Origin of the sequence: Pseudomonas brassicacearum subsp. neoaurantiaca, assembly GCF_013608025.1 — a bacterium.
Lineage (GTDB): Bacteria > Pseudomonadota > Gammaproteobacteria > Pseudomonadales > Pseudomonadaceae > Aquipseudomonas.
The window spans coordinates 124-55,106 of record NZ_VDLV01000048.1; the positions used below are offsets into that span (position 1 = coordinate 124).

The 54,983-nt window shown below is 60.2% G+C and carries 46 protein-coding genes and 1 tRNA gene; 29 read left to right on the plus strand and 18 right to left on the minus strand.

Annotated elements, in window-relative coordinates:
- The first annotated feature begins 246 nt into the window (after nt 1-246).
- Entirely contained in the window at nt 247-1,215 is a 969-nt protein-coding gene (gene yjiA / locus FHK92_RS22140; RefSeq protein ID WP_181289998.1) for a GTPase, read from the plus strand.
- Nucleotides 1,216-1,295: 80 nt separating this feature from the next.
- Here the strand turns inward: yjiA and glyA are convergent, their stop codons facing one another.
- The gene (gene glyA / locus FHK92_RS22145) at nt 1,296-2,549 is read right to left on the minus strand and encodes a serine hydroxymethyltransferase (RefSeq protein WP_030140299.1); all 1,254 of its coding nucleotides are present in this window, start codon (nt 2,547-2,549) and stop codon (nt 1,296-1,298) included.
- A 227-nt stretch (nt 2,550-2,776) separates the two neighbouring features.
- Complete coding sequence (locus FHK92_RS22150) at nt 2,777-6,625, minus strand: sensor domain-containing protein (RefSeq protein WP_181289999.1); 3,849 nt, start codon at nt 6,623-6,625, stop codon at nt 2,777-2,779.
- 270 nt (nt 6,626-6,895) lie between these two features.
- Here FHK92_RS22150 and ettA point away from each other — a divergent pair, with 270 nt between their 5' ends.
- A complete protein-coding gene (gene ettA / locus FHK92_RS22155) occupies nt 6,896-8,560 on the plus strand; it encodes an energy-dependent translational throttle protein EttA (protein WP_181290000.1) in 1,665 nt (554 codons plus the stop codon).
- 93 nt (nt 8,561-8,653) lie between these two features.
- Here the strand turns inward: ettA and lanM are convergent, their stop codons facing one another.
- The 7 genes from lanM to FHK92_RS22190 form a co-directional block, all read right to left on the minus strand.
- A complete protein-coding gene (gene lanM, locus FHK92_RS22160; RefSeq protein WP_181290001.1) occupies nt 8,654-11,737 on the minus strand; it encodes a type 2 lanthipeptide synthetase LanM in 3,084 nt (1,027 codons plus the stop codon).
- 85 nt (nt 11,738-11,822) lie between these two features.
- A complete protein-coding gene (locus tag FHK92_RS22165; RefSeq protein WP_181290002.1) occupies nt 11,823-11,978 on the minus strand; it encodes a hypothetical protein in 156 nt (51 codons plus the stop codon).
- 145 nt (nt 11,979-12,123) lie between these two features.
- Nucleotides 12,124-12,267 (minus strand): hypothetical protein, encoded by a 144-nt coding sequence (locus tag FHK92_RS22170; RefSeq protein ID WP_181290003.1) that lies wholly within the window; start codon nt 12,265-12,267, stop codon nt 12,124-12,126.
- Between the two features lie 288 nt (nt 12,268-12,555).
- On the minus strand, nt 12,556-13,047 hold the full coding sequence (locus FHK92_RS22175) for a GreA/GreB family elongation factor (RefSeq protein ID WP_181290004.1): 492 nt from the start codon (nt 13,045-13,047) through the stop codon (nt 12,556-12,558).
- A 70-nt stretch (nt 13,048-13,117) separates the two neighbouring features.
- Entirely contained in the window at nt 13,118-13,474 is a 357-nt protein-coding gene (locus tag FHK92_RS22180) for a hypothetical protein (protein ID WP_181290005.1), read from the minus strand.
- 104 nt (nt 13,475-13,578) lie between these two features.
- The gene (locus FHK92_RS22185) at nt 13,579-15,432 is read right to left on the minus strand and encodes an Lnb N-terminal periplasmic domain-containing protein (RefSeq protein ID WP_181290006.1); all 1,854 of its coding nucleotides are present in this window, start codon (nt 15,430-15,432) and stop codon (nt 13,579-13,581) included.
- Nucleotides 15,433-15,521: 89 nt separating this feature from the next.
- Complete coding sequence (locus tag FHK92_RS22190; RefSeq protein WP_030140293.1) at nt 15,522-16,010, minus strand: DUF3015 domain-containing protein; 489 nt, start codon at nt 16,008-16,010, stop codon at nt 15,522-15,524.
- A gap of 274 nt (nt 16,011-16,284) precedes the next feature.
- On the opposite strand from FHK92_RS22190, the gene FHK92_RS22195 reads away from it, so the two are divergent.
- The 4 genes from FHK92_RS22195 (at nt 16,285) to FHK92_RS22210 (ending at nt 20,802) form a co-directional block, all read left to right on the plus strand.
- Nucleotides 16,285-18,723, plus strand: a complete 2,439-nt coding sequence (locus tag FHK92_RS22195) for a Lon protease family protein (RefSeq protein WP_181290007.1) — start codon at nt 16,285-16,287, stop codon at nt 18,721-18,723.
- Between the two features lie 313 nt (nt 18,724-19,036).
- A complete protein-coding gene (locus FHK92_RS22200) occupies nt 19,037-19,378 on the plus strand; it encodes a PA4575 family protein (protein WP_030140291.1) in 342 nt (113 codons plus the stop codon).
- Nucleotides 19,379-19,498: 120 nt separating this feature from the next.
- A complete protein-coding gene (locus FHK92_RS22205) occupies nt 19,499-19,987 on the plus strand; it encodes a TIGR00645 family protein (protein WP_003205748.1) in 489 nt (162 codons plus the stop codon).
- Between the two features lie 197 nt (nt 19,988-20,184).
- Nucleotides 20,185-20,802 (plus strand): FKBP-type peptidyl-prolyl cis-trans isomerase, encoded by a 618-nt coding sequence (locus FHK92_RS22210; protein WP_003205746.1) that lies wholly within the window; start codon nt 20,185-20,187, stop codon nt 20,800-20,802.
- Between the two features lie 148 nt (nt 20,803-20,950).
- Here the strand turns inward: FHK92_RS22210 and FHK92_RS22215 are convergent, their stop codons facing one another.
- The 3 genes from FHK92_RS22215 to FHK92_RS22225 form a co-directional block, all read right to left on the minus strand.
- On the minus strand, nt 20,951-21,208 hold the full coding sequence (locus FHK92_RS22215; RefSeq protein ID WP_181290008.1) for a PA4570 family protein: 258 nt from the start codon (nt 21,206-21,208) through the stop codon (nt 20,951-20,953).
- Between the two features lie 204 nt (nt 21,209-21,412).
- Nucleotides 21,413-21,754, minus strand: coding sequence for a zinc ribbon domain-containing protein YjdM (locus FHK92_RS22220; RefSeq protein WP_030140290.1), 342 nt, complete (start codon nt 21,752-21,754; stop codon nt 21,413-21,415).
- 233 nt (nt 21,755-21,987) lie between these two features.
- Nucleotides 21,988-22,956 (minus strand): polyprenyl synthetase family protein, encoded by a 969-nt coding sequence (locus tag FHK92_RS22225; RefSeq protein ID WP_181290009.1) that lies wholly within the window; start codon nt 22,954-22,956, stop codon nt 21,988-21,990.
- Nucleotides 22,957-23,195: 239 nt separating this feature from the next.
- On the opposite strand from FHK92_RS22225, the gene rplU reads away from it, so the two are divergent.
- From rplU to FHK92_RS22255, 6 genes are all read left to right on the plus strand, one after another.
- On the plus strand, nt 23,196-23,510 hold the full coding sequence (gene rplU / locus FHK92_RS22230; RefSeq protein WP_003176051.1) for a 50S ribosomal protein L21: 315 nt from the start codon (nt 23,196-23,198) through the stop codon (nt 23,508-23,510).
- A gap of 35 nt (nt 23,511-23,545) precedes the next feature.
- On the plus strand, nt 23,546-23,803 hold the full coding sequence (rpmA, locus tag FHK92_RS22235; protein WP_003205738.1) for a 50S ribosomal protein L27: 258 nt from the start codon (nt 23,546-23,548) through the stop codon (nt 23,801-23,803).
- Between the two features lie 191 nt (nt 23,804-23,994).
- Complete coding sequence (gene cgtA, locus FHK92_RS22240; protein ID WP_039593902.1) at nt 23,995-25,218, plus strand: Obg family GTPase CgtA; 1,224 nt, start codon at nt 23,995-23,997, stop codon at nt 25,216-25,218.
- Between the two features lie 309 nt (nt 25,219-25,527).
- Entirely contained in the window at nt 25,528-26,646 is a 1,119-nt protein-coding gene (gene proB, locus FHK92_RS22245; protein ID WP_030140287.1) for a glutamate 5-kinase, read from the plus strand.
- Nucleotides 26,647-26,655: 9 nt separating this feature from the next.
- A complete protein-coding gene (locus FHK92_RS22250) occupies nt 26,656-27,111 on the plus strand; it encodes a CreA family protein (protein WP_053125382.1) in 456 nt (151 codons plus the stop codon).
- Between the two features lie 82 nt (nt 27,112-27,193).
- On the plus strand, nt 27,194-29,230 hold the full coding sequence (locus FHK92_RS22255; RefSeq protein WP_181290010.1) for a hypothetical protein: 2,037 nt from the start codon (nt 27,194-27,196) through the stop codon (nt 29,228-29,230).
- Between the two features lie 334 nt (nt 29,231-29,564).
- On the opposite strand, the gene rpsT is transcribed toward FHK92_RS22255, so the two are convergent.
- Nucleotides 29,565-29,843, minus strand: coding sequence for a 30S ribosomal protein S20 (rpsT, locus tag FHK92_RS22260; RefSeq protein WP_003185593.1), 279 nt, complete (start codon nt 29,841-29,843; stop codon nt 29,565-29,567).
- 254 nt (nt 29,844-30,097) lie between these two features.
- Between rpsT and murJ the strand changes: the two genes are divergently transcribed.
- From murJ to ispH, 6 genes are all read left to right on the plus strand, one after another.
- The gene (murJ, locus tag FHK92_RS22265) at nt 30,098-31,636 is read left to right on the plus strand and encodes a murein biosynthesis integral membrane protein MurJ (RefSeq protein ID WP_030140285.1); all 1,539 of its coding nucleotides are present in this window, start codon (nt 30,098-30,100) and stop codon (nt 31,634-31,636) included.
- 129 nt (nt 31,637-31,765) lie between these two features.
- On the plus strand, nt 31,766-32,704 hold the full coding sequence (gene ribF / locus FHK92_RS22270; RefSeq protein WP_181290011.1) for a bifunctional riboflavin kinase/FAD synthetase: 939 nt from the start codon (nt 31,766-31,768) through the stop codon (nt 32,702-32,704).
- A gap of 13 nt (nt 32,705-32,717) precedes the next feature.
- Complete coding sequence (gene ileS, locus FHK92_RS22275) at nt 32,718-35,549, plus strand: isoleucine--tRNA ligase (RefSeq protein ID WP_181290012.1); 2,832 nt, start codon at nt 32,718-32,720, stop codon at nt 35,547-35,549.
- A complete protein-coding gene (lspA, locus tag FHK92_RS22280) occupies nt 35,542-36,054 on the plus strand; it encodes a signal peptidase II (protein ID WP_014340279.1) in 513 nt (170 codons plus the stop codon). Before ileS ends, lspA begins: the two co-directional genes overlap by 8 nt.
- The gene (gene fkpB / locus FHK92_RS22285) at nt 36,047-36,484 is read left to right on the plus strand and encodes an FKBP-type peptidyl-prolyl cis-trans isomerase (protein ID WP_030140281.1); all 438 of its coding nucleotides are present in this window, start codon (nt 36,047-36,049) and stop codon (nt 36,482-36,484) included. The genes lspA and fkpB overlap by 8 nt, the downstream gene beginning before the upstream one ends.
- A 174-nt stretch (nt 36,485-36,658) precedes the next feature.
- The gene (gene ispH / locus FHK92_RS22290; RefSeq protein WP_181290013.1) at nt 36,659-37,606 is read left to right on the plus strand and encodes a 4-hydroxy-3-methylbut-2-enyl diphosphate reductase; all 948 of its coding nucleotides are present in this window, start codon (nt 36,659-36,661) and stop codon (nt 37,604-37,606) included.
- On the opposite strand, the gene FHK92_RS22295 is transcribed toward ispH, so the two are convergent.
- The gene (locus FHK92_RS22295; protein WP_181290014.1) at nt 37,560-38,099 is read right to left on the minus strand and encodes a GspH/FimT family pseudopilin; all 540 of its coding nucleotides are present in this window, start codon (nt 38,097-38,099) and stop codon (nt 37,560-37,562) included. The two genes, ispH and FHK92_RS22295, sit on opposite strands and share 47 nt — an antisense overlap.
- 127 nt (nt 38,100-38,226) lie before the next feature.
- Between FHK92_RS22295 and FHK92_RS22300 the strand changes: the two genes are divergently transcribed.
- The 7 genes from FHK92_RS22300 to thiO are packed head-to-tail and all read left to right on the plus strand — an operon-like array spanning nt 38,227 to nt 45,017.
- Nucleotides 38,227-38,709, plus strand: coding sequence for a GspH/FimT family pseudopilin (locus tag FHK92_RS22300; RefSeq protein ID WP_181290015.1), 483 nt, complete (start codon nt 38,227-38,229; stop codon nt 38,707-38,709).
- Nucleotides 38,706-39,167 carry a type IV pilus modification protein PilV gene (gene pilV, locus FHK92_RS22305; RefSeq protein WP_181290016.1) on the plus strand — a complete coding sequence of 154 codons (462 nt, stop codon included), beginning with the start codon at nt 38,706-38,708 and terminating at the stop codon, nt 39,165-39,167. The genes FHK92_RS22300 and pilV overlap by 4 nt, the downstream gene beginning before the upstream one ends.
- Nucleotides 39,164-39,877: a PilW family protein gene (locus FHK92_RS22310; RefSeq protein ID WP_181290017.1), complete on the plus strand. Its 714-nt coding sequence runs from the start codon at nt 39,164-39,166 to the stop codon at nt 39,875-39,877. The genes pilV and FHK92_RS22310 overlap by 4 nt, the downstream gene beginning before the upstream one ends.
- Nucleotides 39,874-40,368: a pilus assembly PilX family protein gene (locus FHK92_RS22315; RefSeq protein ID WP_181290018.1), complete on the plus strand. Its 495-nt coding sequence runs from the start codon at nt 39,874-39,876 to the stop codon at nt 40,366-40,368. The genes FHK92_RS22310 and FHK92_RS22315 overlap by 4 nt, the downstream gene beginning before the upstream one ends.
- The gene (locus tag FHK92_RS22320) at nt 40,355-43,447 is read left to right on the plus strand and encodes a pilus assembly protein (protein WP_181290019.1); all 3,093 of its coding nucleotides are present in this window, start codon (nt 40,355-40,357) and stop codon (nt 43,445-43,447) included. The genes FHK92_RS22315 and FHK92_RS22320 overlap by 14 nt, the downstream gene beginning before the upstream one ends.
- A gap of 8 nt (nt 43,448-43,455) precedes the next feature.
- A complete protein-coding gene (locus FHK92_RS22325; RefSeq protein WP_181290020.1) occupies nt 43,456-43,860 on the plus strand; it encodes a type IV pilin protein in 405 nt (134 codons plus the stop codon).
- 56 nt (nt 43,861-43,916) lie between these two features.
- A complete protein-coding gene (thiO, locus tag FHK92_RS22330) occupies nt 43,917-45,017 on the plus strand; it encodes a glycine oxidase ThiO (RefSeq protein ID WP_181290021.1) in 1,101 nt (366 codons plus the stop codon).
- A gap of 696 nt (nt 45,018-45,713) precedes the next feature.
- Here thiO and FHK92_RS22335 read toward each other — a convergent pair.
- From FHK92_RS22335 to FHK92_RS22350, 4 genes are all read right to left on the minus strand, one after another.
- Nucleotides 45,714-47,060, minus strand: coding sequence for a sigma-54-dependent transcriptional regulator (locus FHK92_RS22335; RefSeq protein WP_181290022.1), 1,347 nt, complete (start codon nt 47,058-47,060; stop codon nt 45,714-45,716).
- Nucleotides 47,057-48,646: a two-component system sensor histidine kinase NtrB gene (locus FHK92_RS22340; protein ID WP_181290023.1), complete on the minus strand. Its 1,590-nt coding sequence runs from the start codon at nt 48,644-48,646 to the stop codon at nt 47,057-47,059. Before FHK92_RS22340 ends, FHK92_RS22335 begins: the two co-directional genes overlap by 4 nt.
- Entirely contained in the window at nt 48,636-48,869 is a 234-nt protein-coding gene (locus FHK92_RS22345) for a PP0621 family protein (protein WP_181290024.1), read from the minus strand. Before FHK92_RS22345 ends, FHK92_RS22340 begins: the two co-directional genes overlap by 11 nt.
- A gap of 122 nt (nt 48,870-48,991) precedes the next feature.
- Nucleotides 48,992-50,008, minus strand: a complete 1,017-nt coding sequence (locus FHK92_RS22350; RefSeq protein WP_181290025.1) for an outer membrane protein assembly factor BamD — start codon at nt 50,006-50,008, stop codon at nt 48,992-48,994.
- 151 nt (nt 50,009-50,159) lie between these two features.
- On the opposite strand from FHK92_RS22350, the gene rluD reads away from it, so the two are divergent.
- The 4 genes from rluD (at nt 50,160) to FHK92_RS22370 (ending at nt 54,914) form a co-directional block, all read left to right on the plus strand.
- Entirely contained in the window at nt 50,160-51,122 is a 963-nt protein-coding gene (gene rluD / locus FHK92_RS22355; protein ID WP_181290026.1) for a 23S rRNA pseudouridine(1911/1915/1917) synthase RluD, read from the plus strand.
- Nucleotides 51,119-51,844: a peptidoglycan editing factor PgeF gene (pgeF, locus tag FHK92_RS22360; RefSeq protein ID WP_181290027.1), complete on the plus strand. Its 726-nt coding sequence runs from the start codon at nt 51,119-51,121 to the stop codon at nt 51,842-51,844. The genes rluD and pgeF overlap by 4 nt, the downstream gene beginning before the upstream one ends.
- A 131-nt stretch (nt 51,845-51,975) precedes the next feature.
- Nucleotides 51,976-54,540: an ATP-dependent chaperone ClpB gene (gene clpB / locus FHK92_RS22365; protein WP_181290028.1), complete on the plus strand. Its 2,565-nt coding sequence runs from the start codon at nt 51,976-51,978 to the stop codon at nt 54,538-54,540.
- A 298-nt stretch (nt 54,541-54,838) separates the two neighbouring features.
- Nucleotides 54,839-54,914 (plus strand) — tRNA-Asn (locus tag FHK92_RS22370).
- Nucleotides 54,915-54,983: the final 69 nt, after the last annotated feature.

Below are 54,983 nucleotides of genomic sequence, written 5' to 3' on the forward strand. Positions count from 1 at the left end.
CTGCTCGCGAAAGCGGAGTGTCAGTGAACGATGATGTCGACTGACCCACCGCCATCGCGAGCAAGCTCGCTCCCACAGTTGTTTGGGGTGAATTGTTAATTTTGCATACACACCGATCCCCTGTGGGAGCGAGCTTGCTCGCGAGGCGGTATGTCAGCCACATCATCGTTGACTGACCCGACGCCATCGCAAACAGGCTCGCTCCCACAAAATCCGCTTTCTTTACAGCCATCAAGGAGATCCAGTTTGTCCTCTCCCATCCCGGTCACGATCCTCAGCGGCTTCCTCGGTGCGGGCAAGACCACGTTGCTGCGTCACCTGCTCAAGGCCGAGCACGGCTTGAAAATCGCCGTGATCGAGAACGAATTCAGCGATGCCGGCATCGACACCCAGTTGCTGGGTGACGAGCCGGTGCAAGTCATGACGCTGGCCAACGGCTGTGTGTGCTGCACTATTCACACCGATCTGACCAAAGCCCTTTACCTGCTGCTCGAACGGCTGGACAACGGCGAGATCCACTTCGATCGCCTGGTGATCGAATGCACGGGCCTGGCCGATCCAGCGCCGGTGGCGCAGACTTTCTTCATCGACGAAGACCTGCGTGAACGCTATATCCTCGACGGCATCCTGACGTTGGTGGACGCTGCCCACGCTGACATCCACCTGACCCAGCCCATCGCCCAGGCTCAGGTCGGTTTTGCCGACCGCCTGTTGCTGAGCAAGACCGATCTGGTGGATTCAAGCCAGGTCGAGGCACTCGGTGAGCGCCTGACTCGAATCAACCGGCGGGCACCGATCCGGGTGGTCGAGCATGGCAAGATCGATCTGGCCGAGCTGCTCGACATTCGTGGATTCAATCTCAATGCGGACTTGGGCTCCGGGTTCAGCTTGCGACCGGTCGGCAAGGCCACCACGGGCGATCGTATCAGCAGCCTGGTGCTGCGCACTGACAAGCCGCTGGATATCGACAAGCTCAGCGAATTCATGAACCAACTGCTCGAAGAGCATGGCAAGCAACTGCTGCGCTACAAAGGTGTGTTGAACATCGAAGGCGAGCCCCGTCGATTGGTGTTCCAGGGCGTGCTCAAGTTGTACGGATTCGACTGGGACACCGAATGGGCGCCAGGCGAAGCCCGGGAAAGCGTGATCGTATTTATCGCCGACGAACTGCCCGAAGAAAAGATCCGCGCCGGCTTTGAAGCCGCGCTCCGCTGATCGCCAGCGCCTGCGGCATTCGTTTTCCAACGACAAAAAAAACCGGCCACTGGGGCCGGTTTTTTTTATTGCTGCTGCTGTTAAGCGCCGTACACCGGCAGCTTCTTGCAGATGGCCTTGACCTTCTCACGCACGGCGTCGATCACCGCTTCGTTGTTCAGGTCCGCCAGGATGTCGCAGATCCAGCCGGCCAGTTCCTTGCACTCGGCTTCCTTGAAGCCACGAGTGGTCACGGCCGGGGTGCCGAAACGCAGGCCCGAGGTGACGAACGGAGAGCGTGGGTCGTTTGGCACCGAGTTCTTGTTGACGGTGATGAACGCCTTGCCCAGCGCGGCGTCAGCGTCTTTGCCGGAGATTTCCTGCTTGATCAGCGACAGCAGGAACAGGTGGTTCTCGGTGCCGCCGGACACTACGTCGAAGCCGCGCTCGATGAACACGCCGGCCATGGCCTTGGCGTTCTTCACGACTTGCTGCTGGTACGCCTTGAACTCGGGTTGCAGGGCTTCCTTGAAGCAGATCGCCTTGGCGGCGATCACGTGTTCCAGCGGGCCGCCCTGGGCGCCTGGGAATACCGCCGAGTTCAGCTTCTTCTCGATGTCGGCATTGGCGCGCGCCAGGATCAGGCCACCACGTGGACCGCGCAGGGTCTTGTGGGTGGTAGTGGTGACGACGTCGGCGAACGGCACCGGGTTCGGGTACACGCCAGCGGCGACGAGGCCGGCAACGTGGGCCATGTCGACGAACAGGTAGGCACCGACCTTGTCGGCAATTTCACGGAAACGTGGGAAGTCGAGAACCTGGGAGTAGGCGGAGAAACCGGCCACGATCATTTTCGGCTTGTGCTCGAGGGCCAGGCGCTCGACTTCGTCGTAGTCGATCAGGCCGTTGCCGTCGATACCGTACTGGACGGCGTTGTACAGCTTGCCGGAGGAAGAAACACTGGCGCCGTGGGTCAGGTGACCGCCGTGGGCCAGGCTCATGCCCAGGATGGTGTCGCCGGCCGACAACAGCGCCAGGTACACGGCGGCGTTGGCTTGGGAGCCAGCATGTGGCTGGACGTTGGCGTAGTCGGCGCCGAACAGCTCCTTGGCGCGGTCAATGGCCAGTTGCTCGACCACGTCGACGTACTCGCAACCACCGTAGTAACGCTTGCCTGGGTAGCCTTCGGCGTACTTGTTGGTCAGTACCGAGCCTTGAGCTTCCATCACCGCGGGGCTGGTGTAGTTTTCCGAAGCGATCAGCTCAATGTGCTCTTCCTGGCGCTGAGCTTCTTGCTCCATGGCGGCAAAGAGATCGGCGTCGTACTTGGCAATAGTCAAATCACGGCTGAACATGGCGGTCCTCAAGGATCGGGGCAGAAAAGGGGGGCATTCTACCTCAAGCGGTTTTGGAAGGCATATGAAAGGACGTCATGTCTTGGACGAATGGGGTTCACGCGCAATTCTGCGTTGCCCTGGCTGGCCCTATCGCGAGCAAGCTCGCTCCCACAGGATTTATGTACACAGGTCCAAATGTGGGAGCGAGCTTGCTCGCGATGAGGCCAGCCCAGGCAGCAAAGATTTCAATCGATCATGAACAACGCATCATTGCTGAACTGCGCTTCAAACCGATTCGCCGGCATCGGCCGGCCGAACAGGTAGCCTTGGACTTCGTCGCAGCCGTGCTCGCGCAAGAAATCCAGTTGCTCGTGGGTCTCGACGCCCTCGGCGATCACGGCGAGGTTGAGGCTGTGGGCCATGGCGATGATTGCCCGGGCGATCTGCGCGTCCTGCTCGCCGGACGGCAGGCCGTCGACGAAGGTACGGTCGATCTTCAGCACGTCGATGGGGAATTGCTTGAGGTAGTTGAGCGACGAATAACCGGTGCCGAAGTCATCGACGGCGATGCTCAGGCCCAGGTTCTTCAACCCGGCAAGTATTTGCATCGCCTCGCTGACTTCGCGCATCAGGATACTTTCAGTCAGTTCCAGCTCCAGGCAGGCCGGCGGCAGGCCGGTGTTGCGCAGGATAGTGGCGATGCGTGTGCCCAACTGGCCGTCGGAGAACTGCCGGGCGGAAATGTTGACCGAGACCTTCGGTACCCGGACCTTGGCCTGGTGCCAGGTCCTGAGTTGCCGACAGGCTTCGGTAATGACCCAGTCGCCGACGTCCACCACCAGCCCGAGTTCCTCGAGTACCGGAATGAAGTCCCCCGGCGGTACCAGCCCGCGTCGCGGATGGCGCCAGCGCAACAGGGCCTCGGCACCGGTCAGGCGTTTGCCATCGCCGCTGAACTGCGGTTGGTAATACAGCACGAACTCGTTCTGCTCAAGGGCATGGCGCAGATCGCTTTCCAATTCCAGGCGCTCCAGGGCGCTGGCGTTCATGTCGGCCTGGTAGAACTGGAAATTGTTCTTGCCGCGTTCCTTGGCGTGGTACATGGCCGTGTCGGCGTTCTTCATCAACTGGCTCAGTTCGTTGCCGTCCTGGGGACTCAGGGCGATGCCGATACTGGCGGTGACGAAAAATTCCCGGCCTTCCAGAACGAATGGCCGGACCAGGCTGGCGAGGATCTGCTCGGCCACGGTGATGGCCCGGTTCAGCGCCATTTCGCGGCTGGCGCGCGGTTGCAGCAGCAGGGTGAACTCGTCGCCGCCCATGCGCGCCACGGTGTCGTCATCGGCCACGCAGCCGAGCAGGCGCGTGGCCATTTCCTTGAGCATGCGGTCGCCGGCGGCGTGGCCGAGGGAGTCGTTGATCGGCTTGAAGCGGTCCAGGTCGAGGAACATCAGCACAACCCAGGTCTTCTGCCGCTCCGCTGATTGCAGCGCGGTGTGCAAGCGATCCTGGAACAGCGTGCGGTTGGGCAGGTGGGTCAGGGCGTCGTAATAGGCCAGGCGATGAATGCGCTGCTCGCTGGCCTTGCGCTCGCTGATGTCGCTGAAGAAGCACACATAACTGGCCAGGTCGCCTTCGTCGTCCAGCACCGCCGTGATGCCGACCCAGGCCGGGTAATGTTCGCCATTGCGACGCTTGAGCCAGACTTCGCCTTCCCAGGTGCTGTGCTGTTGCAGTTGCTTGAGCACGTAGCGCAAATGGGCTTCCTGCTGGTCGTCCACGGTCAGCATGTTGGGCAACTGGTCCAGCACTTGCGAGACGGCATAACCGCTGACGCGGCTGAAAGCCTCGTTGGCCTGGACGATATAGCCGGCCGGGTCGGTGATCAGGATCGCCGAGGTCGAATGTTCGAATACAGTGGCGGCCATGCGCAGGTCTTTTTCCGCGCGACGCTGCTGGCTGATGTCGCGACCGACGCCGAGCACGCCTTCGAACGCACCGTGGTCGTCCCACACCAGCACCAGCCGCAGTTCGATGGGAATCTTGCGCCCGTCGGCACGCAGGCAGTCGAACAGGAACAGCTGGGTCTGCATCTGGGTGCGCAGTTCGGCCAGTTGGTCGGGCTTGTCGAGGGCCTTGCTGACGCGGTCCATCAGGCTGTAGATGCCCGTCAGTTGTTGCGGATTGGCGATGATCGACTGCCAGCGGTTCTGGAAGATCCAGTCGGCGGCATAGCCCAGCACCGCCTGGACCGACGGGCTGACGTAGTTGAGCGAGAGCTTGCTGTCGGTGGAAAAAATCACGTCGCTGATGCTTTCGGCGAGCATCCGGTAGCGTTGCTCGCTGTCGCGCAGGGATTCGCTGGCCTCGATCTGCTCGGTGATGTCCTTTGCCACACCGATGATGCGTGTCACCTGGTCGTAGCGGTCCCGGGCCAGGGCTTGCTCACGAACCTCGAAACGTCGCCACTTGCCGTTGCGATGGCGGAAGCGTAATTGGCATTGCAACAGTTGCGTATACCCGCCGCGTCGCTGTTGCTGGCGCAGAAAGTGGTACTGGTCGGCGTCGTCGCTGTGCAGCAGGATTTCCCAGAAATACTCGCCCATCTGGTGCAGCTCGGTGCGGTCGTAGCCGAGCGTCTGCCCCAGGTGATGGTTGCTGAAGATCATCCGCTGACTGATGACGTCCTGCACATAAAGGTGATCTGGAACGGTGCGTACCACATCGGACCAGAAACCTTCGCGTTCGAGCAGCGAGAGTTCGATCAGCTTGCGACTGGTGATGTCGTTGATGCTCAGGATGACGGCGTTGTAGTCGCGCTGGGTTTCCGGCAAGCGCAGTACCAGCCATAAATGCTGGTCTCGACCATGGGCGTCCTGCAGCTTGATTTCCAGTTCCAACTGTTTGTGCTCGTCGAGCAGAGCTTCGAGCAGTTTCGATCCGATGGGATTGTTGTCCTTCGGGCCGTTACCGACCAGCAGTTGCCAGGCTTGTTCGCAGGAGTCGACATTGAGCAGCTTCAAGGCCATCTGGTTGACTTCGGTGACGTGCACCTGCTGCTGCAACTGTTCGAGGTGCTGCGGGTCCTGCAGCCAGGCGCGCAATTGTTCGCCATCCTGCAGGCCGGTCCGGGCGAAGAATGCCTTCAGGCCGGACAGGTCAAGCACGCAGAGGGCCACGCCGGTGCCCTCGAAAATATCCTGGTAGCGACGGCGGCCTTCGTGCAACTGCCGCTGGCGTCGCCGCATGTTCAGCAGTGCGATCACCGGAAGCATCGACAGCGCCAGGCCCAGCAGGCATTTACCAATGAAGGCCGGGAGCAGCTGTTCAAGCACCTGGCGCCGATCGAACAGCCCGCGCAATTGCCAGTCGCTGCTGCTCAGGGGCACGGTCAGCACGGTGTCGCTCAGGTCTTGCGAGGTCAGTTGGGTCGGTGTGGTCGAGGGCAGGCTTTCGTCGCGGCTGATGATTTGCTGGTTGAGACGGTTCTCCACCAGCCACAGCGGTCGCAAGCCCGTGTCGGCCTGCTTGGTCAACGTCGAGAAGAAGCTCGGCGTCAGGCGCAGCGCCCAGTAACCGCGACTGCTGCCGCTGGCCTGGTGCAACAACAGGTGCACCACGGAGCCATCTTCGGCATTGCTGAAGTAGTGCGCCTGGGCATGGCTGCGTCGTACCAACTCTGCCAGGTAGTCGGCGTCCTGGCTGTCGGCGTCGCTGTCACTGAGTACCCTGCCCGATGGGCTCAGCAGCGCCAGGCTGCGCAATTGAGGCAGTGATTGCTGAAGCTTGTGCAGCAGGGACTGCTGTTCGTCGGCGGTTTGCGGTTGTTCGACGATCGGTAGCAGGTTAAGGGCGATTTGCGCGTTCAAAGCCATGTTCAGGCTGACTTGCGCGGCCAGGTCGGCGGTGAAGTCGATGGTGTATTGACGTTGTTGCTGCTGGGTTTCACGCAATTGATCAAGCAACTGCCAGAAGAGCAGGCCCAGCAATAACAAGACCAGCGAGGCCAGCGCGCCCTTCAATGTTCCGCGCAGGGGCAGGCCAGGCACAGCTGTCGGTGCGCGTGGGAACGGGGGCGGCGTGACATTGGACAAGCTGTAATCCTGCGGTTTGCTGGACTGGCGCGACGGGCACTATAAGCCGGACGCCCGAAGGGCGGCTAGCATGCCTTGACTTGTGGCAAAGTGCCAGCCCTTGGCGGCTGGACCTGGACCGACGGTTGAGGTAGCTTTGCCGGTCAAACAAGAGCGTTCCAGCTCCAGCTTCCCAGGCGCCATCCGCCCGCAGGCATTGATAGCATCAAGTGCCGGTGCCGCGCATGGCCTGGCTCGTTCTTTTCACCTGTCACTGACGCTAGGTTCACCATGGCTCAATACGTCTTCACCATGCATCGGCTGAGCAAAGTTGTTCCGCCGAAGCGGGAAATCCTGAAAAACATCTCCTTGTCTTTTTTCCCCGGCGCCAAGATCGGCGTACTGGGCCTCAACGGTTCGGGTAAATCCACTCTCCTGAAAATCATGGCCGGCGTCGATAACGAATTCGACGGCGAAGCCCGTCCGATGCCAGACCTGAACATCGGCTACCTGCCGCAAGAGCCTCAGCTGGATCCGACCAAGACCGTCCGCGAAGTGGTCGAGGAAGCGGTCAGCGTCATCAAGGACGCCCAGGCGCGCCTGGACGAGGTCTATGCCGCCTACGCCGACCCGGATGCCGACTTCGACAAACTGGCTGCCGAACAGGCCAAGCTCGAGGCGATCCTGCAGGCCAGCGACGGCCACAACCTGGACCGCCAGCTGGAAGTCGCCGCCGATGCGCTGCGCCTGCCGGCCTGGGACGCGAAGGTCGAACACCTCTCCGGTGGCGAGAAGCGCCGCGTAGCCCTGTGCCGCCTGCTGCTGTCGGCCCCGGACATGCTGCTGCTCGACGAACCGACCAACCACCTGGACGCCGATTCCGTCGCCTGGCTCGAACACTTCCTGCACGACTTCCCAGGCACTGTGGTAGCGATCACGCACGACCGTTACTTCCTGGACAATGTCGCCGGCTGGATCCTCGAACTCGACCGCGGCGCCGGCATTCCGTACGAGGGCAACTATTCGGGCTGGCTGGAAGCCAAGTCCGATCGTCTGGCCCAGGAATCCAAGCAGCAATCGGCCCATGAAAAAGCCATGAAGGAAGAACTGGAGTGGGTGCGCAAAGGCGCCAAGGCCCGCCAGTCCAAATCCAAGGCACGCCTGCAACGCTTCGAGGAAATGCAGTCCCAGGAATTCCAGAAGCGCAGCGAAACCAACGAGATCTACATCCCGGCCGGCCCACGCCTGGGCGACAAGGTCATCGAATTCAAGAACGTCAGCAAGGGTTATGGCGATCGCGTATTGATCGACAACCTGTCGTTCTCCATGCCAAAAGGCGCCATCGTCGGTGTGATCGGTGGTAACGGCGCGGGTAAATCCACGCTGTTCCGCATGCTGATGGGCAAGGAAACCCCGGATTCCGGCACCATCGAGATCGGTGAAACCGTGCAACTGGCCTGTGTCGACCAGAGCCGCGAGGACCTGGACGGCAGCAAGACCGTGTTCCAGCAGATCTCCGACGGTTCCGACCAGATCCGTATCGGCAACTATGAAATCCCGTCGCGCACTTACGTCGGTCGCTTCAACTTCAAGGGCGGCGATCAGCAGAAGTTCGTCAAGGACTTGTCCGGTGGTGAGCGCGGTCGCTTGCACCTGGCGTTGACCTTGAAGGAGGGCGGCAACGTCCTGCTGCTCGACGAACCGTCCAACGACCTCGACGTTGAAACCCTGCGTTCCCTGGAAGAAGCCCTGCTGGACTTCCCGGGCGCCGCCATTGTGATCTCCCACGATCGGTGGTTCCTCGACCGTGTGGCGACCCACATCCTGGCGTACGAAGACGACTCGCAAGCGGTGTTCTTCGAAGGCAACTACACCGAGTACGAAGCCGATCGCAAGAAGCGCCTCGGCGAAGCGGCCGCCCAGCCGCATCGTGTACGGCACAAGAAACTGGCCTGATAAGGTCGTTGCATGAAAAACGGAGCCTTCGGGCTCCGTTTTTTATGGGCGCAATATTGCCCTCACTACAGATCAGAAATGTGGGAGCGAGCTTTAAGCTGGTACAGCGAAATCGAGCGAGAGTATGTTGGGGATCGTCGGATCTATCTCATACAGCAGGGCATAACCGGCGCCCGTAATTCCCGTCAGCAGGCTCACGTCGGGAACCCGATCGCTGTCCAGAAGCGGCCCTTCGAAAAACTGCCGGGCGACTTCGCCCAAAGCCTGTTTGACCCTGTCGATACCCTCAGGATTGCCCGAGTGCCGATACAAGTCATACAGACAGATCAGATTGCCGAAATCACCATGACAAAGGTTATAGCCCTCGCCAAACCCATGGGCCCAGAGATTGCTCTCGCATCGTCGTATATCGTCGCGCACAGTCTGCCGGGTCGCATCGTCCAGGGCATCTCCCATCGATTCCATGAGCTGTCGCCTGGCGATGAGGATACCGCCATCACCGTGGCACCACTTGGACGTATGGTCCGCGGGCCCGAGGTTCCGCAGGTCCAGCCAGAAACCATCCCGACTCAAGCGGTTTTCACCCTCCAGCATCTGGATGGCCAAGGGCACCAGAGTCGAATCGCCGGTCACGTCATAGGCTTTGCACAATGCATGGATGACGCCCGAGAGGCCATGGGACAGGCCCGTCAAAATGACGGAGCGATCGCTGCGTCGTAGCAGTTGGCCGTCTTCAATCAGGATCTGATCCTTGATGTAGTCGATCATGCGTCGGATGGTCGGCAGCACATCCTTTTGTCCAGACAACGCGTAGATATTGGCCAGCAGCGTTACCGTTCCACAACAACCTCCCAAGAAGTCGAACTCATAATTTTCAGGAGGCATTTCAATCAGCTGGTCCAGCAGGCCGGCAATTCTTTCATCATGGCTGGCGTCGCCAGTGATCTGGCGACGATTGACGAGCAAATAGACGAAAGCCCCGAGCCCGTGATAGGCGCTGATCGTCAAATCGGTTTTGAAAAAGCCGAAGCGTTGTTCCAGTGAGTACAGGACTTGATCCATGCGCGACAGAAAGACTGGCTGACCACTCACTTTAAACAGGCTCAGGTAAAACAACCCAATCCCGGCGATACCGGAATAAAGCCCGTGATCCATGGGTGAAGGATATTTTCTGCGTGTCGTGGGATGGGTATGAAAATACAACCAGCTGACGTCTGTTGTTGTTCCCGCTACTGCGAGTTCCTCCAGGCGGGAACTGATGCTCGATATGGCGTCGAGTCGGTCCGCCTGGAGCGTCTTTACAAGGTCCCCAGGCACCTGCCCGACACGGGGTGGCGGATGTCCGATTGGCTCTGGAAACAAGCAGACTTCGAGCAGGGTGCGTTGTAAAGCCCAGTCCTTTCGGGACAGGTTCACTAACTTTTGAAGACAGCTTTTTATCGGTGGCTCCACGGCTGCCATCTCTATTGTTTCACCCTGTGCGCTCGTTAAATGATTGGCGCTCAGAGGCATGGTGAAACACGGAATGCTGGACCTCTGCAGGTCGGCTATTTCATAGCGGGGAATGCCCATCTTTCGATAGGGTTCTTTCAGGTCTTTCCACAGGGTTGCGAGCAGAAGTTCTCTGTCGAGCATGTTTTGTGTAAAGCGTGGATGACGGATCAGCCCGATAAAATCGGCATAGCGCTGAGAGTTTTTGAGCAATACGCGGGTGGTCAATCCACAGGCGGATTGTTCCAGCATCCGCATGATCTTGTATCGATGGACCATTAATTCCGCATAGGCATATTCAAAGCCTTGGAACAGTTCGGTTTTATAGGTTTCCAGTCCCTTGCGCTGACCCTGCAAAAGCGGCAGGTGTTTTTGTGTCAGCTGATGCTCGAATGACGTTTTACGCAAATGATAAAAGCCATCCTCGAAAACCAGCGAATGGCGGGTGGCGATGAATAGCTCTTGCCGACTCAGCCCGCTTTGGTCGTTATTGGGGTGTTGCGAGAAGGGTAGAAAGCCACTGGAACATACTGACTGCTGGACCGATTTAAAGCTGTTGGACAATGCACAGCCAGCGGGTAGATCGCTCAGCAGGTCGCTGGTGGAAACGGTGAATAAACACTCGAGGTCGATCATGACCGGACTGTTGCCGCACGCAATAATATTCTCGTAGTGAAAGTCGATGCCGTTCAGTGCATGAACGACAGCTATCTGCGCGCCCATTTTCTTGTAGAACAGTGCAACGTCCGCCGCGTTTTCGCAGGGCTCGTTGTCGATTTTTTCTACCCAGCTACGCCGCTCGCGGCTGAGGATCCTGGGTGCGCGGATGGAAAAACAATCCGCTTCTGTCCATTCATGCAGTTGGCCGAGAAGGCGGTTGAAAAAAAGCGCTTCTCGGCTTGCCCTCGGTTTGTAGATCAATGAAATCGCGCAGATTTTAACCTGGCAGACCGTTTCACCACGGCCGTGGGGGTCCCCCAGGCCGAGCTCAATAGCGTCGATTTGTCGAGACGCAATAGAAAATTCAGCTTCCAGCGACTCGATATCGGCAGCGAAGTCGAGAATGACCGCATAAAGATAGTTGAGTGTGTCTTCCAGCAGGTCAAACAACAACGTCGCCAGCACCGGGTAAACTTCGAAAAATTCCAGCAGCGGTAATGTGCGCAGCTGTTCATTGAACGTGTTCAAGTCAATGTCATCGCCGTGGGCGATTTGCGTGTTCAAATAATGGACCAGGCTTTGTTCTGACGTGCGGCCAACCCGGGCCAGGACATAGGGTTCCAGGCTTTTAAAAAAAGCGGGCCCGTTAATGTATGTTGACGCATGGGAGTAGCGTCCGTCCGCTTGGAATCTATTGATGAAATAAAGAAAAAAACGATAGCCAAACCAATAAAAATTGTCTTTGTCGATCGAGCTTGTGTTCGTTTCCACATTAATGCTGTCAAGTCGAGCAAGCTTTTTTTTCAGGGCGTTCAGGACGGTTTCACCGTCGATAGGCAGGGGCTCGTTGTCGATGGGGGAATTGATATGGGAAACCAGTTGTTCCCTGCCCACTCCAAAGTGATCCAGCAAGGCCTGATCATCAGTATGTAGACGGCTCAGGTTGCTTTCAAAAAGCGCGATGCAACCTTCGGAAGAGACTCCGTGCTTCCCTCGCTGATCAAACTTTAACGCATTGACAAGCATGCCGTAGCTCCTGACATGGATAGAGCAGGCGGTGCCTGCTCTATGTTGACGTTTGCTGCAAGTTTCGATGGTCAGTCAGGCGCTATCAGCACCCGAGTGTCGAACAGCCAATATTGGTGCAGGTTCCAAAAGTGTTGCATTCCAGCGTCGTTGACAGGATCTCGCTGGTGTTGGCGGGCGCTTGATAGGCATTGAATTCGAAATCGAAGTCACCGGACATGTTCAGGATTTTTTCACTCATAGGTAGTTCCTCATCAGGTTATACAATCTAATACAGTGACCAGCGGTCAATCGGGTACCGGAAAGCGCCCGAGCTGTAGGATGTAATAAAGTTATTTAGGGGATTAGGATGTATCACGTACCTGCGCTGCAGGCTATTACAGGGTTTAACAAAACACGGCGGTGCACTCTATGGTGCCGCACTTGATAATGGTCAGCGTCGCTGATTCGATACCGAGACTGTTCACCTGTTGATACGGCTTCAGGTCGCTGTCGAAGTCGCCAGGCATTGCCAATATTCGTTCGCTCATTATGTGTTTCCCTTTTTTTGCACTGGTTGAAGTGCGGGAAAACAGTAGCACGCTGTTGGTTTGACACAAACCTGTCGTTATAACTTTATGTTGCGGTTACATATTGATACAGGTGTAGATCAGTGTTATCTAGTTGAAGTTAGACGGATTTGGTGCGCGTTGCTTGATGAGGATTGGATGGCTTGCCAACTTCGCATCCAGGTTGAAACGCTGTCATGTAGCGTTCAGGTTGCAGATGTGTTTGAAGTGTTCTTGTCACTGCACCCGACAAGAGTCTGTCGACCAAGATCATTCAGGGTCGATAGCGATGACTTCAATGATGAGATTCCCGGCCGGTCGCTCCCAAGTCACCTCATCCCCAACCGTTGTCCCCAGCAACGCCCGTCCCAGCGGCGAGCCCCAGTTGATCAGCCCATTGGCCGCATCGGCCTGGTCTTCACCCACTAATTGCACCCGCTGCTCGTGGTCCTGTTCATCGACAAAGGTCACCCAGTGTCCGATTCGTACTTGATCGGATGAAGTCGGCGCAACGACCCGGGCGCTTTGCAGGCGCTGCGTGAAATAGCGCAGATCCCGTTCAAGGTCGGCGGTCCGCTGTTTGTCCGCCAGCTCCCCTCGGCTCGCCTGCTGGCCGTGCAGCGCCTGCAACTCGGCGACCTGGACCTGTAGCTGGGCCAGTCCAGTGGGCGTGACATAGTTGGGTTGCGAGCTGATCTGGCGTTCGACCGGCTGATCGGCCTGGGCGGCAGCGTTGTCTTCGTTGACGAAAGCGCGACTCATAGGATTCTCCTCCATTGGAGTTTGGGCCATGGTCGCAAGGTTTTGGTTTCGACGAATGCCTCTGAGCGACTCACTGCGAGTGATAAGCCCGGCCGGCGTCGCGATCCTTCTCCTGTTGCCAGGCCCGTTCGCGCTCGTCCCAATGGCGTTCGCGGTAGGCGTCACGCTCTTCACTCTCGCGCATGGCCTGGCATTGGCGAAAGCCGTCGCCCCAGCCTTCGGCGTAGCGGGGATCCCGGAGATAACGCGGCACGTCCTTCCTGAACTGGCCGGTGATCGCACCGGCGGCTTGTCGGCCGCTGCTGCAACCGTCGTCGAAACCATCGGCGAAGGCCGGCGGATAACCTCGGGCGATCAAATCTTCATGGGTGGTTTCACAGCCACCAAGCAACATCAACACACTCAGCACCACTGCCGCGCGCCTCATCTCTACCTTCTCACCGAATCTGACTCATACCCTAAGTCTAGAAGTGGATTCGTCAGAAAGGCGTGAAAGCGCGGTGATTAATCCGTGTGTTGCGCCTGCGGCTATCAGTAGTGGTACCACTTCACCTCGAGCATCACCTCGCTTTCCGGCGAGGCCAAGTGGCTGAACTCCCGCTGGGCGCTCAGGCGCAGGCCCAGGTTACGGGACAATTCCCACTGCTGGTTCAGACTCAGGCTACGGCGCACTTCGCCGTTGACGAAATAATCACCCTTGGCTTCCAGGCTCAGGTTGCCCAGCGGGTTTTTCCACAGCACCCCGCTGTTGAAACCGGCGGCCGGGGCGATGAATTCGGCGAAGTCATTGTTATGCTCGACCCGTACGGTGCCCAGGGCGAAGCCCAACACATCGTCCCCCAACGCCCAAGTGCCGCCGCCGCCACCATTGACGTGGCTGACGAGCGTTTCATCGTCGTGCTTGCCTGGCACGCGTTCCAAGCCACCGGTGACCTGCCAGGACAGCGGTTGCAGCAGCTCGTTGCGTGGGGTCAGGGAGCGAATGGTCGCCAGGTCCAGTTGCTGCACTTGCCAATCGTTGCCTTCGTACTGGCGCAGTTTCAATTGGAGGATTTCGATCTGCGCCCCCAGCGGGAAACTCTCAGCGTTGTCATTGAGGTCGTGATAGGCCATGCGCAAGCCATATTCGCCGAAGGCACGGTCGCCTCGCGTGCCCAGGCCGGCCTGCCAGGTACGCGATTGATGGCCGTCTTCGGGCAGGCCCGGTTGCGGGATGTCCAGTTCCGGCGCGGGGTTTTGGTTGATCGCTCGCAACAGTTCGAAACTGCGTTGGGCGCGCTGGGGATCACGTTCCTGGCCGTTGGCGCGGTAGCGCTCCAGGCGGTAGGCCGCGTCGATGATCAGCGCCTGGCGATCGCGCGGTAGCGCCTTGAACTCAGGTAATTGCAGCTGTTGCTGGTCGGCGCTGACTTTCAGCACCCACTGTTGTTCATCATCGCTGAGCGGTTCGGCGCGGCTGAGCAGCTCGCGTTCGCGGGACGGTCGATACTGGATGCTTTCCACCAGCCCGGCTTCTTTCACTGCCTTGACGGTGTCGGTGGGAATCGCCGTCAGCGGAAATTGTTCGGTCAGGCGCAGGCTGGGGCGAGCCACTTGCAGCAATTCGAGCAGGCGATAGGAGCAGTTTTCGTCAAAGAAAAAGTAGTCGAACTGGATCTGCTTGAGTTCCCACACATGCTCGACCATGCGTTCGGTTTCCGCCTGGCTCAGGTTGAGGCGGTATTCCCACAGGTCGCGGTTCTCGAGGCTACGGTATTCGGAGAGTTTTTCCTGGTACGGCACCAGGGCGAACAGGCCGGGATAACCGCCCATCAGGCCCTTCCAGGCGTAGAGAATGCTGTTGTCCGAACCTTCGATGTAGGCGCCGAAGTTGATCGCGTAGCTGAGCAGCGCGGTCTTGTCGCTTTGCACATCGGCCTGGTCGATGCGCAGCAAGGTATGGCCGAACATCGAGGAGGGGCTGTTCAGGTACGCGGCGGGGAAGATCATCACCGCGCTGTGGGGCGAAACGTCCTTGAACCACTGGGTGTAGTCGCTGCAATTGACCGCCGGCAGGTCCGTCAGGCCGAGCTGCGCCTTCAGCCAGCGGGTACGCGCCGGATATACGCATTGGGCGTGTTGCTGGCCGGCGCTGGCCGGGCCGTACAGGGCTTGCAGCGTGGCGGTCAGTTCGCGGTCGGGGTGTTCGTTGCCGTCGGGTGCGAGGAAGAATTTCTTGTCGCTGATGTAACTGCGCCAGCCACCGAGCTTGGCGGTTTCGTAGTGCCCGAGGGAAATCCAGAAGCGATCATTGGCCAGTTGCTGCAAACGTTGAGGGTCGACATGGGGCGCGGCGGACAGCGGGGCGCACACACAGAGCGCCAGCCAGGCAAGGCGTTTGAGCATAGTCGGCTACTTGGAAAGTCGAAAAAATAAAGACCGAGAGGGCCCCAAAAAGAAAACCCGCTCCCCGAAAGGAGCGAGTGGTGCCGAGCTTAAGCTTGAGTCGCGTACTTGGCCAGGCGAGGGTCGTTTTTCAGCACGGCCAGGGTGTTGGTATGCACGTCTTCGGCAGTCACGTCAGCCTTGCTGAAGATCTGCTGGAAGTGCTCGTGGGTCACAGCCGAGAAGTGGGCACGGTCTTCCGGCGCCACACCCAGTACCACGGCGTAGGTGGTCAGCGCTTCGCCCTGACCCTTGGCCATGTCTTCGGACAGCTCGTTCATCATGCCATTCATGGCCAGCCAGGACTTGCCACCGTAGGTCAGCGCTGCGTTGGTCGAGCAGCCGTTGGTGCCGGAGGTCATGCCGAAGGTGGCGTTGCCGGAAGTGCCGTTGGTGGTGGATGCGAGGAAGTGAGCCGGGGTGCCACGCTGACCTTCGAACAGCATGTTGCCCCAACCGCAATCCGGGCCGCCCGGCGCCTGAGCCATGGCGTTGATGGATACAGCGGTGAAGAGAGTACCGAGAAGAATCCGTTTCATAGCTATGTTCTCTTTATGTGCATACCAATGGACAGGGTCTGGCCCCAACAGCAGCCAGTGGGCCGGTTATTGTTCCAGCCGCGCAGTTTGGAGTTTAGGCACGATCCGAGGGTTCCGTGGCATTTTGCAAAAACATTACTGCAAATCCATTGCTTGCGGGGCTCTGCCCAGGGTTTTTCCCTCGACTATGCTTTGGCCTCAGGCGCTCCTTGCCAGTCAGGTACGGGCAGCGCCAGAATGCCGCTATCTGCCCCGCCTGATGTAAGGAAGCCCGATGCCTGATCCTGTTGCTGCCAGCTTGCGTCTAGCGCCCGAAGCGCTGACCCGTCCGTTTTCCGCTGAACAGTTCAGCTTCTCTACCACCAATGATCTGGAGCCCTTCCGCGGTGTGCTTGGCCAGGAACGTGCGGTCGAAGCATTGCAGTTCGGTGTGGCGATGCCACGCCCCGGTTACAACGTATTTGTCATGGGTGAGCCCGGCACCGGCCGGTTCTCGTTCGTCAAACGCTACCTCAAGGCCGAAGGCAAGCGCATGCAGACCCCGTCGGACTGGGTCTATGTCAACAACTTCGATGAACCCCGCGAGCCGCGCGCGCTGGAGCTGCCGTCGGGCACCGCCGGCACCTTCATTGGCGATATCAATGGCCTGATCGACAACCTGCTGGCGACGTTTCCGGCGGTGTTCGAACATCCGTCCTATCAACAGAAAAAGAGCGCCATCGATCGCGCCTTCAACCAGCGCTACGACCGCGCCCTCGATGTGATCGAGCGCCTGGCGCTGGAAAAGGACGTCGCGCTGTACCGTGACAGCAGCAACATAGCCTTCACCCCGATGAGCGAGGGCAAGGCCCTGGACGAGGCGGAATTCGCCCAGTTGCCAGAAGCCGAGCGCGAGCGATTCCATGAGGATATTTCCGGCCTGGAGGAGCGCCTGAACGAAGAGCTCGCCAGCCTGCCGCAGTGGAAGCGCGAGTCCAACAACCAGTTGCGTCACCTCAACGAAGAAACCATCACCCTGGCCTTGCAACCGTTGCTGGCGCCGTTGTCGGAGAAATACGCCGAGAACGCCGCCGTGTGCGGTTATCTGCAAGCCATGCAGGTCTATCTGCTCAAGACCGTGGTCGAGCAGTTGGTGGATGACAGCAAGACCGACGCTGTCGCCCGCAAGCTGCTGGAAGAGCAATACGCGCCGAGCCTGGTCGTCGGCCACCCGGCGAGCGGCGGTGCGCCGGTGGTGTTCGAACCGCACCCGACCTACGACAACCTGTTCGGGCGCATCGAGTACAGCACCGACCAAGGCGCGCTCTACACCACGTATCGGCAATTGCGCCCAGGCGCCTTGCACCGCGCCAACGGCGGGTTCCTGATTCTTGAAGCGGAGAAAATGCTCGGCGAGCCGTTCGTGTGGGATGCGCTCAAGCGTGCCCTGCAGTCGCGCAAGCTGAAAATGGAATCGCCGCTGGGTGAGCTGGGTCGCCTGGCGACCGTCACCCTGACACCGCAGCACATCCCGCTGCAGGTCAAGGTCGTGATCATCGGCGCGCGCCAGCTCTATTACGCCTTGCAGGACCTGGATTCGGATTTCCAGGAGATGTTTCGCGTGCTGGTGGACTTCGACGAAGACATCCCGATGGGCGACGAGAGCCTGGAGCAGTTTGCCCAGTTGCTCAAGACCCGAACCTCGGAAGAGGGCATGGCACCGCTGACCGCCGACGCGGTGGCACGCCTGGCCACCTATAGCGCGCGCCTGGCCGAACACCAGGGGCGCCTGTCGGCGCGTATCGGTGATCTGTTCCAACTGGTGAGCGAGGCGGATTTCATTCGCCAACTGGCGGGTGACGAGATGACCGACGCCGGCCACATCGAGCGAGCCCTAAAGGCCAAGGCGACTCGGACCGGGCGCGTTTCGGCGCGCATCCTCGATGACATGCTGGCGGGGATCATCTTGATCGATACCGATGGCGCGGCCGTGGGCAAGTGCAACGGTTTGACGGTGCTGGAAGTCGGCGACTCGGCGTTTGGCGTGCCGGCGCGGATTTCCGCCACGGTGTACCCGGGCGGCAGCGGTATCGTCGATATCGAACGCGAGGTCAACCTCGGGCAGCCGATCCACTCCAAGGGTGTGATGATCCTGACCGGCTACCTGGGCAGCCGGTATGCCCAGGAATTCCCGTTGGCGATTTCGGCCAGTATCGCCCTTGAGCAGTCCTACGGTTATGTGGACGGCGATAGCGCGTCCCTCGGGGAGGCTTGCACGCTGATCTCGGCTTTGTCTAAGACGCCGTTGAAGCAATGCTTCGCCATCACCGGCTCGATCAACCAGTTCGGCGAAGTGCAGGCGGTGGGTGGAGTCAACGAGAAGATCGAAGGCTTCTTCCGCCTCTGCGAAGCCCGCGGGCTCACGGGCGAGCAAGGGGCGATCATTCCCCAGGCCAACGTCGCGACCCTGATGCTTGACGAGAAGGTGCTGGCGGCCGTGCGCGCGGGACAGTTCCATGTCTACGCCGTGCGCCAGGCCGATGAAGCCCTGAGCCTGCTGGTGGGCGAGCCTGCCGGCGAGCCGGACGAGAACGGCGAGTTCCCGGAGGGCAGTGTCAACGCTCGCGTCGTGGAACGGCTGCGGGTCATCGCGGAAATGATCAGCGACGAAGATATCAAGGAAGCGGAAAAGGAAATGGCACAGCAGGCGCTAACGGAGGCCAAGCCGGCGTAAGGCTTTTCTGACCGACGCAAGCCCGGTGGGAGCGAGCTTGCTCGCGATAGCGGAGTATCAGTCACTGTTTCCTTGACTGTCACGCCGCTATCGCGAGCAAGCTCGCTCCCACAGTGTTTTTTGGATGATCTCCTCAATGGCGTCACCAGTTTGGCGTCAATATTCACACTATGACCGCCCGGCGCATTCTGGTCTCGAAATCCTTCGATGCCGGAACTTTTCTCCTATCCTCAGTTCAAGGATAACGAGAGCCATCATTGGATCGAAACAGCCCCTCCCGGGCTGAATACCGGATCTACCGAGGGGCGCCGCCATGTCGCGCAACCTTTGCCTTACTCGTCAATGCCTCGGGCTTGTAACCCGCATCGAATGCGCTGTCCGCCCCCTTGCCGGGGATACCGGCATGTGGACCGTGCTCTTCGCCGCCGGAATGGCCGGTGAGCAACCCTCCGCCATCAAGGCCCAAGGGCCCTTTCCCGGACCGACAGCCGCTGAAACCATCCTCGATACCATCGTTCAGAGCCTGACGACCCATGGCTATGAGCTGGCCGATGATCCGCAGATCTGGTCCCTGCACATGCAGGCACAACTTCGGGAAATCAACGGAGGCCGTTGTCGCAACGTCGGCGGTTTCGAATATCGTCCGCTTCAGTGACGCATGCCTGGGCAGTAATGAATTGACACAAGCGCCGGATCCCAAGTGAGGGGCGGCGTTTGTGGGGCGGATCGTGGCTGATATACTCGCCACGATTTTTCAGCCCTGGTATGAGATTCAATGGAACGCTTTATCGAAAATGCAATGTATGCCTCCCGTTGGCTGCTGGCGCCGATCTACTTTGGGCTGTCCCTCGGCCTGCTGGCCCTGGCGCTGAAGTTCTTCCAGGAAGTCTTTCACGTCATTCCCAACGTCTTTTCCATGGCCGAGTCGGACCTGATCCTCGTGCTGTTGTCGCTCATCGACATGGCGCTGGTGGGCGGCCTGCTGGTGATGGTGATGATTTCCGGCTATGAGAACTTCGTCTCGCAACTGGACATTGGCGACGACAAGGAAAAGCTCAACTGGCTGGGCACGATGGATTCGTCGTCGCTGAAGATGAAAGTCGCGGCATCGATCGTTGCCATTTCCTCGATCCACTTGTTGCGTATCTTCATGGACGCCAAGAACGTCGATCCCGAACACCTGATGTGGTACGTGATCATCCACATGACCTTTGTGGTCTCGGCCTTCGCCATGGGTTACCTGGACAAACTGACCAAGCACTGAGACATCCTCGGTGTCGAAGCAACGCCCGCCTGTGGAGAAACAGGCGGGCGTTGTCGTTTGGAGGAGAGGGCGCGTGAGCGGTTCGTCCGCGCCATGGCATCTGTGCTAGTCTGCTCGCCCTTTTGGTTCCGGGCGCTCCGGGAGGCGCTGTGTCATTCACGGCAATTCTCGAGCCGTCCGCACAGCGGAGCAGCATCATGTCCGAAGTTAACCTGTCCACCGACGAAACCCGCGTCAGCTACGGCATTGGCCGTCAGTTGGGCGACCAACTGCGCGACAACCCGCCACCGGGCGTGAGCCTGGACGCGATCCTGGCTGGCCTGACCGACGCGTTCGCCGGCAAGCCGAGCCGTGTGGGCCAGGACGAGATGTCCGCCAGTTTCAAAGTCATTCGTGAAATCATGCAGGCCGAAGCCGCCGCGAAGGCTGAAGCCGCTGCGGGCGAAGGTCGTGCGTTCCTGGCCGAAAACGCCAAGCGCGAAGGCATCACCACCTTGGCCTCGGGCCTGCAATTCGAAGTGCTGACCCAGGGTGAAGGCGCCAAGCCGACCCGTGAAGATCAAGTACGCACGCATTATCACGGCACCCTGATCGACGGCACTGTGTTCGACAGCTCCTACGATCGTGGCCAGCCAGCCGAATTCCCGGTAGGCGGCGTGATCCCAGGCTGGACCGAAGCGCTGCAATTGATGAACGCCGGCAGCAAATGGCGCCTGTACGTGCCGAGCGAGCTGGCCTACGGCGCTCAAGGCGTTGGCAGTATCCCGCCGCACAGCGTGCTGGTGTTTGACGTCGAGCTGTTGGACGTCCTGTAAGACCTGCCCGGTTTTACTGCTGAACATAAAAACTGTGGGAGCGAGCTTGCTCGCGATGGCGGTCTGTCAGTCAATATCGATGTTGAATGACACACTGCTTCGTCGGATCGCCGCCCGGAGCAGGCTCGCTCCCACAGGTCTTTTGTGCTCATCCGTGGAACCTGCCACTGAAACCCCCCGTCGGGCGCAACGCCCGGGCGTAGCAGAACAGGAACAGGTTTCGCACCAACTCCTTGAGCACCAGCGGTTCGCTGGAGTTGAGGCTGTTGAGGTCCAGGTCTCCTTGGTCCTGCAGCTCATTCAAGGCTTCTTCTTCAAGTACCGCACAGACTTCCCCGGTTTCCCGATGCAGGATCCTCAGGTAGGGATGTGGGCGGTCCAGCCAGGCATCGATCAAATAAGTCATGGTTCTCATCTCCTTGATGGGTCTGATGAGAATAATTCTTATTCGCTAAATAGCAAGTCTCTATTGGCGCGGCGATTGTTTTTCTGACGGTGGGTCGTGATAGCTCGAATTGGCGCGGATTGGCCGAGCTTGCGCAAGATGGGGGTGAAGCGGGAAGGGTGAGGAGCCATCCCACGCTGGGCGCGGGATGGGAATACAGCAAGATCAGACTTTTCTGACGAACTCGGATTTCAGCTTCATCGGGCCAATGCCATCGATCTTGCAGTCGATGTCGTGGTCGCCATCGCACAGACGGATGTTCTTCACCTTGGTGCCGACCTTGACCACCAGCGAGGTGCCCTTGACCTTGAGGTCCTTGATCACGGTGATGGTGTCGCCGTCCTGCAGGACGTTGCCGACCGAATCTTTCTTCACGGTGTCGTCGGAAGGCGCTTCAGCTTCGCCGCTGGCAGACCATTCGTGGGCGCACTCCGGGCAGACCAGCTGGGTGCCGTCTTCGTAGGTGTATTCGGAATTGCATTTAGGGCAGGGAGGCAACGTGCTCACTAGGGTTCCTTGAGTATCAGGATGGCAAAAGGGCGCACATTGTATAGGGTTTTGTCGCAAGGAGGGGGATGCGGGGCTTTTGTGGCGAGGGAGCTTGCTCCCGCTGGGCTGCGGAGCAGCCCCAATTGGATTGCTGCGGTCATTAAGATGGATCGCGTCAACCGGTTTACGACGGCTGCGCCGCCGAGCGGGAGCAAGCTCCCTCGCCACGAAAGCTCGTCGTTTTCAGGTGATCAATGCGTACGGGCGACCGCAAACTCGCTCAGTTCCACCAGCGCATCGCGATATTCGCTGGCCGGCAGCGCATCGAGGCACTTGATCGCACGGGCCACATAGTCCCGGGCCAGTGTCGCGGTGTATTCCAGCGAGCCGGAGGCTTCGACCGCAGCACGAATGCTTTCCAGGTCTTCGATCCCGCCTTTCTGGATCGCCTGGCGCACCAGCGCCGCTTGTTCCGGCGTGCCTTCGCGCATGGTGTAGATCAGCGGCAGGGTCGGCTTGCCTTCGGCCAGGTCGTCACCGACATTCTTGCCCAGGGTCTCGGCATCGCCCTTGTAGTCCAGCAAGTCGTCTACCAGTTGGAACGCAACGCCCAGATGATCGCCAAAGGTGCGCAGGGCTTCGCTCTGCTCGGCGCTAGCGCCGGCCAGGGCAGCGGCACTATGGGTCGAGGCTTCGAAAAGCATCGCGGTCTTGCCGCGAATGACTTCCATGTAGGTCTCTTCGGTGGTGCTGGCGTCGCGGACCTTGGACAGCTGCAGCACTTCGCCTTCGGCGATGATGCGCGTGGCTTGGGACAGGATCTTCATCACCGGCATCGAACCGAGCTCGACCATCATTTCGAACGAACGCGAATACAGGAAATCGCCCACCAGCACGCTCGGGGCGTTGCCCCACATGGCGTTGGCGGTCGAGCGGCCACGGCGCATGCCGGACATGTCGACAACGTCGTCATGCAGCAGCGTCGCGGTGTGCAGGAACTCGATGGTGGCGGCCAGCAGGCGCATGTCATCGCCTTCGCGACCCAGGGCCTTGCCGCACAAAAGCACCAATAAAGGACGCAGGCGCTTGCCACCCGCCGAAGTGATGTAGTCGCCGATTTTCGATACCAGCGGCACTCGGGAAGTCAGCTGCTTCTTGATGATGCCGTCGACGGCACTAAAATCGTCCGCCACTGCGCGGTAGAAAGCTTGGGGTTGCATCAGCGACAGGCGCTCCAGAAGGGTTGCGCGGCATGCTAGGACCCCCACCCAGACCTGTCAAGGCGCGATGGACGGCTACTTGCAAGGCTCGGTTGCCTTGCGTACAATCGCGCACCCTGAACTTCCTGGGCAGCACCTGCCTTACGCAATTGCATCCGGGCCTTCCAGCCCATGCAGCCATGCCAGCCAATACCTCTTCTTATAAAGCGCTGGGTGAGCAGGATTATCGGAGAAATACCATGTCGTACGCAGTAATTGTTACTGGTGGCAAGCAATACAAGGTCGCCCCAGGTGAATACCTGAAGATCGAAAAACTGGAAATCGCTACCGGCGAATCCGTGACTTTTGATCGCGTTCTGTTGGTCGCCAATGGCGATGACGTGAATATCGGCGCTCCAGTCGTTGCTGGCGCTACCGTTGTGGCTGAAGTGATCTCCCAAGGTCGTCACGATAAAGTCCGCATCATCAAGTTCCGTCGCCGTAAGCACCACATGAAGCGTATGGGCCACCGCCAGTGGTACACCGAGATCAAAATCACCGGTATTCAGGCTTAATTTCAGCCTAATTCCTCACTAGGAGAATTGAACTCATGGCACACAAAAAAGCTGGTGGTAGTACCCGTAACGGTCGCGACTCAGAAGCCAAACGCCTTGGCGTGAAGATGTATGGCGGCCAGGCTATCAAAGCGGGCAACATCATCGTGCGTCAGCGCGGCACCCAATTCCACGCTGGCTACGGCGTTGGCATGGGTAAGGATCACACCCTCTTCGCTAAAGTCGAAGGCGTGATCAAGTTCGAAGTAAAAGGCGCCTTCGGTCGTCGTTACGTAAGCGTTATCGCAGCTTAATTGCGAGACCGCTGGAAAAGCCCTGTCTTGCGACGGGGCTTTTTCGTTTGTGGGGTGAGTCTCTTGCAAAACTGTTTGTATGGGCTGCCGGCGCTGCGGTTGGGGCGTGTTTTGAGGTCGCTGCGCTCATTTTTGCAAGAGTCTTATGTCTTGTTTTTTTCGGCTCGTCCGTACGGCGAGAGGCGTGTGTCATGAAGTTTGTTGATGAAGTATCGATTCGAGTAAAGGCTGGCGACGGCGGCAATGGCTGCATGAGTTTCCGTCGGGAAAAATTCATTGAAAACGGTGGTCCGAACGGTGGTGACGGGGGCGACGGCGGCTCGATCTACATGCTTGCCGACGAAAACCTCAACACCCTGGTGGACTACCGTTACACCCGGCACTTCGATGCCGAGCGTGGCTCCAACGGCGGCAGCACCGATTGCACCGGCAAGAAGGGCGAAGACCTGATCCTGCGCGTGCCAGTCGGTACCACGGTGATCGACTCCGCCACTCAGGAAGTGATTGGCGACCTGACCAAGGCCGGCCAGCGTCTGCTGGTCGCTCATGGCGGTTGGCACGGCCTGGGCAACACCCGTTTCAAATCCAGCACCAACCGTGCGCCGCGCCAGACCACCCCTGGCAAGCCTGGCGAGCAGCGTGACCTGAAGCTGGAAATGAAGGTGTTGGCCGACGTGGGCCTGCTGGGCTTGCCGAACGCTGGTAAAAGTACGTTCATTCGCTCGGTCTCTGCCGCCAAGCCGAAAGTAGCCGATTACCCGTTCACCACCCTGGTACCCAACCTGGGCGTGGTCAGCGTCGATCGCTGGAAGAGCTTTGTGATCGCTGACATCCCGGGCTTGATCGAAGGTGCTTCCGAGGGCGCGGGCCTGGGGATTCGCTTCCTCAAGCATTTGTCCCGTACCCGCCTGTTGCTGCACCTCGTCGACATGGCGCCGCTGGATGAAACCAGTGCCGCCGATGCCGCCGAAGTCATCGTCAACGAACTGACCAAGTTCAGCCCGGCCCTGGCCGAGCGCGACCGTTGGCTGGTGCTGAACAAGTGCGACCAGATCCTTGAAGAAGAGCATGAGGAGCGGGTCAAGGAAATCGTCGATCGCCTGGAGTGGGAAGGTCCGGTCTACGTGATCTCGGCCATTGCCAAGGAAAATACCGAGCGCTTGTGCCACGACATCATGCGTTACCTGGAAGATCGCGCCGATCGCCTGGCCAACGACCCGGCCTACAAGGAAGAGCTGGCCGAGCTCGATCAGCGCATCGAAGACGAGGCTCGCGCTCAGTTGCAGGCCTTGGACGACCAGCGTGCCTTGCGCCGCAGCGGCGTCAAGTCGGTCCATGACATCGGTGACGACGATTGGGATGAGGAAGATGTGGACGATGAAGATGGTCCGGAGATCATCTACGTTCGCGACTGATCTTGTGCCGATGCGAGTTGCTTGAGATCAAAACCTGTGGGAGCGAGCCTGCTCGCGATGGCGGTGCGTCAGCCAGCATCCATGCTGCTGACCCAATGCAATCGCGAGCAGGCTCGCTCCCACACGGATTCTCCGGGTGGCTGGCATCGAGGGCAGGTTTAACTGGTCCAGCGCGGTGTTATCATCGCAGCCAGCCGGTTTCCAAGGCGCCGCTCAATCGAGCGGCGTTTTGGTATCTGTAAAACGCAAATACGAATAATCCCATGGGCGGCGCTGGGTCGCGCCGTTCGCTGGCAAAGGTTGAAGAAAATGCGGAGCAAGGTGACGGGTGCGCAGCGCTGGGTCGTGAAGATCGGCAGCGCACTGCTGACAGCGGATGGCAAAGGCCTGGATCGTCAGGCAATGGCGGTGTGGGTCGAGCAGATGGTGGCCTTGCATGAGGCTGGCGTCGAGCTGGTATTGGTCTCGTCCGGGGCTGTGGCCGCCGGTATGAGTCGCCTGGGCTGGACGTCGCGACCCAGCGCGATGCATGAGCTGCAGGCCGCTGCCGCCATTGGCCAGATGGGCCTGGTCCAGGCCTGGGAGTCGAGCTTTGCCGAGCATGGCCGCCATACGGCGCAGATCCTGCTGACCCATGACGACCTGTCCGACCGCAAGCGTTACCTCAACGCCCGCAGTACGTTGCGAGCACTGGTGGAGCTGAAAGTCATCCCAGTGATCAACGAAAACGACACGGTAGTCACCGACGAGATCCGTTTCGGCGATAACGATACCCTGGCCGCGCTGGTGGCGAATCTGGTTGAGGCGGACCTGTTGGTGATCCTCACGGATCGCGACGGCATGTTCGATGCCGATCCGCGCAACAATCCCGACGCCAAGTTGATCTACGAAGCCCGTGCCGATGATCCGGCGCTGGATGCGGTCGCTGGCGGTACTGGCGGTGCGTTGGGGCGCGGAGGCATGCAGACCAAGCTGCGCGCGGCTCGCCTGGCGGCCCGTTCCGGCGCTCATACCATCATTGTCGGCGGGCGCTTGGAACGGGTGTTGGATCGCCTGAAGTCGGGCGAGCGCATCGGCACCTTGCTTTCCCCTGAGCGCGGCATGCTGGCGGCGCGCAAGCAATGGCTGGCCGGGCATCTGCAAACCCGTGGCACCTTGGTGCTGGACGCCGGTGCTGTGTCGGCGTTGTCCCAGGGCAACAAAAGCCTTTTGCCGGTGGGCGTGAAATTGGTCCAGGGTAGTTTCCGCCGCGGCGAAATGGTCGTGTGCGTGGCGCCGGACGGTCGTGAGATTGCCCGTGGCCTCGCCAACTACAGCGCGCTGGAAGCTCAGAAAATCATCGGTCAGTCGTCTGATGCGATTGTCGGTCTGTTGGGTTACATGGCGGAGCCCGAACTGGTCCATCGTGACAACCTGATCCTCGTCTAAGGAAAAATCATGGGTGTGGCAAAAGGATTGATTGGCTTGCTGCTGGCATTGCCGCTGCTGGCTTCGGCCGAGGAAATTGGCCAGGTCTCGACCGTGTTCAAGTTTGTCGGGCCGAACGATCGGATCGTAGTCGAGGCGTTCGATGATCCCAAGGTCGATGGCGTGACCTGTTACCTGTCGCGGGCCAAGACCGGTGGTGTGAAGGGCGGCCTGGGCCTGGCCGAGGATCGCGCCGAGGCGTCCATCGCCTGTCGCCAGGTTGGGCCGATCAGCTTCAAGGGCGAGCTCAAGGACGGCGAAGAGGTGTTCCGCGAGCGCACCTCGCTGGTGTTCAAGACCATGCAAGTGGTGCGGTTCCTCGACAAGAAGCGCAATACGCTGGTGTACCTGGTCTACAGCGACCGGGTGATCGAGGGCAGCCCGCAAAATGCGGTGACGGCGATTCCGATCTTGCCTTGGCGTTAAGTATCGAATGACCGGCGAGCCAATCGGCTCGCTTTTTTAATCTTCATGGATGTTGTTGTGCTTTTGGCGCGAAGGGATTCGTATGCGTTCGTTTTTGCTGCTGTTTGTATTGAGTTGTTCAGTTTCCGCCGGGGCCCTGGCGGAACCGTTTTATAGCGCCAAGCCCCTGGCCCATCCGCTGATAGAAAACTCCCAGGAGAGTGGGGCGACACTGGCTTTTATCCACGAGGCGGAAGGTGTCGTGGGCTATTCATGCTTGTGTGATTCACCGGATGGCGCGCCGCACGTGCTCGACCGGTATGGCGATGCCAGTGTCGAGTCGGTGTTCTACGCCAGCCTCGACAGTGATCTCCAGACGCTGGTCGTGCTGTCCCGAGCAAAGGGACAGTACGCCCTTCATGGTTATCGATTCGTGCCGTCCACCGGTACTTATCGCCGACTCGAGACGCTTCAGCCGGCGCTGGATCGTATTGCGGCCAATCGCAAAATCCTCAATGCCGCCATTGTCCAGAAGGCGCTGGGTGCGTTGCCGCCTTACGCTTACGGCGCCGTGGTGCCTGTGACCGGTATTGCTGAATTCGACACGCTCAATCCCGCCGACGGTACGCTGGTGGGCTACTTTGGTGTCGACGGTGTTCCGGCCTCGGCGGGGCAGCCGGCGGAGGATCCTCATCGTGACACCTACAAAAAGACCTTCCAGCAGCGCGAAGGGCGCTGGCTCACGGTGACGTATGAGCGCGTACCGTCTCGGGATGAGGATGTGGGTGCTGCCTATAGCGTCAGCCGGATGGCTTGGGAAACCCGTCCGCAGCTTTACCGAGGCTCTGAGGATGGGGTGGGGGCGATCATGGGGGAAAGGCAGCTCTGGGCGCTGGGTTCGTATGTCCAGGGCAAGAAATCAGGTCAGTGGACGGAGTTTGGCCCGTCGGGCGACGAATCTACCGGCGCCTATGTGGATGGGTTGCGCCAAGGGCCGTGGCTCATCAGTGATAGAGGTACGGTTTCCCAAGGCATGATCGTCGATGGCTTCTACGAGGGGCGCTGGACGATCGAGGGGTACGACGATGAGGTGCCGATGTCTGGTTTCGATACTTACAAACGCGGCGATTATGAAGGGCCTTCCGAGCGTGTGCGTCATGGCGAGGTGATCCAGCGCGGCGATTTCGTGGCGGGGATGCAGCACGGGGATTGGAAGATGCCGTGGGGTGAGGGGCGTTACGTGCGAGGCGTCCGGGAGGGGCGTTGGACATTGAAGGTGGAGGGCGGTGGCGTCCAGACCGTGGACTTTGCCGCCGACAAGAGGCATGGCGAGTTGCGAGAAGTGGATGCTGCGGGGGTATTGCGGCGGGTCGAGCACTACCGTGCGGGTGTGTTGGATGGATTGAAAGAGACCTATGCGGCCAATGGCAAGCTTACCTATTCGGCCCACTACGCCAATGGCCAGATCGAAGGGCGGGCGCTGACCTACACGGAAGACGGTGCCGTGCTGCTGTCGGATATCTCCTGGCGTTACGGTTCACGAGAGGGCGCCTTTCGTCTCTATCATCCCAATGGTCAGCCCGATACGGTGGCAACGTACGAAAAGGATGAACCCATTGGCAACGTGCAATCATTCGATGCGAACGGGGTGTTGATTGCGGACCGCAACTACTGTCACGTGCCGGATGGGAAGTACACCCGCATCATGCTGTGCGGCAAGCAGCGCGGGGCGTTCAATAACGGCCACTTCGACTCCGAGAGTGACTATCTGTTCGGTAATGAGCAAAGCGCGCGCCACACCCAGGATGGGCGCACCGTTCGGGAGGTGTTGCTGGGGCCTGATGACCACGTGACGCGCAAGGAGTATTACCCCAACGGCCAATTGAAATTCTCTGAAGAGAAGCAGGGTTTTCGGCTGATCACGGTCTACGGGCGCGAATACAAGGACTATTCGTACGCCAAGCGCGAAGGCGAGACGGTCTACTACTACCCGACGGGTGCGGTCGAGCGTCGCATGACTTTCAAGGATGACAAGATAGTGGGTTGCTACACCGGCTACGATGAGGCTGGCGTACAGAACTTCCCGCCCCCGGGAGGCTGCCCTCCGCCCAAGCCGGTGGTGTTCAATTTCGGCGAGTAGGGAATCTGATTTCAGTCTTCCCCGACCAATGTGGGAGCGAGCCTGCTCGCGAAGACGGCGGAACAGTCGCCATCTCCATCATCTGGTCCACCGCTTTCGCGAGCAGGCTCGCTCCCACAGGGGGGTTGTGGTGAGCAGAAAATTTATGTCCGCTGAGGATCCAGTGTGGGAGCGAGCTTGCTCGCGAAGACGGCAGTACAGTCAGCATCTCCATCACCTGACCCGCCGCCATCGCGAGCAAGCTCGCTCCCACAGGATTCAGTGGTCTAGTTGGGGTTAAATCGCAGGCAATAAAAAACCGACCCTGAGGTCGGTTTTTTAACGAGCGCGTCGCTTAGGCAGCAGCGGCAACGTTCAAGGCCTTTACGTGGCCATTCAGGCGGCTCTTATGGCGAGCAGCCTTGTTCTTGTGGATGATGCCTTTATCGGCCATGCGGTCGATAACTGGCACAGCCAGAACGTAAGCAGCTTGAGCTTTTTCAGCGTCTTTTGCGTCGATGGCCTTAACTACGTTCTTGATGTAGGTACGGACCATGGAACGCAGGCTGGCGTTGTGGCTGCGACGCTTCTCAGCCTGTTTTGCACGTTTTTTGGCGGAAGGTGTGTTGGCCACCGTCGAGCTCCTCGAAAGACTTTTTGGGAAATAGCAAACAAAATAGGCCGCGAATCATGCCGATGAGTTGAAGTCTTGTCAAGGGCGGGTGACGCGTTCCGCTGAATGGCAGGTGCGGCGCACCGAATGATTTCTTTCCGGCGTGCGACCTGTAAACTCGCGGGCTTTGGCGCTGTGCTGTTTAGCGGCGCGGAGTATCGCACAAGTGGGCGCATTGTTCGCCTGCTGTTTATCGACAGGCAAAAACTCTTTTCATGAACCTGCTCAAATCGTTGGCTGCCGTCAGCTCTATCACGATGCTTTCCCGCATCCTGGGATTCGTTCGCGATACGTTGATCGCTCGGATATTCGGTGCCGGAATGGCCACCGACGCCTTCTTCATCGCGTTCAAATTGCCCAACCTGCTACGGCGGATTTTTGCTGAAGGGGCGTTTTCCCAGGCCTTCGTGCCGATCCTGGCGGAATATAAAAGCCAGAAGGGCGACGAAGCGACCCGTACCTTCATTGCCTACGTCACCGGTCTGCTGACGCTGGTGCTGGCCTTGGTCACGGCCGCCGGCATGCTCGCCGCGCCCTGGGTGATCTGGGCCACCGCACCAGGTTTCACCGACACGCCGGAAAAATTCCAGCTCACCTCTGACCTGTTGCGGGTGACCTTTCCTTATATATTGCTGATTTCCCTGTCGTCCCTGGCCGGCGCGATCCTCAACACCTGGAACCGTTTCTCCGTGCCGGCCTTCGTGCCGACGCTGCTCAACGTCAGCATGATCATCTTCGCGGTGTTCCTGACGCCGTACTTCGATCCGCCGGTGATGGCGCTGGGTTGGGCGGTGTTGGCGGGCGGCCTGGCGCAGTTGCTCTACCAACTGCCGCACCTGAAGAAGATCGGCATGCTGGTGCTGCCGCGGCTGAACTTGCGCGACAGCGGCGTGTGGCGGGTCATGAAGCAGATGCTGCCGGCCATCCTCGGCGTCTCGGTGAGCCAGATTTCCCTGATCATCAACACCATTTTTGCCTCGTTCCTGGTGGCGGGCTCGGTGTCGTGGATGTACTACGCCGACCGCTTGATGGAATTGCCATCCGGCGTGCTGGGCGTGGCGCTGGGCACGATCCTGCTGCCGACCCTGGCCAAGACCTACGCCAGCCAGGATCGCCATGAGTATTCGCGGATCCTCGATTGGGGCCTGCGCCTGTGTTTCGTACTGGTCCTGCCTTGTGCCCTGGCGCTGGGGATCCTGGCCGAGCCGCTGACGGTTTCGCTGTTCCAGTACGGTCAATTCAATGCGTTCGATGCCCTGATGACCCAACGGGCGCTGATCGCCTACTCGGTGGGGCTGCTCGGGATCATCGTGATCAAAGTCCTCGCGCCGGGCTTCTACGCCCAGCAGAACATCCGTACGCCGGTGAAAATCGCCATCTTTACCCTGTGCATGACCCAACTGTTCAACCTGCTGCTCATCGGTCCGCTGGCCCACGCCGGCCTGGCCCTGGCGATCAGCGCGGGTGCCTGTCTCAACGCCGGGCTGCTGTTCTATCAACTGCGCAAGCAGAAGATGTATCAACCGATGCCGGGCTGGGGCAAGTTCGGGCTCAAGTTGCTGGTCGCCGTGGCGGTGATGTCGGCGGTGCTGCTGGTCGGGATGCATTTCATGCCGGCTTGGGGCGAAGGCGTGATGCTCGAGCGTTTCCTGCGCCTGGGTGTGCTGGTCGTGGCGGGCGTGGTGGCGTATTTCGGCATGTTGCTGTTGATGGGCTTCCGTTTGCGCGACTTCAATCGCAAGGCCTTGAGCTGACAGGTTGCCCCTGATAATCCAGGGGCGGGCGGCGGTTTTGTCGGTTCGATCACTTTGGGTTACGGTGTTGCCTGTCACCGACCGCCGGGTGTGGTTATAATCGGCCACTTTATGAGCAAGAAGCGCGTTATGCAGCTGGTTCGAGGCCTCCACAACCTGCGTCCCCGGCATCGGGGCTGTGTCGCCACTATTGGCAACTTTGACGGTGTTCACCGTGGCCACCAGGCTATCCTGGCGCGGCTGCGCGAGCGTGCGCTGGAATTGGGCCTGCCCAGTTGCGTGGTGATCTTCGAGCCGCAACCTCGGGAATTTTTCGCCCCGGACACCGCTCCGGCCCGTCTGGCCCGGTTGCGGGACAAACTGCAATTGCTCGCGGCTGAAGGCGTTGACCGGGTCCTGTGCCTGGCTTTCAACCAGCGCCTGAGCCAGCTCAGTGCCGCCGAATTCGTCGATACCATCCTGGTGGATGGCCTCGACGTGAAGCATCTGGAAGTCGGCGATGATTTCCGTTTCGGTTGCGACCGGGCGGGGGATTTCGACTACCTGCAACAGGCCGGCGCCGCCCGGGGCTTCACCGTCGAAGCGGCGCAGACCGTCGAGATGGATGGTTTGCGCGTCAGCAGTACCCAGGTCCGCAACGCCCTGGCGGCTGCCGACTTCGATTTGGCCGAGCGCTTGCTCGGCCGCCCGTATCGAATTGCCGGACGGATCCTGCACGGGCAGAAGCTGGCGCGCCAATTGGGCACGCCAACGGCCAACGTGCAGCTCAAGCGCCGTCGTGTGCCGCTGACCGGGGTGTTCCTGGTGAGTGTCGATATCGATGGCAAGACCTGGCCCGGCGTCGCCAACATCGGCGTACGTCCTACGGTGCAGGGAGATGGCAAGGCCCATCTCGAAGTACACATTCTGGATTTTGCCGGCGATCTGTATGACCGGCGTTTGACGGTGGTTTTCCACCAGAAGCTGCGTGAAGAGCAGCGTTTTGCCTCTCTGGAGGCGCTCAAGACGGCGATCCATGCAGATATCGCCGCCGCCCGTGCCCTTGTCGCAACCAGCGCCAATCGCTAATGAAGAGCCTTAAATGACCGACTATAAAGCCACGCTAAACCTTCCGGACACCGCCTTCCCAATGAAGGCCGGCCTGCCTCAGCGCGAACCACAGATTCTGCAGCGTTGGGACAGCATTGGCCTGTACGGAAAGTTGCGCGAGATTGGCAAGGATCGTCCGAAGTTCGTCCTGCACGACGGTCCTCCGTACGCCAACGGCACCATCCACATCGGTCACGCGCTGAACAAGATTCTCAAGGACATGATCATCCGCTCCAAGACCCTGTCGGGTTTTGACGCGCCGTATGTCCCGGGCTGGGACTGCCATGGCCTGCCGATCGAGCACAAGGTCGAAGTGACCCACGGCAAGAACCTGGGCGCGGACAAGACCCGCGAGCTGTGCCGTGCCTACGCCACCGAGCAGATCGAAGGGCAGAAGTCCGAATTCATCCGTCTCGGCGTGCTGGGCGACTTCGCCAATCCGTACAAGACCATGGATTTCAAGAACGAGGCCGGCGAAATCCGTGCCCTGGCGAAAATCGTCGAGGGCGGCTTCGTGTTCAAGGGCCTCAAGCCCGTGAACTGGTGCTTTGATTGCGGTTCGGCCCTGGCCGAGGCGGAAGTCGAGTACGAGAACAAGAAGTCCTCGACCATCGACGTCGCGTTCCCGATCGCCGATGAAGACAAGCTCGCCGCCGCGTTCGGCCTGGGCAAGCTGGCCAAGCCGGCCGCCATCGTGATCTGGACCACCACACCGTGGACCATCCCGGCCAACCAGGCGCTGAACGTCCACCCGGAATTCAACTACGCCCTGGTCGACGTCGGCGACAAGTTGCTGGTGTTGGCCGAAGAGCTGGTCGAATCCTGCCTGGCCCGCTACAACCTCGAAGGTTCGGTGGTCGCCACCGCGCCGGGTTCGGCGCTGGAACTGATCAATTTCCGCCATCCGTTCTATGACCGCCTGTCGCCGGTGTACCTGGCCGACTACGTGGAACTGGGCGCAGGCACCGGGGTGGTTCACTCCGCACCGGCCTATGGCGTCGACGACTTCGTGACCTGCAAGAAATACGGCATGGTCAATGACGACATCCTCAATCCGGTGCAAAGCAATGGCGTGTACGTGCCGTCGCTGGAGTTCTTTGGCGGCCAGTTCATCTGGAAAGCCAACCCGGCCATCGTCGATAAGCTGACCGAAGTCGGCGCGCTGCTGCACACCACCGTCATCGAACACAGCTACATGCATTGCTGGCGCCACAAGACCCCGCTGATCTACCGCGCCACCGCGCAGTGGTTCATCGGCATGGACAAGCAGCCCACCCGCGGCGACACCCTGCGCCAGCGTTCGCTCAAGGCCATCGAAGAAACGCAGTTCGTTCCGGCCTGGGGCCAGGCGCGCCTGCACTCGATGATCGCCAACCGTCCGGACTGGTGCATCTCCCGCCAGCGCAACTGGGGCGTGCCGATCCCGTTCTTCCTGAACAAGGAAAGCGGCGAGCTGCACCCACGCACCGTCGAGCTGATGGAAGTCGTGGCCCAGCGCGTCGAAGCCGAAGGCATCGAAGCCTGGTTCAAGCTCGATGCCGCCGAGCTGCTGGGCGACGAAGCACCACAGTACGACAAGATCAGCGACACCCTCGACGTCTGGTTCGACTCCGGCACTACCCACTGGCACGTGCTGCGTGGTTCGCACCCGATGGGCCACGAAACCGGTCCGCGCGCTGATCTGTACCTGGAAGGCTCGGACCAGCACCGCGGCTGGTTCCACTCGTCCTTGCTGACCGGTTGCGCCATCGACAACCACGCGCCGTACCGCGAGCTGCTGACCCACGGCTTCACCGTCGATGAGTCCGGCCGAAAGATGTCCAAGTCCCTGGGCAACGTGATCGCGCCGCAGAAAGTCAACGACACCCTGGGCGCCGACATCATGCGCCTGTGGGTTGCGTCCACCGACTATTCCGGCGAGATGGCCGTTTCCGAGCAGATCCTGCAACGCAGCGCGGACGCCTACCGGCGGATCCGTAACACCGCGCGCTTCCTGCTTTCCAACCTGACCGGTTTCAACCCGGCCACCGACCTGCTGCCGGCCGAAGACATGCTCGCGCTGGACCGTTGGGCCGTGGACCGTACCCTGTTGCTGCAACGCGAATTGCAGGAACACTACGGTGAGTACCGTTTCTGGAACGTGTATTCCAAGATCCACAACTTCTGCGTCCAGGAGTTGGGTGGTTTCTACCTCGACATCATCAAGGATCGCCAGTACACCACCGGCGCCAACAGCAAAGCGCGCCGTTCCTGCCAGACTGCGCTGTTCCACATCAGCGAAGCGCTGGTGCGCTGGATCGCGCCGATCCTGGCGTTCACCGCCGATGAGTTGTGGGAATACCTGCCGGGCGAGCGCAACGAGTCGGTAATGCTCAACACCTGGTACGAGGGCCTGACCGAACTGCCGCAAGGCTTCGAGCTGGACCGTGCGTATTGGGATCGCGTGATGGCGGTCAAGGCGGCGGTCAACAAGGAAATGGAGATCCAGCGGGCGGCCAAGGCCGTCGGCGGCAACCTGCAAGCCGAAGTGACCCTTTATGCCGAAGATGCCCTGAGTGCCGATCTGGCCAAGCTGAGCAACGAGCTGCGCTTCGTGCTGATCACCTCCACCGCCAGCGTTGCACCTTTCGTGCAGGCGCCGGCCGATGCGGTGATCACTGAAGTCAGCGGCCTGAAGCTGAAGATCGTCAAGTCGAACCACACCAAGTGCGCCCGTTGCTGGCACTGCCGTGAAGACGTCGGCGTGAACCCGGAGCATCCGGAAATCTGCGGTCGTTGCGTGGACAACATCAGCGGCACCGGTGAGGTTCGTCATTATGCCTAACGCAGCGGGCCGCTTCGGGCGGCTGGGCTGGCTCTGGTTGAGTGTGCTGGTCCTGGTCATCGACCAGGCCAGCAAGTACTACTTCGAGAACTCGCTGACGATGTATCAGCAGATCGTGATCATTCCCGACTACTTCAGCTGGACCTTGGCCTACAACACCGGAGCGGCGTTCAGTTTCCTGGCCGACAGCTCAGGCTGGCAGCGCTGGCTGTTCGCCCTGATCGCCATCGTGGTCAGCGCCGTGCTGGTGGTCTGGCTCAAGCGCCTGGGGCGCAATGAGACCTGGCTGGCCGTGGCGCTGGCCTTGGTGCTCGGTGGTGCCTTGGGCAACCTCTATGACCGCATTGCCTTGGGCCATGTGATCGATTTCATCCTGGTGCATTGGCAGAACCGCTGGTATTTCCCGGCGTTCAATTTTGCCGACAGCGCCATCAGCGTGGGCGCCGTGATGCTCGCCCTGGATATGTTCAAGAGCAAGAAAACCGGAGAAGCCGTCCATGACTGAGCAGCGTATCGCTCAAAACACCGAAGTGAAGCTTCACTTCGCCCTGCACCTGGAAAACGGCGACACCGTTGACAGCACCTTCGACAAGGCTCCGGCGGTGTTCAAGGTCGGCGACGGCAACCTGCTGCCCGGTTTCGAAGCGGCAATCTTCGGTTTCAAGGCCGGCGACAAGCGCACCGTGGTCGTTCCGCCGGAAAATGCCTTTGGTCAGCCCAACCCGCAAAACGTGCAGACCATGCCACGCTCGCAATTCCAGGACATGGAACTGTCGGAGGGCTTGCTGGTGATCTTCAATGACGCGGCCAATACCGAATTGCCGGGTGTGGTTAAGGCATTTGACGATGCCCAGGTGACCGTGGACTTCAATCACCCGCTGGCGGGCAAGACCTTGAATTTCGAAGTTGAAATTCTTGAGGTCAAGGCGGTTTAGGATTTAACAGGCAGTTCCTGCTGCCACCCGATTCACTGTGGGAGCGAGCTTGCTCGCGATGGCGTCGGATCAGTCAATATTGACGTTGGCTGATATACCGCAATCGCGAGCAAGCTCGCTCCCACACTGGATTGCATTGATTCAATCTCTTGCGCGCAAGACACGAGGCACAGCATGCAAATCAAACTCGCCAACCCCCGTGGCTTCTGCGCCGGCGTGGACCGGGCGATCGAAATCGTCAACCGCGCCCTGGAAGTGTTCGGGCCGCCGATCTACGTGCGCCATGAAGTGGTGCACAACAAGTTCGTCGTCGAGGACCTGCGCAGCCGCGGGGCCATTTTCGTCGAGGAACTGGACCAGGTGCCGGACGACGTCATCGTGATCTTCAGTGCCCATGGTGTTTCCCAGGCGGTGCGTACCGAAGCCGCCGGCCGTGGCCTTAAGGTGTTCGACGCCACATGTCCGCTGGTCACCAAGGTCCACATCGAAGTGGCGCGCTACAGCCGTGACGGCCGCGAATGCATCCTGATCGGCCACGAAGGCCACCCGGAAGTCGAAGGCACCATGGGCCAGTACGACGCCAGCAACGGCGGCGCCATCTACCTGGTCGAGGACGAGGAAGACGTGGCGGCCCTGCAGGTGCGCAACCCGGAAAAGCTCGCCTTCGTCACCCAGACCACCCTGTCCATGGATGACACCAGCCGGGTCATCGATGCCTTGCGTTCGCGCTTCCCTGCCATTGGCGGACCGCGAAAGGATGACATCTGCTACGCGACCCAGAACCGTCAGGACGCGGTCAAGCAATTGGCCGACGAATGTGATGTGGTCCTGGTCGTCGGCAGCCCGAACAGCTCCAACTCCAACCGCCTGCGGGAGCTGGCCGAGCGCATGTCCACCCCGGCCTACCTGATCGATGGCGCCGAAGACATGCAGCGCAGTTGGTTCGACGGCGTCGAGCGGATCGGCATTACCGCCGGTGCCTCCGCCCCGGAAGTTCTGGTGCGTGGCGTGATCCAGCAATTGCAGGCCTGGGGTGCAATCGGGGCTGACGAGTTGGCGGGGCGCGAAGAAAACATCACGTTTTCGATGCCGAAGGAACTGCGCGTCCGCTCTCTGCTCTGAGCCCTTTTGCACACAGGGCCTCCTCGGCCTCGATACTTTCCAGGCGGACGCGGCCGGACGGCGCCAATATCACTTGGTGATGGCTGACCGGCCCGCGTTTGGCGCAGACATGCAGCGTGCCGGCCTGGAACGAGCCGTTGGGATGCAGGGCTTTTCCCAGGCTGCCGAACCTGATCCTGCGTTTGACCGTCGAGTTGCCAACTACCCGAGCGCTGTTCCTGCGCTCCTTCAGCAAGGTCTTCTCCTTGTCGTCCAGCGTGATCCGCCAGCCTTTGCTCCAATCGTTGTCTATTCCGTGTATCAACACCCGACGGTTACGCGTGATGGCTTCACTGCGGGCGCTACGTAATCCGCTGAGCAGCAACTGTGCCGTGTCCTCGCGTTCGATGGATTCGATCAGTTGGGTGTAGCTTGTACTGGCCAACGGCAGAACAATTGCGGCGATTGCCAGTCCCATGAGCAGTTCGATCAGGCTGAAGCCCTGTTGATGCATGACGTCTCCTCCCTGGAGAACGAAAACGACGCGATCCTGGCGTCCTGAATTGAAACAACCGCCCACATGGCGATGGTTTGTTCTAGCGTGTAATGGCAGGTATAGCCGACGGCAACGGAGGGCATCGATGGATCTTCGTACAAAAGGTTTCACGCTGATCGAGGTGCTGGTGGCCCTTGGCGTGCTGCTGATCCTGATTACCATGGCGGTGCCGTCGTTCACCGGTTCGCTGCAAAGCACCAAGGCCGATACCGAAATCGGTGACCTGCGGCGGGCCTTGAACTTCGCACGAATGGAAGCAATCAACCGTGGCATCACCACGCGCGTTCGCCCCACCACGCAGGGCGGAGCCTGGAGCGGTGAACTGATCGTGTATGACAATACTGGCAATCCGACCACCCCGGCCAATGTATTGCGGGTTGTTCCAGCGATGGGCAGCGGCGCGACTCTGACGCTAACCTCAGATGTGACCAGTGTCGATTTCAACAACCTCGGCGGATTATCGGGACTGGCCGTGCCGGTGAGCTTCAATTACGTACGGGGGACGCAAAGCAGGACGCTGAATGTTTGCCTCAATGGACGAATCGTATTGAATGGAAATTGCGGATGAAGGGTTGCAGTAGAAAGGCGCAGGAGGGCATGACGCTGATCGAAGTGCTGGTAGCGGTGCTGATCCTCGGCGTGGGCTTGCTGGGCGCGGCGATGATCCAGCTCAATGCGCTCAAATACACCGACAGCTCGCGCATGACCAGCCAGGCCAGTTTCATTGCCTATGACCTGCTGGACCGCATCCGCGCAAACTCTGCTGCCGACTACACCATCGCTCCACCCGGCTCGCCCAACCTCAACGTGGCCCGGGACCAGGATCTGTACGACTTCAAGACCAACATCATTGCCTTCGGTGGCGCCACGGCCACCGGCATTGTGGCGCTGAACCAGCGGGTCTATACCATCACCATTTCCTGGGACGACGCCCGGGCCGCCAACACGACCAACGCGGCCGAGGCGCGGCGCAGCTTCGTGCTCACCAGCCGTGTCGCCGTCGATCCGGTGGCGGCGACGCCATGAACGGACGCAGCCGGGGCTTCGGCCTGATCGAACTGATGATCGCGCTGGTCATCAGCCTCATCGTCGTGTTGGGCGTCGTGCAGATTTTCATCGCGGCCAAGAACACCTACGTCAGCCAGAACGCTGCCGCCGTCATGCAGGAGGACGCGCGCTTTGCCTTGAGCAAGATGGTCCAGGAGATTCGCATGGTCGGCATGTTCGGTTGCCTGGCGACCGTCATCGATGCTTCCACGGATAACAGTTTCGCCGCCAGCCAGATCACGCCGATCCGCTGGGACAACGCGAACCGCAGGTTGACCCTGGTGACGGCGGACATTGGCGGTGGCGGCAACGCGCCGACCTGGACCGTTGTCTCCGATTGCCGCACCTCGGCGACGGCCTATTCCAACGCCCGCGCGCCGGCGACGGGTCAGTTGGCCTTCCCGATCCGCCGGTTGGTCTACGGCTTCAACAATGGTCAGTTACTGCTGGGCAGCGGCGTGGGCAATCCGACCATGGCGGTGCTGGTGGACAATGTGCGGGCATTCAACGTGACGTTCGGCATGGCCGGCAGTGCGACGGACATCGCTGCCACCAGCTACAGCGCCAACCCGAGCGACCCGGCGCTGATCCGCAGCGTACGCCTGACCCTGACGCTGTTCGATCCGCGGAACACCGTGCGCGACCAGACGTTCAACGTGGTCGCCGCTTTGCGAAACCGGCTGCTATGAAAGAGCGATCGATGAGTTCGACGGGGCACAAGCACGGCCAGCGCGGCATGGCATTGCTGGTCAGCCTGGTCTTTTTGTTGTTGCTGACATTGATCGGCCTTTCGTCCATGCAGAGCGCCACGCTCCAGGAAAAAATGACCAGCAGCGTCATGCAGCGCAACCAGTCGTTCCAGCTGGCCGAGGCCGCGCTGAGGGTGGGAGAGAGCGCGGTGCAGGTCGAGACGTATTCATTGCCGGTCTGTACCTCCACGGCTCAATGTGCGCCACCGGCCGAGTCGGCGACGGTGACGGTGGCAGGACGCAACTCTTCGTCGGGCGTGCTCTGGGTGGCCGCCGCCGGTGGGTTTTATGGCGTGCAGAACATCGGTACGACGCTCACGGCTGTCAACGTGCCGATCAACACCTCGGCGACGCTGTACCGGATCACCGCGGTGGCTGTGGTGGGCAACAACCAGCGCAGCGTGGTGGAGAGCATCTATGCGAAATATTAGGGCGCTGCTCGGTTCGTTGTGGGTGGCGTTGCTCAGCCTTTACCTGGCGGCGCCGGTCTATGGCTTCACGCCTTCGGAATCGCCATTGTTGAGCGCGGCGGCGGTGACGCCCAACGTGATGCTGCTGATCGATGACTCGGGGAGTATGAATAACATTATCTGGGCGGCGGGGTTTGATCCGAATGTGTCGCGTCCAGCAGTTTATAACTGCAGTTCCAACACCAGTTGTTCCAACGGCGTGCTGCTGGATCCCGACGATGGGAACGTCCTGCTGGCCAGCCTGCTCCGTGGTAGCTGCACGAGCGGCTGGTATGGGTTCTACCGTGGCAACCTGGGCAAGGTCTGCCTGCGCTTGCCGGACCCGGTGGGCGGTGGCAATACCCGCTATACCACCAAATATCTGGCTTATCTGCTGACCTTGGCCAACGGCTCGAATCGCGATTTCACCACCGGCTCGATTCCCAGCGACTATCGAATCAACGTCGCACGGGATGTTTCCAATGACCTGGTGACCGGTAACCGTGCCTTGCGAATAGGCCTTGCTACCTTCAATCCGCCCAACAGCACCAACTCCGGACCGGGGGGCTACATCGCTCGCGCGGTCAGCGACCTGTCGCCTGTCAGCGGTAGCGTGAGCCAGACTCAGGCCAATACCAACTACACCGCGCTGATCAATGCCATCAACGGCCTGGGCGCCGTCGCGAATACACCGCTGGCCGAGAGCTATTACGAAGTAACCCGCTATTTCCGAGGCATGGCGCCGTTTTACAACGGTACACCCAGCACCTACACCAGCCCGATCCAGTATCGATGCCAGAAAAATTTTGGGGTGGTGATCACCGATGGTTTGCCCACCTATGACCGAACGTTTCCCACCAACGACCCGTTGGGGGGAAGTCGTTTGCCGAACTGGGATGGCATCAGCACCAACGATGGTACCGATCCCGCAGGTGACGGCGAGGGCGACACACTTTATCTGGACGACATCGCCAAATTCGCCTTCGACATCGACATGCGCACCACCGGCACCGACGTCACTGGGAAAAGCTGGGAGTCGGCCGATTTCCGCCGCCAATACCTCAACACCTACACCGTCGGATTCACCGCCACCAACCAAATGTTGTCCGACGCAGCCCGCTACGGCGCGGGCAAGTATTACCAGGCCACGGACAGCGAGGGCTTGAACTCTGCGCTGTCATCCGCCCTGAGCGACATTACCTCCAAGGCCGGCTCGGGGGGCGGCGGCACCAGCAATGGCGCGACGCTGTCCAGCACGTCCAGTTACTACCAGACCACCTACGACCCCAAGGATTGGCGCGGCACGATCAAGGCGTTTGGTTTCACCTCGACCGGAACGGTCAACACCGCTGCGATGCAATGGACCACCGACACCGCCATCGTGCCCGGCGCCACGGCGCCGATCTATCAATCCTGGAACACCGCCACCAACGTGCCGATCACGCTGGCCTACGGCAACTTCTCGCCGGCCCAGCAGACCAGCCTGAGCCAAGGCTTGCCCACAGGCATCACCGGCAACGACCTGGTGGAATGGAGCAAGGGCACCAACAAGACGGGGTTGAAAGTGCGCAGCGTCCTGCTCGGGGACATCATCAATTCACCGCTGGTGCTGGCCTCGCCCAACGACCAGACCGCCTCGGACCTGGTGGGCGACACCAGCTACAGCACCTACCTGGCGACCAAGGCGACGAACATGAATGCCAGCCTGGTGGTGAACGCCAATGACGGTTTCTTCAGCGTGATCAACAGCACGAATGGAACCCGGCGTTACGCCTACATGCCATCGAGCGTGCTGCCTTCGCTGGAGATGATCGCCGATCCCGCCTACATCAATGGCGTGAGCCACAAGTTTCTGGTGGACGGGCAGGTCGGCGTATTCGATGCGCAACTGGGCAGCGTCTGGAAAACCCTCGCCTTGGGCGGCACAGGTGCGGGAGGGCGGGCTTTTTATGCGGTGCAACTGTTCGATGCGTCGGCGGGTAACGCGATCCGGGCACTGTGGGAAATCAGCGCGCCAGCAATCGCCAACACTGTCCATCCCTTCAACGACCTGGGCTACGCCTACGCGCGACCCGAAGTCGCGCGCCTGGCGGACGGTCGCTGGGCTGCGTTCATTTCCAACGGTTATGGCAGCAATAGCGGCGTGGCGGCGTTGTACGTGGTGGACATTCGTGACGGTTCGCTGATTCGCAAAATCGTCGTCAACAGCAGCGAAACCGATAACGGGCTGTCATCGGTCAAGCTGCGGGTCAACTCCCAGAACGTGGTGCAAGCCGCCTATGGCGGTGACTTGAAAGGGCGGATGTGGAAATTCGACCTCAGTGGCACCTCCCCGACCGCCTGGGGCTTGGCGTTTGCTGGCCAGCCATTGTTTACCGCTCCCGGTGGGGCGACCCAGCCGATCACTGCACAGCCTTTGTTGGCGGACAACCCTCAAGGCGGCATCCAGGTGTTTTTCGGCACTGGCAAGTTCAACGAGTCGGCCGACAAGCTCAACAAGGACCTGCAAGGGTTCTATTCGATCTGGGATGCTGTCGGCGGCGGGGGGCAAATCACCGTGGCGAGCCTTCAGGCCCAATCAATTACCAATATTTTTTCCGGCACGACGGGGCAGTTCGTGACCACCAGCCAGACCGATGTCGCGTATCCCACCAAGAAGGGTTGGTATTTGCCGCTGGTGTACAACAACGCCTTGACCGGGGAGCGGGTCATCAACCCGGCCAGTCTGGTGCTCGGGCGTGTGGTCTTCACGACCGCCGCCGTTGATACCACTGACCCGTGCGCCAGCTTCGGGACCGGCAAGCTGATCGAAGTGGATGCGTTCAACGGCAAGATGCTCAACTATGCGGTGCTCGATACCAATAATGATGGTTCGATCAATACCCTGGACACGATTTCCGCTGGCGTGGTGTTCACCGGCGGGATCCCGACCTTGAGTGCCGTCGTCAGTGCCAATGGGGCAACCAATATGGTGGTGAACGACTCCGGTGGTGGTATCACCGACCTGCTGACCAAGTCCGTCGGCGGCAGCCGTCGTATCATGTGGCGACAAATACAGTGAGGTAAGGCATGCACAAATCCAACCGAGGTTTCACCTTGATCGAAATCATGATCGTCATCGCGATCATCGGTATCGTGATCACCATCGGCTATCCGAGCCTGACCGAATACATGAAAAAGGCCCGGCGCACCGAGATCGCCTCGCTGTTGTCGGAGCAGGCGCAGATCCTCGAGCGTCATTATTCGAAGAGTAACGCCTACTCCGGCGTGACCGGCCTGAGCGCCGGCAATGATTTCTACACCATTGCTGCGACGACGCTGACGGACCAGGCCTTCACTCTCACCGCCGTGCGCAGGACCGGATCGTCCATGGCGACGGACAAGTGTGGGGATTTCAGGATCGACAACACAGGCAAGCGGGACATCGTCAACGCCGCTGCCGGGGTCACCGCCAAGGACTGTTGGGGCCGCTGAGTTAATCTTTTTTTGGGCGCCGTTTGCGCCCTTTGTCTTGAGAGTCGAAACAGAACATGACCAGGCAACAGCAAGTGGTGATCGTCGGCGGCGGAGTCATTGGCCTGCTGACCGCATTCAATCTCGCCTCGGAAGGGCAGCGCGTGGTGCTGCTGGATCGCTCCGGCGTCGGCCAAGAGGCTTCCTGGGCGGGCGGCGGTATCGTTTCGCCCCTATACCCATGGCGGTATAGCCCGGCGGTCACCGCGCTGGCCCATTGGTCGCAGGATTTTTATCCACAGCTGGGAGAACGTTTGTTCGCGGCTACCGGCATTGATCCGCAAGTGCGTGTCACCGGGCTGTATTGGCTGGACCTCGATGACCAGGACGAAGCACTCGCCTGGGCCAAACGGGAAGGGCGCCCGCTGCAGGCTGTGGATATCTCGCAGGTTCACGATGCAGTGCCGGTGCTGGGTTCGGGGTTTTCCCGGGCGATCTACATGGCCGATGTGGCTAACGTGCGTAATCCGCGCTTGGTGAAGTCCCTCAAGGCGGCCTTGCTGGCGATGCCTAATGTCACGCTTCACGAACACTGCGAAGTCGACGGGTTCATTCGCGACGGTGAGTACGTAGTGGGGGTGAACAGTTCTGCCGGTGAGATTCGCGGCGATCAGGTGGTCTTGGCCGCTGGCGCCTGGAGTGGCGAGCTGCTCAAGACGCTGGGCTTGAAGCTGCCGGTCGAGCCGGTGAAGGGACAGATGATCCTGTACAAATGCGCGGAGGATTTTCTCTCGAGCATGGTCCTGGCCAAGGGGCGCTATGCGATCCCGCGCCGTGACGGACATATCCTGGTTGGCAGTACGCTGGAGCGTGAGGGCTTTGACAAGACGCCGACCGATGCGGCGCTGGAGAGTCTCAAGGCTTCGGCGGTGGCGCTGATTCCCGAGCTTGCCGATGCCGAGGTGGTAGGGCATTGGGCTGGGTTGCGGCCGGGGTCGCCGGAAGGGATTCCCTTCATTGGTAAAGTGCCGGGGTTTGCGGGGCTTTGGTTGAACTGCGGGCATTATCGCAATGGGCTGGTGCTGGCGCCGGCTTCGTGTCGGTTGTTTGTGGATGTGATGTTGGGGCGGGAGCCGGTGATTGACCCTGTGCCTTATGCGCCGGCGGGGCGGTTGTAAGGTTCGGTTTTGATACTGCACCTATACTCAGACCCAATTGTGGGAGCGAGCTTGCTCGCGAAAGCATTCTCACAATCGATGAAGATGTTGAATGTGCCGGCCTCTTCGCGAGCAAGCTCGCTCCCACAGGTTTTTGGGTTGTGTGCAGATGTGTGAATATCTGCAAAACCATGTGGGAGCGAGCCTGCTCGCGAAAGCGGTGGTTCAGCTAAATAAATCCTGGCTGACGCCGCGCTCTTGCTCTTGCTCTTGCTCTTGCTCTTGCTTTGGATCTTGATCTTGATCTTGGCGCCCCGTTAAACCACGCTGGCCGAACGCAGGCATTGCGCAGTGGGCATCCCGGCATGGATGCCGGGATAGCCGCGCAGGGCCATGGATGGCCCATCGCGGCGGGCCCACGGAGCAATGCCGGAGTGAGGGCACACCGAGCCTAGGCGAGGTGCCGAGTGGTGGGGCAGAGCGTTTTTGGTTACTTTTGGCGCTCTTTCCAAAAGTGACCCGCTGTAAGAGCGGAACCGCCAGCAGCCGTTACCGCAGAAACGGATATACACACCGCCTCACAGCCAGCCAACCAGCCTTTGTGGGAATGGTCGGACAACTCCCTGATCCAAGCCGAATTTTCCGACGAGTTCTGGCGGTTGCCGTGACCGGGCGGTAGACGATGCTCTGCGGTAATCACACCCCCCCCGCTATGAGCTAATCCAACCCCAACTTCTTCAACCGATACCGCATCGACCGAAACGACAACTTCAACCGCTGTGCCGCCGCCGTGCGATTCCAGCGGGTCTCCTCAAGCGCCTGGAGGATGACCTTGCGCTCGACGTCTTCCAGATAATCTTCCAGATTATCGACCCACACCAGATCGGGATTGGCCACATCGCCTGCAACGTTGCTCTCGGCAAGGCGCAGGTCATCGGCCTCGATCTGCTGGCGTTCGCAGAGGGTGTAGGCCCGTTCGAGCATGTTCTCCAGCTCCCGCACGTTGCCGGGAAAACGGTAATTGCGCAGCGCGTCGAGTGCCGCTGGATGCAGCTTTGCCGCCGGATTGCCAGTGCTGGCGGCCAGGCGCTGAAGCATGTAGTTGGCCAGTGGCTCGATGTCTTCACGGCGTTCACGCAGGGGCGGGACGCGCAGTTCGATGACGTTCAGTCGGTAATACAGATCCTGACGAAAGCGCCCGGCGGCGACTTCGGCGTCGAGGTCTTTGTGAGTGGCGCAGAGGATCCGCACATCCACCACTTCTTCTTGCTGGCCGCCGACGGCGCGCACGGCTTTTTCCTGGATGGCGCGCAGGAGCTTGACCTGCATCGCCAGCGGCAGGTCGGCTACTTCGTCGAGGAACAGCGTCCCGCCGTGGGCGGCCTGAAACAACCCGGGCTTGTCTTCGATAGCACCGCTGAAGCTGCCTTTGCGGTGGCCGAAAAACTCGCTTTCCATCAGTTCAGTGGGAATTGCCCCGCAGTTGACCGGCACGAAAGGCTGGCCGGCGCGCGGCCCTTGTTCATGGATCAGGCGGGCGACCAATTCCTTGCCACTGCCCGACTCGCCGCTGATATAGACCGGCGCCTGGCTTCGGGCCAGTTTTTCGATTTGCTTGCGCACGCCGCGCATTGGCGGCGAATCACCCAACAGAGCGCGTTCGACGGTCGCGCCGGGCGTGGTGCCCGGTGATAGGCGCAGGGCGCTACCGACCAATTCCCGCAGGCGAGTGAGATCGACTGGTTTGGTCAGGAAATCGAAGGCGCCAGCCTTCAGGGCATCGATGGCGACTTCCAGGCTGCCATAGGCGGTGATCATCGCCACGGGGAGTTGGGAATACCGTTGCTGGATGTGTTTGACCAGCTCCAGGCCTGTGCCATCGGGCAGGCGCATGTCGGTGAGGCACAGGTCGAAGGTTTCGGCCGCCAGCAGGGATTGGGCCTCGCTGAGATTCTTGGCGCTGCGGGTGTCGAGTTTCATCCTGCCCAGGGTGATTTCCAGGAGTTCGCGGATGTCCGGCTCATCATCGACGATCAGGATTCTTTGCCGTGAGCGTGTATTCAAATCTGTTTCCGTCCGTGAGCAAAGGTGATGCGAAAGCAACCGCCGCCATGGCGTGGTTTGAAGTCTAGGCGGGCCTGGTTGCTTTCGCACAGCTCACGGGACAGATAGAGCCCAAGGCCGGTGCCTTGGCTGCTGGTGGTGAAAAAAGGTTCGAACAGGTGCGCCTGCTGGTCGGGCGTTACGCCTGGGCCGTTGTCGATGATGTCCAGCGTGGCCAGTTGGCTATGGGGATCGACGAACAGCTTCAGCCAGGCCTCGGCCTTGTCATGGACCAGCGCGCTGTGGCGCCAGGCGTTGCGCAACAGGTTGTCGAGCACTTGGGTCAGCTGGTCGGGGTCCATGAGCGTGATGTAGTCGCCGGGGTCGATGCTCAGGTGAAGTTGTTGATGTCCTTCCGCGCTTTCGCGGGCCTGCCGGACAAAGTGTTCGAGGCAGCTTCGCAAATCCAGGCGCTGAGGGGCGGTTTGCTGGCGACGGGACAGTTGCAGAACGTTTTCGATGACGCGATTCATTCGTTGGGAGTGATCTTGAATAATCTGCGTCAGACGCCGGTCCGCGTCGTTCAGTTCCTCGGACTCGCGCAGCAATTGCGCGGCGTGGCTGATTGCGCCCAGCGGATTGCGGATTTCATGGGCGATACCGGCGGTAAGACGCCCAAGGGATGCGAGCTTCAATTGCTGGGCGTGCTGGGCTACCTGGGCCAGGTCTTCGAGAAATATCAGGATCTGTTGCTGATCCTCCGCTCCGAGGGCGATGAAGCTGGGTTGCAGGGTCAGGCCCGTGCCGCTGATGGTCAGGCTTTGCGGGCGCAGGCTGGGGTTGTTCAGCCACAACTGCAATCGCTCGACCAAGGCGCTGGAGTAATCGTCGATCCGTTGGCCGACCAGGTCATGCATGCCCAGCAGGTTCAAGGCGCTTTCGTTGGCCAGTTGAACCCTGCGTTGGCGATCCAGGACCAGGATGCCGGTGCGCATGCGCTGCAGGATCAGCGCATTGAGGGCTTCGAGGCTGAGCACCTCGCTGGCCTTCTGCTCGGCCAGGGTTTCGCTGGCTTCCAGTCGTCGGGTCAGGCGCTGCACCAGCAACGCGGCGGCAAAGCACAGGGCGCCCAGGGTGCCTGCTTGCAGATAGCTGCTGGGTCGGCTCGAATCGCTGAGACCGAGCACGAACGTCGAGCCAACGATGCCCAGGGTGGCGACGGCGGCGATCAACAGGCCGATTCGGCCCCGCAGCAAGGTGTTGCTGATCGCCACCGAGACGATGATCAGGTTGCCAATGGCGCTGGGGGCGCCGCCGGCGACGAAGAACAGCCACGACAGCAGCAGGACGTCGGTCAATGCCAGGCCGAACAACTGGGCAGGACGGCGGGTGTTTTCCAGAAACACCACCAGCAGGATGTTCAGTACCAGGTATAACCAACTGCCGCTGCGCAGCAGATCGTCGTTGGCGAACTCCAGCAGGCGGTTGTCCATGTTGCTGGAAATCAGCAGCACCAGGGTGATGCCGATGCTGAGGCGGTACAGGTGATAAAGACGCAGCAGGCGCTGCGCCTGTTTGACGCGAGGGAGCGGGGCTTCAGCGCTCACGAGTGCCTGGGCCTTGCTCAAGGTGAGCCTGGCTGCAATACCATTGCTGTTGGAGCGTCAGTGCGCGATCCCGTGGCAGGTGCACGCCGCAATGGGCGCAACGAACCATGGGCGGCGCGTCCTGTTCACGGGTTGCGTTGGGCGCGGAAGTGCTGGCCTTGAATTTGCGCCAGAACCATACCGCGGCGGCAATCAGGGCGATCCAGAACAGTAGACGAAGCATGATGGGCGGCTTTTTGGCTAGAGATCAGGCAGTTTAGCCAAGGACTGGAACGGCGCACAGCGCAATAAAACCCAGGCACAAAAAAGGAGACTCGCGAGTCTCCTTTTTTGTCGGGCCTAGTCTTAGTCGAACAGGCCGAATGTCATGTGGCTGAACCAGGAACGGTCGCCGGACTCGTTCTCAGGCTCGGGTTCTTCGATCACGTCGCCGTTTTCGTCCTTTGGCTTGAGCTCGTTCGGAATCGCTTCCTTGGCGTCCTGGAACTGGCGCTGTACGTCCTGGTTGGCGCGGGTTTCGCCCGGCGGCAACGGTGGACGGGATTCGATCATGCCCAGTGTCGCCTTGCTCAGCCACGAACGGTTGTCCGCCTCGTCGACGCGCGGCGTGAACTGGCCGTCGACCAGGGAAGGGTGGTCCGGGTAGTTCAGCTTCAGGGTTTCCAGGCTGGTGGCCGCGAGCTCATCCAGGTGCAGGCGCTGGTAGGCTTCGGTCATCACCGCCAGGCCGTCGCCGACCGATGGGGTTTCCTGGAAGTTTTCCACCACGTAGCGGCCACGGTTGGCGGCGGCAACGTAGGCCTGGCGGGTCAGGTAGTAGTCGGCCACGTGGATTTCGTAGGAAGCCAGCAGGTTGCGCAGGTAGATCATGCGCTGCTTGGCATCAGGCGAATAGCGGCTGTTGGGGAAGCGGCTGGTCAGCTGGGCGAACTCGTTGTAGGAGTCGCGCGCGGCGCCCGGGTCACGCTTGGTCATGTCCAGCGGCAGGAAGCGCGCCAGCAGGCCGACGTCCTGGTCGAAGGAGGTCAGGCCCTTGAGGTAGTAGGCGTAATCGACGTTCGGGTGCTGCGGGTGCAGACGAATGAAGCGCTCGGCGGCGGACTTGGCCGCTTCCGGCTCGGCGTTCTTGTAGTTGGCGTAGATCAACTCCAGCTGCGCCTGGTCGGCGTAGCGACCGAACGGATACCGCGACTCCAGCGCCTTCAATTTGGCGGTGGCGCTGGTATAGCTGTTGTTGTCCAGGTCGTTCTGCGCCTGTTGGTACAGTTCGACTTCGCTCAGGTTTTCGTCTACGACTTCCTTCGACGAGCAAGCAGCAGTCAATGCGAGGATGGCGATCAGCAGCAGGTGTTTCACTTGCATGGCGGCTTGCGTCCCTATGACGGCCGCTGTCTTGGGCGGGGCCGTCCTGTTATGATGAGCGCCCCGTTGAAAAGCCTCGGGGCAAAAGACGCCGTATTTAACCACAAGCGCGCAGCCGAAACCAAAGGCTGTGCCGACGCCCAGTCCGAGCATGTCCGATAAAATAGAACTTCGCGCAGAGGTGCCGTCCGATTTGGGCGGCCAACGCCTCGATCAAGTCGCCGCCCAACTCTTCGCTGAGCATTCGCGCTCGCGCCTTTCCGCCTGGATCAAGGACGGCCGCCTGACGGTGGACGGGGCGGTGATCCGTCCGCGCGACATCGTCCATGGCGGTGCCATCCTCGAGCTGACCGCCGAGCAGGAGGCCCAGGGAGAATGGGTCGCCCAGGACATCGCCCTGGACATCGTCTATGAAGATGACGACATCCTGGTGATCAACAAGCCTGCGGGCCTGGTGGTTCACCCGGCGGCCGGTCATGCCGATGGTACCCTGCTGAACGCCTTGTTGCACCACGTGCCGGACATCATCAATGTGCCTCGCGCCGGTATCGTGCATCGCCTGGACAAGGACACCACCGGCCTGATGGTGGTCGCCAAGACCATCCAGGCGCAGACACAACTGGTCACGCAACTGCAAAGCCGCAGCGTCAGCCGCATCTATGAGTGCATCGTGATCGGTGTAGTCACCGCTGGCGGCAAGATCAACGCGCCGATCGGCCGTCACGGCCAGCAACGCCAGCGCATGGCGGTGATGGAAGGTGGCAAGCAGGCGGTCAGTCATTACCGCGTGCTGGAGCGTTTCCGTTCCCACACGCATGTGCGGGTCAAGCTGGAAACCGGCCGTACCCACCAGATTCGCGTGCACATGGCCCACATCAATTTCCCATTGGTGGGCGACCCGGCCTATGGCGGTCGCTTCCGCATTCCGCCGGCTGCCAGCCAGACCATGGTCGAATCGCTGAAGAATTTCCCGCGCCAGGCGCTGCACGCACGTTTCCTGGAGCTGGATCACCCGACGACCGGCAAGCGCATGAGCTGGGAGTCGCCGTTGCCGGATGATTTCGTCTGGCTGCTGACGTTGCTCAAGCAGGACCGCGAGGCGTTCATCGGATGAGTGACTGGCTGATACCCGACTGGCCCGCGCCGGCCCGGGTCAAGGCCTGCGTCACCACCCGCGAGGGCGGCGTCAGCCTGGCGCCGTTCGACAGCCTCAACCTGGGCGATCATGTGGGCGACAACCCTGCGGCTGTTGCCGAAAACCGTCGTCGCCTCACTGATCACTTCGTCATGCGTCCGGCCTGGTTGCAGCAAGTGCATGGCATCGATGTGGTCGAGGCTGATCCGGCCCAAGTCATCACCGCCGATGCCAGTTGGAGCGCCACGCCGGGCATCGCTTGCACGGCGATGACGGCGGATTGCCTGCCGGTATTGTTCTGCAATCGTGCCGGCACCCATGTCGCGGCAGCCCATGCCGGTTGGCGGGGGCTGGCGAACGGGGTGCTGGAGGCTACGCTCGACAGCCTGCAGCAGCCCAACGAAGAGATTCTCGCCTGGCTTGGCCCGGCCATTGGCCCGCAAGCCTTTGAGGTCGGCCCGGAAGTGCGCGAAGCCTTCATCGCCCGTCTTCCGTCGACGGCCCAGGCCTTTGCGCCAAGCCCCAATGCTGGCAAATTCCTCGCGGATATCTACGCCTTGGCACGGCTGCGCCTGGCGGCACGTGGCGTAACCGCAGTCTATGGTGGCGGCTTGTGCACCGTGACCGATCCTCGCTTCTTTTCCTACCGGCGCAATCCGCGCACCGGTCGTTTCGCCTCCCTGATCTGGCTTGAACGCTAGACTCCCCTGATCTGCATCAACAGCGCGTTGCTTGAATCTTCCAGAATCGACCACATCTATAGCGGTATCTGGCAGGTTTCTTCATTCAGGATGTTTCTCTAGGTCCGGCCTGCTCATTAGGAAGGTGACCCATGCGTATTGATCGTTTAACCAGCAAATTGCAATTGGCCCTGTCCGACGCCCAGTCCCTGGCCGTCGGCCTGGATCATCCCGGTATCGAACCGGCGCACTTGATGCAAGCCATGCTCGAACAGCAGGGCGGCTCCATCAAGCCCCTGCTGATGCAGGTGGGCTTTGACGTCAACAGCCTGCGCAAAGAGTTGGCCAAGGAACTCGACCAACTGCCCAAGATCCAGAACCCCACCGGCGACGTGAACATGTCCCAGGATCTGGCGCGGCTGCTCAACCAGGCTGACCGCCTGGCCCAGCAGAAGGGCGACCAGTTCATTTCCAGCGAGCTGGTGCTGCTCGCCGCGATGGATGAGAACAGCAAACTCGGCAAATTGTTGCTCGGCCAAGGCGTGAGCAAGAAAGCCCTGGAAAACGCCATCAACAACCTGCGTGGCGGCGATGCCGTAAACGACCCCAACCACGAGGAAGCCCGCCAGGCCCTGGATAAATACACCGTTGACCTGACCAAGCGCGCCGAGGAAGGCAAGCTCGACCCGGTGATTGGCCGTGACGATGAAATCCGCCGCACCATCCAGGTCCTGCAACGTCGTACCAAGAACAACCCGGTGCTGATCGGTGAGCCTGGCGTGGGCAAGACCGCCATCGCCGAAGGCTTGGCCCAGCGCATCATCAACGGCGAAGTGCCCGATGGGCTGCGGGGCAAACGCCTGTTGTCTCTGGACATGGGGGCGCTGATCGCTGGCGCCAAGTACCGCGGCGAATTCGAAGAGCGGCTCAAGGCCCTGCTCAATGAACTGTCGAAGCAGGAAGGGCAGATCATTTTGTTCATCGACGAACTGCACACGATGGTCGGTGCTGGCAAGGGCGAAGGCTCGATGGACGCCGGCAACATGCTCAAGCCTGCGCTGGCTCGCGGCGAGCTGCATTGTGTCGGTGCGACCACCCTCAATGAATATCGCCAGTACATCGAGAAAGACGCGGCCCTGGAGCGGCGCTTCCAGAAAGTGCTGGTGGAGGAGCCGAGTGAAGAAGACACCATCGCGATCCTGCGCGGCCTGAAGGAGCGCTACGAGGTTCACCATAAAGTGGCGATCACCGATGGCGCGATCATCGCGGCGGCCAAGCTCAGCCATCGCTATATCACCGACCGTCAGTTGCCGGACAAGGCCATCGACTTGATCGACGAGGCCGCCAGCCGTATCCGCATGGAAATCGACTCCAAGCCGGAAGTGCTGGATCGGTTGGAGCGACGCTTGATTCAACTCAAGGTCGAATCCCAGGCCCTGAAGAAAGAAAGCGACGAAGCAGCGAAAAAGCGTCTGGAGCGGTTGCAGGAAGAAATCGTTCGCCACGAGCGCGAGTATTCCGATCTAGAGGAAATCTGGAACTCGGAGAAAGCCGAAGTCCAGGGTTCTGCGCAGATCCAGCAGAAGATCGAACAGTCCCGCCAGGAACTGGAAGCGGCCCGCCGTAAAGGCGACCTCAACCGCATGGCCGAGCTGCAGTACGGGGTGATCCCCGACCTGGAGCGCAGCCTGCAGATGGTCGACCAGCACGGCAAGAGCGAAAACCAGCTGCTGCGCAGCAAGGTCACGGAGGAAGAAATCGCCGAAGTGGTGTCCAAGTGGACCGGCATTCCAGTCTCGAAGATGCTCGAAGGCGAGCGCGACAAGTTGTTGAAGATGGAAAGCCTGTTGCACCAACGTGTGATCGGCCAGGAAGAAGCAGTGGTAGCAGTGTCCAACGCCGTGCGCCGGTCCCGTGCCGGTTTGTCGGACCCTAACCGTCCGAGCGGCTCGTTCATGTTCCTCGGCCCGACCGGCGTGGGTAAGACCGAGTTGTGCAAGGCGTTGGCCGAATTCCTCTTCGATACCGAGGAAGCCATGGTGCGCATCGACATGTCCGAGTTCATGGAGAAACACTCCGTGGCGCGGCTGATCGGTGCACCGCCGGGCTATGTCGGCTATGAAGAGGGCGGTTATCTGACTGAGGCTGTGCGGCGCAAGCCGTACTCGGTGATCCTGCTCGATGAAGTCGAGAAGGCGCACCCGGATGTGTTCAACATCTTGCTGCAAGTGCTGGAGGATGGTCGCCTGACCGACAGCCACGGCCGTACGGTGGACTTCCGCAACACGGTGATTGTGATGACCTCCAACCTGGGCTCGACGCAGATCCAGGAGCTGGTGGGTGACCGCGAGGCGCAACGTGCCGCAGTGATGGATGCGATCTCGACGCACTTCCGGCCGGAGTTCATCAACCGTGTGGACGAAGTGGTGATCTTCGAGCCGTTGGCCCGTGATCAGATCGCCGGCATCACCGAGATCCAGCTGGGTCGCCTGCGCAGCCGTCTCACCGAGCGCGAGCTGAAGCTGCAACTGAGCGATGAGGCTTTGGACAAGCTGATTGCGGTGGGTTACGACCCGGTCTACGGCGCGCGGCCGCTCAAGCGAGCGATCCAGCGCTGGATCGAAAACCCGTTGGCGCAGTTGATTCTGTCCGGCCGGTTCATGCCGGGCGAAACCGTGACCGGTACGGTGGAAAACGACGAAATCGTTTTCAACTGAAGACCGGCGCTGCCGGTGATTGGAATGGCCTCGTCTTGCGAGGCCATTTTTTTCATCAGGCCGTTGAACTCTAAGGAAAAGGCTTGTAAAGTGCGCCCCGCAGTACGTCACCCCCAAGGTCACTTCTCACTGAGAGGGAGCCTAAAACAAGTTGCAAATCATTGTCTTGAAAGCAATTTAAGGGGTTGACAGAGGTTTTGAAGATTGTAGAATAGCGCGCCTCAGACACACGAACGCAGCGATGCAGACGGGTGAAGAGGTTGAAGCTAGCTTCAATGCAGTAACTTGAAATATCAGTTCCGTGATAGCTCAGTCGGTAGAGCAAATGACTGTTAATCATTGGGTCCCAGGTTCGAGTCCTGGTCACGGAGCCATTTCAATCGGGGTATAGCGCAGTCCGGTAGCGCGCCTGCTTTGGGAGCAGGATGTCAGGAGTTCGAATC

Coding starts and splice junctions, on each gene's coding strand:
- glyA (WP_030140299.1), bottom strand. CDS start 2,549: ATGTTCAGCCGTGATTTGACTATTGCCAAGTACGACGCCGATCTCTTT.
- ettA (WP_181290000.1), top strand. CDS start 6,896: ATGGCTCAATACGTCTTCACCATGCATCGGCTGAGCAAAGTTGTTCCG.
- lanM (WP_181290001.1), bottom strand. CDS start 11,737: ATGCTTGTCAATGCGTTAAAGTTTGATCAGCGAGGGAAGCACGGAGTC.
- FHK92_RS22165 (WP_181290002.1), bottom strand. CDS start 11,978: ATGAGTGAAAAAATCCTGAACATGTCCGGTGACTTCGATTTCGAATTC.
- FHK92_RS22170 (WP_181290003.1), bottom strand. CDS start 12,267: ATGAGCGAACGAATATTGGCAATGCCTGGCGACTTCGACAGCGACCTG.
- FHK92_RS22175 (WP_181290004.1), bottom strand. CDS start 13,047: ATGAGTCGCGCTTTCGTCAACGAAGACAACGCTGCCGCCCAGGCCGAT.
- FHK92_RS22180 (WP_181290005.1), bottom strand. CDS start 13,474: ATGAGGCGCGCGGCAGTGGTGCTGAGTGTGTTGATGTTGCTTGGTGGC.
- FHK92_RS22185 (WP_181290006.1), bottom strand. CDS start 15,432: ATGCTCAAACGCCTTGCCTGGCTGGCGCTCTGTGTGTGCGCCCCGCTG.
- FHK92_RS22190 (WP_030140293.1), bottom strand. CDS start 16,010: ATGAAACGGATTCTTCTCGGTACTCTCTTCACCGCTGTATCCATCAAC.
- FHK92_RS22195 (WP_181290007.1), top strand. CDS start 16,285: ATGCCTGATCCTGTTGCTGCCAGCTTGCGTCTAGCGCCCGAAGCGCTG.
- FHK92_RS22200 (WP_030140291.1), top strand. CDS start 19,037: ATGTCGCGCAACCTTTGCCTTACTCGTCAATGCCTCGGGCTTGTAACC.
- FHK92_RS22205 (WP_003205748.1), top strand. CDS start 19,499: ATGGAACGCTTTATCGAAAATGCAATGTATGCCTCCCGTTGGCTGCTG.
- FHK92_RS22210 (WP_003205746.1), top strand. CDS start 20,185: ATGTCCGAAGTTAACCTGTCCACCGACGAAACCCGCGTCAGCTACGGC.
- FHK92_RS22215 (WP_181290008.1), bottom strand. CDS start 21,208: ATGACTTATTTGATCGATGCCTGGCTGGACCGCCCACATCCCTACCTG.
- FHK92_RS22225 (WP_181290009.1), bottom strand. CDS start 22,956: ATGCAACCCCAAGCTTTCTACCGCGCAGTGGCGGACGATTTTAGTGCC.
- rplU (WP_003176051.1), top strand. CDS start 23,196: ATGTCGTACGCAGTAATTGTTACTGGTGGCAAGCAATACAAGGTCGCC.
- rpmA (WP_003205738.1), top strand. CDS start 23,546: ATGGCACACAAAAAAGCTGGTGGTAGTACCCGTAACGGTCGCGACTCA.
- cgtA (WP_039593902.1), top strand. CDS start 23,995: ATGAAGTTTGTTGATGAAGTATCGATTCGAGTAAAGGCTGGCGACGGC.
- proB (WP_030140287.1), top strand. CDS start 25,528: ATGCGGAGCAAGGTGACGGGTGCGCAGCGCTGGGTCGTGAAGATCGGC.
- FHK92_RS22250 (WP_053125382.1), top strand. CDS start 26,656: ATGGGTGTGGCAAAAGGATTGATTGGCTTGCTGCTGGCATTGCCGCTG.
- FHK92_RS22255 (WP_181290010.1), top strand. CDS start 27,194: ATGCGTTCGTTTTTGCTGCTGTTTGTATTGAGTTGTTCAGTTTCCGCC.
- murJ (WP_030140285.1), top strand. CDS start 30,098: ATGAACCTGCTCAAATCGTTGGCTGCCGTCAGCTCTATCACGATGCTT.
- ribF (WP_181290011.1), top strand. CDS start 31,766: ATGCAGCTGGTTCGAGGCCTCCACAACCTGCGTCCCCGGCATCGGGGC.
- ileS (WP_181290012.1), top strand. CDS start 32,718: ATGACCGACTATAAAGCCACGCTAAACCTTCCGGACACCGCCTTCCCA.
- lspA (WP_014340279.1), top strand. CDS start 35,542: ATGCCTAACGCAGCGGGCCGCTTCGGGCGGCTGGGCTGGCTCTGGTTG.
- fkpB (WP_030140281.1), top strand. CDS start 36,047: ATGACTGAGCAGCGTATCGCTCAAAACACCGAAGTGAAGCTTCACTTC.
- ispH (WP_181290013.1), top strand. CDS start 36,659: ATGCAAATCAAACTCGCCAACCCCCGTGGCTTCTGCGCCGGCGTGGAC.
- FHK92_RS22295 (WP_181290014.1), bottom strand. CDS start 38,099: ATGCATCAACAGGGCTTCAGCCTGATCGAACTGCTCATGGGACTGGCA.
- FHK92_RS22300 (WP_181290015.1), top strand. CDS start 38,227: ATGGATCTTCGTACAAAAGGTTTCACGCTGATCGAGGTGCTGGTGGCC.
- pilV (WP_181290016.1), top strand. CDS start 38,706: ATGAAGGGTTGCAGTAGAAAGGCGCAGGAGGGCATGACGCTGATCGAA.
- FHK92_RS22310 (WP_181290017.1), top strand. CDS start 39,164: ATGAACGGACGCAGCCGGGGCTTCGGCCTGATCGAACTGATGATCGCG.
- FHK92_RS22315 (WP_181290018.1), top strand. CDS start 39,874: ATGAAAGAGCGATCGATGAGTTCGACGGGGCACAAGCACGGCCAGCGC.
- FHK92_RS22320 (WP_181290019.1), top strand. CDS start 40,355: ATGCGAAATATTAGGGCGCTGCTCGGTTCGTTGTGGGTGGCGTTGCTC.
- FHK92_RS22325 (WP_181290020.1), top strand. CDS start 43,456: ATGCACAAATCCAACCGAGGTTTCACCTTGATCGAAATCATGATCGTC.
- thiO (WP_181290021.1), top strand. CDS start 43,917: ATGACCAGGCAACAGCAAGTGGTGATCGTCGGCGGCGGAGTCATTGGC.
- FHK92_RS22345 (WP_181290024.1), bottom strand. CDS start 48,869: ATGCTTCGTCTACTGTTCTGGATCGCCCTGATTGCCGCCGCGGTATGG.
- FHK92_RS22350 (WP_181290025.1), bottom strand. CDS start 50,008: ATGCAAGTGAAACACCTGCTGCTGATCGCCATCCTCGCATTGACTGCT.
- rluD (WP_181290026.1), top strand. CDS start 50,160: ATGTCCGATAAAATAGAACTTCGCGCAGAGGTGCCGTCCGATTTGGGC.
- pgeF (WP_181290027.1), top strand. CDS start 51,119: ATGAGTGACTGGCTGATACCCGACTGGCCCGCGCCGGCCCGGGTCAAG.
- clpB (WP_181290028.1), top strand. CDS start 51,976: ATGCGTATTGATCGTTTAACCAGCAAATTGCAATTGGCCCTGTCCGAC.